At 67.8% G+C, this 57671-nt stretch carries 42 protein-coding genes and 3 tRNA genes (1 of these 45 running past the window's edge); 25 read left to right on the top strand and 20 right to left on the bottom strand.

The genetic code is table 11. The features are described from left to right. The 4 genes in view from GVL12_RS17820 to GVL12_RS17805 are tightly spaced (at most 59 nt apart) and all read left to right on the top strand, a layout consistent with a single transcriptional unit that may run on beyond the window. On the top strand, positions 1-1441 hold the 3' portion of the coding sequence (locus GVL12_RS17820) for a type I secretion system permease/ATPase (protein ID WP_159916481.1). It extends 305 nt beyond the left edge of the window; only the last 1441 of its 1746 coding nucleotides appear in the window; its start codon lies off the left edge, out of view; its stop codon occupies positions 1439-1441. A 41-nt stretch (positions 1442-1482) separates the two neighbouring features. Continuing rightward, positions 1483-3207 carry a type I secretion system permease/ATPase gene (locus GVL12_RS17815; RefSeq protein WP_159916479.1) on the top strand — a complete coding sequence of 575 codons (1725 nt, stop codon included), beginning with the start codon at positions 1483-1485 and terminating at the stop codon, positions 3205-3207. Positions 3208-3266: 59 nt separating this feature from the next. After that, a complete protein-coding gene (locus GVL12_RS17810; protein WP_159916477.1) occupies positions 3267-4634 on the top strand; it encodes an HlyD family type I secretion periplasmic adaptor subunit in 1368 nt (455 codons plus the stop codon). 4 nt (positions 4635-4638) lie between these two features. After that, positions 4639-5991: a TolC family outer membrane protein gene (locus GVL12_RS17805; protein WP_159916475.1), complete on the top strand. Its 1353-nt coding sequence runs from the start codon at positions 4639-4641 to the stop codon at positions 5989-5991. Positions 5992-6037: 46 nt separating this feature from the next. Here the strand turns inward: GVL12_RS17805 and GVL12_RS17800 are convergent, their stop codons facing one another. Continuing rightward, a complete protein-coding gene (locus GVL12_RS17800; RefSeq protein ID WP_200843867.1) occupies positions 6038-8584 on the bottom strand; it encodes a penicillin acylase family protein in 2547 nt (848 codons plus the stop codon). 144 nt (positions 8585-8728) lie between these two features. Here GVL12_RS17800 and GVL12_RS17795 point away from each other — a divergent pair, with 144 nt between their 5' ends. Then, positions 8729-9109, top strand: a complete 381-nt coding sequence (locus tag GVL12_RS17795) for a hypothetical protein (protein ID WP_159916473.1) — start codon at positions 8729-8731, stop codon at positions 9107-9109. 34 nt (positions 9110-9143) lie between these two features. On the opposite strand, the gene GVL12_RS17790 is transcribed toward GVL12_RS17795, so the two are convergent. From GVL12_RS17790 to GVL12_RS17780, 3 genes are all read right to left on the bottom strand, one after another. After that, positions 9144-10172, bottom strand: coding sequence for an LD-carboxypeptidase (locus GVL12_RS17790; RefSeq protein WP_159916471.1), 1029 nt, complete (start codon positions 10170-10172; stop codon positions 9144-9146). 83 nt (positions 10173-10255) lie between these two features. Continuing rightward, entirely contained in the window at positions 10256-11425 is a 1170-nt protein-coding gene (tadA, locus tag GVL12_RS26915; protein WP_159916469.1) for a tRNA adenosine(34) deaminase TadA, read from the bottom strand. 376 nt (positions 11426-11801) lie between these two features. Further along, positions 11802-13952 carry a TonB-dependent receptor gene (locus tag GVL12_RS17780; protein WP_159916467.1) on the bottom strand — a complete coding sequence of 717 codons (2151 nt, stop codon included), beginning with the start codon at positions 13950-13952 and terminating at the stop codon, positions 11802-11804. Positions 13953-14381: 429 nt separating this feature from the next. Here GVL12_RS17780 and GVL12_RS17775 point away from each other — a divergent pair, with 429 nt between their 5' ends. From GVL12_RS17775 to GVL12_RS17765, 3 genes are read left to right on the top strand one after another with little or no spacing between them, the layout of a single operon-like run. After that, positions 14382-15401, top strand: a complete 1020-nt coding sequence (locus tag GVL12_RS17775) for an extracellular solute-binding protein (protein ID WP_159916465.1) — start codon at positions 14382-14384, stop codon at positions 15399-15401. A 29-nt stretch (positions 15402-15430) separates the two neighbouring features. Beyond that, positions 15431-17062: an iron ABC transporter permease gene (locus GVL12_RS17770; RefSeq protein ID WP_159916463.1), complete on the top strand. Its 1632-nt coding sequence runs from the start codon at positions 15431-15433 to the stop codon at positions 17060-17062. Positions 17063-17075: 13 nt separating this feature from the next. Further along, positions 17076-18080 carry an ABC transporter ATP-binding protein gene (locus tag GVL12_RS17765; RefSeq protein WP_159916461.1) on the top strand — a complete coding sequence of 335 codons (1005 nt, stop codon included), beginning with the start codon at positions 17076-17078 and terminating at the stop codon, positions 18078-18080. Positions 18081-18086: 6 nt separating this feature from the next. Here GVL12_RS17765 and egtB read toward each other — a convergent pair whose 3' ends face one another. Together egtB and egtD are read right to left on the bottom strand one after the other, a co-directional pair. Then, positions 18087-19328 (bottom strand): ergothioneine biosynthesis protein EgtB, encoded by a 1242-nt coding sequence (egtB, locus tag GVL12_RS17760; protein WP_159916459.1) that lies wholly within the window; start codon positions 19326-19328, stop codon positions 18087-18089. 160 nt (positions 19329-19488) lie between these two features. Then, positions 19489-20475, bottom strand: coding sequence for an L-histidine N(alpha)-methyltransferase (gene egtD, locus GVL12_RS17755; protein ID WP_159916457.1), 987 nt, complete (start codon positions 20473-20475; stop codon positions 19489-19491). Between the two features lie 267 nt (positions 20476-20742). Here egtD and GVL12_RS17750 point away from each other — a divergent pair, with 267 nt between their 5' ends. After that, positions 20743-21204, top strand: a complete 462-nt coding sequence (locus GVL12_RS17750; RefSeq protein ID WP_159916455.1) for a CBS domain-containing protein — start codon at positions 20743-20745, stop codon at positions 21202-21204. A gap of 304 nt (positions 21205-21508) precedes the next feature. On the opposite strand, the gene GVL12_RS17745 is transcribed toward GVL12_RS17750, so the two are convergent. Next, positions 21509-22105, bottom strand: a complete 597-nt coding sequence (locus GVL12_RS17745; protein ID WP_159916453.1) for an OmpW family protein — start codon at positions 22103-22105, stop codon at positions 21509-21511. A 115-nt stretch (positions 22106-22220) separates the two neighbouring features. Then, a complete protein-coding gene (locus GVL12_RS17740) occupies positions 22221-23252 on the bottom strand; it encodes a DUF808 domain-containing protein (RefSeq protein WP_159916451.1) in 1032 nt (343 codons plus the stop codon). A 229-nt stretch (positions 23253-23481) separates the two neighbouring features. Between GVL12_RS17740 and GVL12_RS17735 the strand changes: the two genes are divergently transcribed. Next, on the top strand, positions 23482-24264 hold the full coding sequence (locus GVL12_RS17735; protein WP_159916449.1) for a methyltransferase: 783 nt from the start codon (positions 23482-23484) through the stop codon (positions 24262-24264). A 10-nt stretch (positions 24265-24274) separates the two neighbouring features. On the opposite strand, the gene GVL12_RS17730 is transcribed toward GVL12_RS17735, so the two are convergent. The 6 genes from GVL12_RS17730 to GVL12_RS17705 form a co-directional block, all read right to left on the bottom strand. Next, positions 24275-25063, bottom strand: coding sequence for a heme ABC transporter ATP-binding protein (locus GVL12_RS17730; protein ID WP_159916447.1), 789 nt, complete (start codon positions 25061-25063; stop codon positions 24275-24277). Continuing rightward, complete coding sequence (locus tag GVL12_RS17725) at positions 25063-26097, bottom strand: iron ABC transporter permease (RefSeq protein WP_159916445.1); 1035 nt, start codon at positions 26095-26097, stop codon at positions 25063-25065. The genes GVL12_RS17730 and GVL12_RS17725 overlap by 1 nt, the downstream gene beginning before the upstream one ends. A 17-nt stretch (positions 26098-26114) precedes the next feature. Continuing rightward, positions 26115-26951: an ABC transporter substrate-binding protein gene (locus GVL12_RS17720; protein WP_159916443.1), complete on the bottom strand. Its 837-nt coding sequence runs from the start codon at positions 26949-26951 to the stop codon at positions 26115-26117. A gap of 55 nt (positions 26952-27006) precedes the next feature. After that, entirely contained in the window at positions 27007-28041 is a 1035-nt protein-coding gene (locus GVL12_RS17715) for a hemin-degrading factor (protein ID WP_159916441.1), read from the bottom strand. A 71-nt stretch (positions 28042-28112) separates the two neighbouring features. Beyond that, the gene (locus GVL12_RS17710; protein ID WP_159916439.1) at positions 28113-29420 is read right to left on the bottom strand and encodes an HmuY family protein; all 1308 of its coding nucleotides are present in this window, start codon (positions 29418-29420) and stop codon (positions 28113-28115) included. Positions 29421-29438: 18 nt separating this feature from the next. Next, on the bottom strand, positions 29439-31433 hold the full coding sequence (locus GVL12_RS17705; protein ID WP_235033900.1) for a TonB-dependent siderophore receptor: 1995 nt from the start codon (positions 31431-31433) through the stop codon (positions 29439-29441). A gap of 296 nt (positions 31434-31729) precedes the next feature. Here GVL12_RS17705 and hutH point away from each other — a divergent pair, with 296 nt between their 5' ends. From hutH to GVL12_RS17685, 4 genes are read left to right on the top strand one after another with little or no spacing between them, the layout of a single operon-like run. Beyond that, positions 31730-33289: a histidine ammonia-lyase gene (gene hutH / locus GVL12_RS17700; RefSeq protein WP_159916437.1), complete on the top strand. Its 1560-nt coding sequence runs from the start codon at positions 31730-31732 to the stop codon at positions 33287-33289. A 13-nt stretch (positions 33290-33302) separates the two neighbouring features. Beyond that, entirely contained in the window at positions 33303-35015 is a 1713-nt protein-coding gene (gene hutU, locus GVL12_RS17695) for a urocanate hydratase (RefSeq protein WP_159916435.1), read from the top strand. Between the two features lie 4 nt (positions 35016-35019). After that, entirely contained in the window at positions 35020-36270 is a 1251-nt protein-coding gene (gene hutI, locus GVL12_RS17690; RefSeq protein ID WP_159916433.1) for an imidazolonepropionase, read from the top strand. Continuing rightward, entirely contained in the window at positions 36267-37670 is a 1404-nt protein-coding gene (locus tag GVL12_RS17685) for a formimidoylglutamate deiminase (RefSeq protein ID WP_159916431.1), read from the top strand. Before hutI ends, GVL12_RS17685 begins: the two co-directional genes overlap by 4 nt. 164 nt (positions 37671-37834) lie before the next feature. On the opposite strand, the gene purL is transcribed toward GVL12_RS17685, so the two are convergent. Then, complete coding sequence (gene purL, locus GVL12_RS17680; protein ID WP_159916429.1) at positions 37835-41836, bottom strand: phosphoribosylformylglycinamidine synthase; 4002 nt, start codon at positions 41834-41836, stop codon at positions 37835-37837. Between the two features lie 146 nt (positions 41837-41982). Between purL and map the strand changes: the two genes are divergently transcribed. Beyond that, entirely contained in the window at positions 41983-42798 is an 816-nt protein-coding gene (gene map, locus GVL12_RS17675; RefSeq protein ID WP_159916427.1) for a type I methionyl aminopeptidase, read from the top strand. Positions 42799-43025: 227 nt separating this feature from the next. Next, positions 43026-45617, top strand: a complete 2592-nt coding sequence (locus tag GVL12_RS17670) for a [protein-PII] uridylyltransferase (RefSeq protein WP_159916425.1) — start codon at positions 43026-43028, stop codon at positions 45615-45617. 216 nt (positions 45618-45833) lie between these two features. Here GVL12_RS17670 and def read toward each other — a convergent pair whose 3' ends face one another. Further along, on the bottom strand, positions 45834-46373 hold the full coding sequence (def, locus tag GVL12_RS17665) for a peptide deformylase (protein WP_159916423.1): 540 nt from the start codon (positions 46371-46373) through the stop codon (positions 45834-45836). A 129-nt stretch (positions 46374-46502) separates the two neighbouring features. Here def and GVL12_RS17660 point away from each other — a divergent pair, with 129 nt between their 5' ends. From GVL12_RS17660 to GVL12_RS17635, 6 genes are all read left to right on the top strand, one after another. Next, the gene (locus tag GVL12_RS17660; RefSeq protein WP_200843871.1) at positions 46503-46886 is read left to right on the top strand and encodes a YbaN family protein; all 384 of its coding nucleotides are present in this window, start codon (positions 46503-46505) and stop codon (positions 46884-46886) included. 74 nt (positions 46887-46960) lie between these two features. Beyond that, positions 46961-47036 (top strand) — tRNA-Asn (locus GVL12_RS17655). Between the two features lie 56 nt (positions 47037-47092). Further along, positions 47093-47168, top strand: a tRNA-Asn gene (locus GVL12_RS17650). Between the two features lie 43 nt (positions 47169-47211). Then, positions 47212-47287, top strand: a tRNA-Asn gene (locus tag GVL12_RS17645). Positions 47288-47468: 181 nt separating this feature from the next. Beyond that, positions 47469-48344: a TauD/TfdA family dioxygenase gene (locus tag GVL12_RS17640; protein ID WP_159916419.1), complete on the top strand. Its 876-nt coding sequence runs from the start codon at positions 47469-47471 to the stop codon at positions 48342-48344. A gap of 57 nt (positions 48345-48401) precedes the next feature. Continuing rightward, a complete protein-coding gene (locus GVL12_RS17635) occupies positions 48402-49445 on the top strand; it encodes a tripartite tricarboxylate transporter substrate binding protein (RefSeq protein WP_159916417.1) in 1044 nt (347 codons plus the stop codon). 145 nt (positions 49446-49590) lie between these two features. On the opposite strand, the gene GVL12_RS17630 is transcribed toward GVL12_RS17635, so the two are convergent. Beyond that, positions 49591-49893: a hypothetical protein gene (locus tag GVL12_RS17630; protein ID WP_200843864.1), complete on the bottom strand. Its 303-nt coding sequence runs from the start codon at positions 49891-49893 to the stop codon at positions 49591-49593. 193 nt (positions 49894-50086) lie between these two features. Here GVL12_RS17630 and aat point away from each other — a divergent pair, with 193 nt between their 5' ends. From aat to GVL12_RS17615, 3 genes are all read left to right on the top strand, one after another. After that, on the top strand, positions 50087-50827 hold the full coding sequence (gene aat, locus GVL12_RS17625) for a leucyl/phenylalanyl-tRNA--protein transferase (protein WP_159916415.1): 741 nt from the start codon (positions 50087-50089) through the stop codon (positions 50825-50827). Beyond that, complete coding sequence (locus GVL12_RS17620; protein WP_159916413.1) at positions 50824-51597, top strand: arginyltransferase; 774 nt, start codon at positions 50824-50826, stop codon at positions 51595-51597. Before aat ends, GVL12_RS17620 begins: the two co-directional genes overlap by 4 nt. A 131-nt stretch (positions 51598-51728) precedes the next feature. Beyond that, complete coding sequence (locus GVL12_RS17615; protein WP_200843863.1) at positions 51729-52490, top strand: IclR family transcriptional regulator; 762 nt, start codon at positions 51729-51731, stop codon at positions 52488-52490. A gap of 82 nt (positions 52491-52572) precedes the next feature. Here the strand turns inward: GVL12_RS17615 and pbpG are convergent, their stop codons facing one another. The 3 genes from pbpG to leuA form a co-directional block, all read right to left on the bottom strand. Then, positions 52573-53676 (bottom strand): D-alanyl-D-alanine endopeptidase, encoded by a 1104-nt coding sequence (gene pbpG, locus GVL12_RS17610; protein ID WP_159916409.1) that lies wholly within the window; start codon positions 53674-53676, stop codon positions 52573-52575. A gap of 116 nt (positions 53677-53792) precedes the next feature. Next, positions 53793-55331, bottom strand: coding sequence for a 2-isopropylmalate synthase (locus tag GVL12_RS17605; RefSeq protein WP_159916407.1), 1539 nt, complete (start codon positions 55329-55331; stop codon positions 53793-53795). A gap of 85 nt (positions 55332-55416) precedes the next feature. After that, complete coding sequence (gene leuA, locus GVL12_RS17600; RefSeq protein WP_159916405.1) at positions 55417-57087, bottom strand: 2-isopropylmalate synthase; 1671 nt, start codon at positions 57085-57087, stop codon at positions 55417-55419. Positions 57088-57671 lie beyond the last annotated feature (584 nt).

Below are 57671 nucleotides of genomic sequence, written 5' to 3'. Positions count from 1 at the left end.
CTTCACGGCGCGGCTGCAGCGCGTGGGCGGCGGCAGCACGCAACCGCTGAGCGATCTGCGGCTGGTCTGCGATTTCCTGTTCTCCCCCGCGCTGCTGGCCTTGATGGAAGCGCCGATCGCGCTGCTGATGATGGTGCTGCTGTTCCTGATCAGCCCGGTGCTGGGCTGGTCGGCAGTGGTCTTCGCGCTGCTGCAGGTCAGCGTGGCATGGTGCAACGAACGGCGCACCAAGCCGCCGCTGATGGAGGCCAACCGCACGTCGATCGCGGCCCAGCAGTATGCCGACTCCAGCCTGCGCAACGCCGAAGTCATCGAATCCATGGGCATGCTGCGCAACCTGCAGCGCCGCTGGCTCGACAAGCAGCGCCACTTTCTGGCGCTGCAGGCCCAGGCCTCGGAAAGCGCGGGCGGCTTCCAGGCGCTGGGCAAGCTGCTGCAGAACACGCTGGGTTCGCTGCTGCTGGGCCTGGGCTGCTGGCTGCTGCTGCACAACCAGCTCAACGGCGGTGGCGGCATGATGATCATCGGCTCCATCCTGGGCGGGCGCATGCTCGCGCCGCTGGTGCAGGCCGTCGCGCAGTGGCAGGCCGTGGTCAACGTGCGCGACGCCTGGGGCCGGCTGCAGCAGTTGCTGCAGGCCGTGCCGCTGCGCGCCCAGGGCATGGCCTTGCCCGCACCGCGCGGGCGGCTGCAGGTCGAGCAACTCGTGGCGGCGGCGCCCGGCGCCCCATCGCCGCTGCTGCGCGGCATGGCGTTCGCGCTGAACCCCGGCGATGTGCTGGCGGTGATCGGCCCCTCGGCCAGCGGCAAGACCACGCTGGCGCGCCTGCTCGTGGGCCTGTGGCCGGCCCAAGGCGGCAAGGTGCGGCTCGACGACGCCGACATCCACGGCTGGAACAAGCAGGAGCTGGGCCCCCATCTGGGCTACCTGCCCCAGGGCGTGGAACTGTTCGAAGGCACGGTGGCCGAGAACATCGCCCGCTTTGGCCCGGTGCAACCGGCCCAGGTCGAAGCCGCGGCCCGCGCCGTGGGAATGCACGACTTCATTCTCGGCCTGCCCGGCGGCTACGACAGCCCCATAGGCGAAGGCGGGGCGCGGCTTTCGGGCGGCCAGCGCCAGCGCCTGGGCCTGGCGCGTGCGCTCTATGGCCAGCCGGTGCTGGTCGTGCTCGACGAGCCCAATTCCAGCCTCGATGACGAAGGCAATGCCGCGCTGGCTCAGGCCATCCTGGGCGCGAGCGCGCAAGGCACGACCTTTGTGGTCATCACCCACCTGGGCAGCGTGCTCAATACCGCCAACAAGCTGCTGGTGCTGCGCGATGGCCGCCAGCAGGCGTTCGGCCCGCGCGCCGAAGTGCTGGCCGCGCTCGCCCAGGCCGCGCGCCAGACGCCATCGAGCGCAGCCCCGGCGCCGGCCGCGATGCAGCCCACGCCCGCCTGATCCGGCGCCCGCCCCCCGTGCTTTCCCAGAAATTTTCTCCCATGAAAAACCCCGGCTTCTTTCAACGCAGCGAGTTGACCCAGGCGCTCTGGTCCTTTCGCCGCGAATTCGCGATGGTCGGCATGTTCAGCATGCTGTCCAACCTGCTGCTGCTGTCGCCCACGATGTACATGCTGCAGGTCTTCGACCGCGTCATGACCAGCCAGAACGAGCTGACGCTGCTGCTGATGTCGCTGATCACGCTGTTCCTGTTCGTGGTGATGGCGTTTTCCGAATGGATGCGCTCCAAGGTGCTGGTGCGCACCGGCGTGCGGCTCGACAACCTGCTGGGTTCGCGCGTCTTCGAGGCGAGTTTCGAGGCGCGCCTGAGCCGCCAGGGCGACGCCGCGCCGCGCGCCTTCGGCGATCTGCTGCAGGTGCGGCAATTCCTCACCGGCAACGGCATCTTCGCGCTGTTCGATGCGCCCTGGACGCCGATCTACCTCGCGGTGCTGTTTTTCCTCCATCCTTTCCTGGGCGCGATCGCGCTGTGCTTTGCGCTGGCCCAGGCCGCCCTGGTCTGGTTCGGCCACCGCAAGTCGGTCGCGCCCGCACAGGCCGCGAGCGAGGCCTCGGCCCAGGCGCGGGCCTACCTGCAAGGCAAGCTGCGCAACGTCGAAGTGCTCGAGCCCATGGGCATGGTCCACCATCTGCTGGCGCACTGGGCGCTCAGGTACCGCCGCGCGCTGGGCCTGCAGGGCACGGCCCAGGCACTGACCCACCGCATCACCGCCTGGAGCAAGTTCATCCGCTACTCCCAGCAGTCGCTGGGCCTGGGCGCGGGCGCGCTGCTGGTGATCAACCACCAGCTGTCGCCGGGCGAAATGATTGCGGCCAATGTGCTGATGACGCGCACCTTGGCGCCCATAGACCAGCTGGTCGGCACCTGGCGCGGCTTCATCGCGGCGCGCGCGGCGTTTGCGCGCCTCGAAGGCCTGCTGAAGGCGCATCCCGCGCGCGACCCGAACTTGCAGCGCACCGCGCCGACCGGCGCCCTGGTGCTGCGCGATGTCGTGGCCCATGCGCAGGAGCGCGACACCCCTATCCTGCAGGGCGTGAGCCTCTCGTTCAAGCCGGGCTCGGTCACGGCCATTCTCGGCCCTTCGGGTTCGGGCAAGTCGACGCTGGCGCGCTGCATCATCGGCGTCTGGCCACGGCTGAGCGGCGAAGTGCTGCTCGACGGCCGGCCGCTGGGCAGCTGGGACCGCTGCGAGCTGGGCCCCCATCTCGGCTACCTGCCACAGGACATCGAACTGTTCGAGGGAACGATCGCCGAGAACATTGCGCGCTTCGGTGAAGTCGATCCCGAGAAGGTGATTGCCGCGACGCGCAGCGCCGGCCTGCACGAAATGATCCTGCGCTTTCCCAAGGGCTATGACACCCCCATTGGCGAAGCCGGCGGGCTGCTGTCGGGCGGGCAGCGTCAGCGCATCGGACTGGCACGCGCGATCTACGGCCGCCCGCGGCTGGTGGTGCTCGACGAGCCCAACGCCAACCTCGACGACGCCGGCGAAGCCGCGCTGGTGCGCGCGCTCCAGGAGCTGCGCACCCAGGGCAGCACGGTGGTGATCGTCAGCCACCGCCAGGGCATTCTCGCGGCCGCCGATCGCGTGCTGCTGCTGCGCAACGGCACGGTCGAGCGCGATGGCGCACGCGATGCAGTACTCGCCTCGATGCGCGCCGCGCCCGCCGCCTGCGCCTCCCCGCCACGACTGCTGAGCGTCTGACGCGCCGGCACTCAGACGCCCAACGCAGGCCCTTTCCACCCCATACACCGACTCCTCCCATGGCCCATATCCTGCCCTCCCCCCACCCCGCTGCGGCAGCCGCTGCGAGCGATGCCCCCTTTTCCGCGCCCGCCGAGGACAGCGCTGGCGATGCACGCCGCATAGGCCGCATCGGTCTGTGGACCCTGGCGCTGGGCTTTGGCGGCTTCCTGCTCTGGGCCGCATTCGCGCCGCTTGACGAAGGCGTGCCCAGCGCCGGCACGGTGGCCATCGATACCAAGCGCAAGACCGTGCAGCACCTGTCGGGCGGCATCATCGCGCAGGTGATGGTGCGCGAAGGCGACAACGTGCGCCAGGGCCAGTTGCTGATGCGGCTCGACACCGCCATGGCCCGCGCCAACCACGAGGCCGTGCGTCAGCGCTACCTGGGTCTGCGCGCCATGCAGGCGCGCCTCACGGCAGAGCATTCGGGTGCCCAGCACCTGGTCTTTCACGATGACCTGCAGGCGGCCGCGGGCGACCCGTTGATACGCCAGCAGATGCAGACCCAGGAGCAGCTGTTCGCGACGCGCAACCACCTGCTGCGTTCGGACCTGCAGTCGATAGAGGAAAGCATCGAGGGCCAGCGCGGCATGCAGCAGGCTTATATCCAGATGCTCGCCAGTCGACGCTCCCAGCACGCATCGCTGAGCGAAGAACTGCACAACCTGCGCGGCCTGGTCAGCGAAGGCTATGCGCCGCGCAACCGGCAGCTCGAGCTCGAACGCATGGTCGCCGACTCGAACACCGCCATCGCCGATCTGCAGGGCAATGCGGTGCGCGCGCAGCGCAGCACGGCCGAGCTGCGCCAGCGCGCGTTCTCGCGCCAGCAGGAGCAGCGCAAGGAAGTGCAGACCCAGCTCGCCGAAGTGGACCGCGAAGTGCTCGCCGAACATGAGAAATTCAAGGCCCTGGCCGATGAACTCGCGCGCATGGAGATCAAGTCACCCGCCGATGGCCAGGTAGTGGGCCTCGCCGCCCAGACCGTGGGCGGCGTGGTCCAGGCCGGCCAGAAGCTGATGGACATCGTGCCCGGCGACGCGCCGCTGCTGCTCGAAACCCAGGTGGCACCGCATCTGATCGACCGGGTGCAGGCCGAGCTGCCCGTCGATGTGCGCTTCTCGTCGTTCGCGCATTCACCGCAGCTCGTGGTGCCGGGCAAGGTGCAGTCGGTCTCCTCGGACCTGCTGAGCGACCCGCAGACGCTGGCGAGCTACTACCTGGCGCGCGTCGAAGTCACGCCCGAAGGCCTGCAGCGCCTGGGCAAGCGCCAGCTGCAGCCCGGCATGCCGGTCGAAGTGGTCTTCAAGACCGGCGAACGCAGCCTGCTGACCTATCTGCTGCATCCGCTGACCAAGCGCATCGCCGCCTCCCTGACCGAAGAGTGACACCATGGCTTTTCTGCCCCTTCCACTGCGGCGCCTGCAGGGCTGCGCGCTGCTGGCCGCAGGCCTGGCCGCCGCGCCCGCCCAGGCCCTGGACCTGCGCCAGGCCTACGACGCGGCCTTCGCCCACGACGCCACGATACGCGCGGCGCGCGCCGGCGCCGACGCCGCGCGCGAACGCCTGCCCCAGGCGCTCGCCCAGCGCCGCCCGCAGGTCGCGCTGAGCGCCACGCGCAACCACAACGACCTGGCGAGCAAAACCGTCGATGCGAACGGCCAGCCCAGGCGCTGGGACAACGACTACTACAGCAGCAACCAGACGCTGAGCGTGCGCCAGCCGCTGTACCGCCCCTACCTCGGCGCGCTGGTCCAGCAGGCACGCGCCCAGGTCGATGACGCCAACGCGCTGCTCGAGCGCGATGAACAGGCGCTGGTGGTGCGCGTCAGCGAAGCCTACTTCGACGCGCTGCTGGCACGCGACCAGATCGCGCTGCTGCAGGTGCAAAAAGCCAGCAATGCCTCGCAGCTCGACGCGGCGCGCAAGAACTTTGCGGCCGGCGCGGGCACGCGCACCGATATCGATGAAGTCCAGGCACGGCTGGACCTGACGCTGGCCCAGGAGCTCGAAATCACGCAGAACGTCGAGTTCACCCAGCGCCGCCTCGAAGTGCTCACCGGCCAAGGCGCCGCCGTGCTCGCCCGCCTCGATGTGCCGCGCTTCGTGCCCGAGGCGCCGCAGCCCCGGCGCCTGGAGGAATGGATTGCGCGCGCCGAAGCCGCAAGCCCCGAGCTGCAGGCGCTGCGCGCCCAGGGCGAGGCCGCGCGGCTCGAAGTGCAAAAAGCCGAAGCCGGCCACCGGCCGACGCTGGACGCGGTCGCGCAATGGTCGCGCAGCCAGAGCGACAGCGTGACCAGCGTCAACTCGCGCTATGCGCAGAAGTCGGTGGGCCTGCAGCTCAACGTTCCGCTGTACGCGGGCGGCGCGGTGAACTCGCAGGTGCGCCAGGCGCTGGCCGGCGAGGAACGCGCGCGCGAAGCGCTCGAAGGCGCACGGCGCGAGCTGGGCGTGCGCGTGCACCAGGAGTTCCGCAGCATGACCGAAGGCGTGCTGCGCGTGCGCGCGCTCGAGCAGGCCCAGCGTTCGGCGCAGCAGGCGCTGCTGTCGAACCAGAAATCGCTGCAGGCGGGCAGCCGCACCATGCTGGACGTGCTCCAGGCCGAGCAGCAGCACACCACCGCCTTGCGCGACCTGGCCCAGGCGCGTTACCGCTACCTGCTGGCCCAGCTGCATCTGCAGAGTCTGGCGGGGCAGGACCGCCTGCTGAATATCGAACAGGCGAATGCCTGGCTGGCGCCCTGAGATCGTGAACACGTTCTGAGGATTTGCCGCCGGCAAGTCCTCGGACTCAGCCCCCCGGCTCCAGCAGCAGTTGATGCCTCCACTGCGCCGGCTCGCGCTGCAGCGGCCGGTACTGCCCTGCGGCCCAGGCGTCGCGCATGTCGGCATAGCGCGGCGAGAACACATTGCCGCTTTGCCCGGTCTGGAAGATGAAGCGCGAACTCTCGAGATCGGCAAGGTCGTAGAGCCCGCGCAGCGAGGCCGCATGCCGGTTGACGAACGCGCCGCCCGCGACATCGCCGGCGTTGTACTGGCCGACATTGACCGTGTAGGCGTCGCCCGATGACGGCGTCTGCACGTTGAAAAAGCGCGCCAGCGCGGCGACGCTGCCCAGCGGCCGATGGCGGCTTTCTGCCGGGTGGGCGCGGCCCCAGCGCCATTGCGCGGGCTGCGCGCCGTAGGCCGCCTGCAGCCGGTCGAGCGCACGCACCAGGGCCAGCGCCGACTGCTCTGCACAGGTATGCGGCGCGCACCACCAGGCGTCGTCGCGCGCCAGAATGCCTTCGACCGCCGCACGAAAGTCGCGCTTGCCATAGGTCGCGGCAAAACGTGCGCTGCCTATGCGCGGCACGATCAGGCCGCGCGCGAGCTCGTCGGCCCAGGCCGCGAACACCAGCGGCGCGCTGTGCTGGGCGTCCATGCGGCCATCGAAGTCGAGCAGCAGTTGCGCGGCTTGCACGGCCAGCGGGTGCCCGGCCTGCGCGGCGGCCGTGCGCAGCGCGGGCAGCAGGCGCTGCGTGGCCAGCGACGTCACATCGTTCTGTATCGCCGCGAGGCTGTCGAGATCGTGCAGCGGGCGCGCTTCGAGCAGTTGCGCAATGCGTTCGTAGCGGTATGGCAGGTGCCAGTCCTGGGTCAGGAAATGCGCATAGCCCGGCGCCGTGATGCGCTGGTTGGCGGTCGCTATCCAGCCCCGCTGCGCGCCGTCGTCCTGCGGCGCCTGGTCGTGGTCCAGCCAGCCCTGCCAGTCGTAGCGCGCCTCCCAGCCCGGCGCGGGCGCGACGCCGCGCAAGTCGTTGTCGGGGTGGCGCAAGGGCACGCGGCCCGCGGCCTGGAACGCCATCGCGCCGTCGACGTCGGCCATGACGATGCTCTGCATCGGCGAGTGGTAGTGGCGAAATGCCTGCTGCAGTTCGGCCACGTTCTGCGCCTGGTTGGCCTGCAGGCCCGCGAGCACGGTCTGGTTGTCGGCATCGAGCGCGCTCCAGCGCAGCGCCAGCACGTATTTCGACAGATCCAGCACCTGGCCATGGCTGGCCTGCACGTCGCTGAGCACCGGGCCGTGGCGCGTGGCGCGCAATTGCAGCTGCAGATCGGCCTGGCCCTTGATGCGTATGACTTCCTCGCGCACCTCGAACGGCGCCCAGCCCTGGGGCGTGCGGTAGCGCGTCGCGTCCTGCGCGTCGATCTGCTCGAGGTACAGGTCCTGCACGTCGGGGCTGGTGTTGGTGAAGCCCCAGGCCACGCGCGCCGTGCGGCCCAGCACCACGAACGGCAGGCCGGGCAGCGTCGCGCCGATCACATCAATGGCGCCAATGGTGGAGCCGTCGGCGGCCGGCCCGGCCGGGGCCTGCAGATGCGCGTAGTACCAGATCGCGGGCGCGCTCAGGCCCAGGTGCGGGTCGTTGGCCAGCAGCGGCTTGCCGCTGGCGCTGCGCGCGCCCGCAAGCACCCAGTTGTTGCTGCCCTTGCCGTCGTTGCTGCCGGCCTCCTGGGCCAGCGCCTGGGCCCAGTCGCTGCGTGCCTGATCGATCGCGCCCGCCAGACCCTGGAGTCCCTTGCTTGCCGCAGCCACGGGAGTCGCCGCAGCATCGTCCCTGGCATACACGCCCAGGCCCCGGTACAGCGCCGCCAGGTCGGTGGCCGTGGCCGGCGGCTCGCCGGGATAGGGCGGCATCAATTGCCACAGCCGTTCGGTGTCCAGGGTGCGCAGCAGCGACAGGCGCGCGAACTCGTTGCCCCAGTTGCCGCCCAGGTCGAGCGCCATCATCAGCGCCCAGCCCACGCTGTCTTCGGGCGACCAGGGCGCGCCGTCCCGCCCGCCATCGCGCCCCGGCGTCACGCCCAGCAGCAGGAATTCGGGCGTCAGCGCCTGGGGGCGGGCCGCATGGAAGGCCGCGATGCCCTGGCTATAGGCCTGCAGGGCTTCGCGCGCCTGCGGCGGCAGGCCTGCATACTGGCGCTGGGCGGCGCCGCGGATATCGAGCGCGCGCATCAGCTTGTCGGTTTCCAGCGTCGCCGGGCCCAGCACTTCGGACAGCGTGCCATGCATCACGCGGCGGTTGAATTCAAGCTGCCAGCTGCGCTCCTGCGCATGCACATGGCCCAGCGCGCGCCACAGATCCTGCGGGGACCGGGCCGCGATGTGGGTCACATCGGCCGCATCGCGGCGCACCTGCACCGGCTGCGCGAGGCCGGCCACGGCCAGCCGGCCATCGAGCGGCGCCAGGGTGCGCAGCGCATAGACCGCCAGCGCCGCACCCGCGAGCAAGGCCAGCCCGACCAGCGCTGTTGCGCCCCACTTCGCCATTCCTGCCACCCTCCCTGTGCGCATCGCTCTCTCCTGTTGTTGTCTGCCGCTGCAGATGCTCTTGTAACTGCTGTACGCGCAAGCCGCAGCGCGGGCTTACCCCAGCCTGCCACAATCAGCGGTTTCCCGCGCGCCCGCGCGGCCACCTGTTCCTACTTCGCACGCTGTATGTGGCCCTTCGATCTATTCAAAAAACTCAGCCGCGACGCCGAGGTCGGCGAGACACGCGGTGACTATATCGGCTGCTATCTGCTGGGCACCGAAACCCCGGGCCTGCATGACGCGAGCTACCACTCGCTGGCGAACACGCGCGCCGCGCTGCTTGACGACGCGCGCGCGTTCCTCCAAGGCTTTCTGCAGGAGCACCCCGATCTGCCCGCCTCCGAACGCGCGGCGCTGCAGGCGCTGCTGGACAATCTCGAAGCGCGCGTAGACGCGCATCTGGCGGGCGACACGCGCCAGCCACTGGCCGTGCAAGGCGGCACGCACCTGTTCCTGCGCAAGGGCATGCGCGCGCGCAAAAAGGAACAGGGCCGCTACCTCGAGTAACGGCCCTGCGGCGGGTGGATCTGCCGGGGCGAGATCAGTGGGTATGGCCCCAGTAAATCAAGGCGTCACGCCCTTCGACGGAAAGCGAGACTTTCGCGCCCACGGGCAGCAGCACCTTGGTCTCGACATGGCCGAAAGGCAGGTTGGTCAGCACCGGCGCATCGATCTGCGTGCGCAGCCAGTCGACCACGCTTTGCAGCTTGTAGCCCTTGTCGTGCGCAGCCAGCTTGTAGCCCGTGAACTGGCCCAGCACCACGGCCTGCTGCTTGCCCAGCACGCCCGCGTAGAGCAGCTGGCTCAGCATGCGCTCGACGCGAAACGGGTGCTCGTTCACATCTTCGAGAAACAGGACGCCGCCGCGCACATCGGGCAGATAGGGCGTGCCGACCAGCGAGGCGAGCATCGCCAGGTTGCCGCCCCACAGCGTCGCGTCCTGCAGGTAGACATCGGGCACGGCCGGCGTGCCGTCGGCCAGCGGCGCCTGCTTGTGCATGCGCCAGCCGCTGCCTTCGCCGCGGCCCGCGATCAGGTCGTCGAAGCAGTCGAGCATGATGTCGTCGGGTGCATCGGCCGAGCCGAAATCGGCCGTCAGCGCCGGGCCGGCCCAGCTGACCGCGCCGGTGCGCGCGAGCAGCGCGCTCTGGAAGGCCGTGAAGTCGCTCAAGCCCACGAACTTCGTGCCACGCTCCACCGCCTTGGCCACGGCCGCGTAGTCGATCTGCGCCAGCAGGCGGCCCAGGCCGTAGCCGCCGCGCGAAATCAGCGCCACGTCGGCACCGCTTGCGGCCGCGCGGTGGATGGCCGCCAGCCGCGTGGCGTCGTCGCCCGCGAAGCGTGTCGCGCGCGTCAGCGCATCGGCATCGACTTCGACGTCATGGCCCAGCGCGCGCAGCCGCGCGATGCCGCGCTTGAACGCCGGCTTGTCGCTGATCGCGCTCGAAGGAGAGTAGACGTAGATGCGGCGCGGACGCTGCGCATGACCGCAGCAGGCGCCATCGGCGTCGTGCTCGTGGTGGGCGTGGTCGTGCGAATGGTGGTGGTGTTCGGCGTGCTTCGAAGACAAGGCATTCAGGCTGCCAATGCAGCCTGCTCCGGTAGGACAGGGGCCAGGGGACGCCCCCTGGGGCGGCTTCGAATGAAGCCGCTCTAAGATGGCCTGAAGTATTCCACAGCCTGCAAGGCCATGTCGGCGCTGTGTGCGGCGCCGCGGGTGCTGCGCAGGCCACGCAGCAGCACTCCTTCGGCCAGCGCCTGGTCCTGTGCGGAATGCATGGCCGCAAATGCCTGCAGCGCCGCGCGATGGCCGCGATCGGGAAATGGCGCATTCAAGGCGACGCTTTCCGCAGCGGTTTCCACAGCGCCCGGGCCGGGCGCGCTCTCCAGCAGCAGCACGCCCGCGAAACGTTCGCGCGCGGCCATGACCAACGGTGCGGCCAGCGGTGCGGCGCTGCGCTGCAGCACCAGCACGCAGCGCTGCAGATCGGCCTGCTGCAGCAACGCATGGAGGATTTCCCGGTGTCGCTCGGGGGTGTGAAAGCCCGGCTTCTTGGGCTTGTCGCTTTTGCCAAAACCAATCAGGTCGGGCGCGACCACGCGGTGGCCCGCGGCCAGAAACACCGGCAGCATGCGGCGGTACAGATAGCTCCAGGCGGGAGCGCCGTGCAGGCACAGCCAGGTCAGCGGCGCGTCGCGCGGGCCTTCGTCAAGGTAGTGCAGGCGCAGCCCCTGCAGGCTGGGCCAGTCGCTCGCGTAGCGCGGTGCCCAGGGGTAGTCCGGCAGATGGGCGAACGCCGCGTCGGGCGTGCGCAGCGCGTCGTCGCGCAGCGGGTGGGCGGCCCTGGCCGCGGCCTGGTTCTGGCGCCGGCGCTGCTGGAAAAACCCGGCGAGCAGCGCGCTGCACTCGTCGGCGAGCACGCCGCGCGCGATCTGCGTGTGGTGGTTCAGGCGCGGCTCGGCGAACAGGTCGAGCACCGAGCCCGCGGCACCGGTCTTGGGTTCGGCCGCGCCGTAGACCACGCGCGCCACGCGCGCATGCAGGGCCGCGCCGCTGCACATCACGCAGGGCTCGAGCGTCACATACAGCGTGCAGCCATCGAGCCGGTAGTTGCCCAGGCGTTGCGCGGCATCGCGCAGCGCCTGGATCTCGGCATGGGCCGTCGGGTCGTGCGAGGCCACAGGCGCGTTGCGCCCCCGGCCCACGACCACGCCGTCCCTGACCACGACCGCGCCCACGGGCACTTCGCCGGCCTGGGCCGCGGCCTGCGCCTGGGCCAGCGCGGCGCGCATTCCGGCCTCATCATTGCTCAGCAATTCCATGCACTTTTCTCTTGCTCGCTCGCGCAACGGGACGCGGCGCGTGCCCGATCGTAATGCACGCAGCGCGCGCGCAAGCGCTTGTCCGGCCCGCTGCGCCGGCCTGCCGGCAGCGCGTCTTGCAGCCCCTGCCTTTTTTTTAAGCACTGCGTCACAAGCCAATGCTGGCGCGGGTTTCACGGGTTACCTGGGGAGTTTTCCACAGCTCCGTCCACACGCCCCGGGGATAAAACCACGCAAAATAAAAGCACTCTGCTGTGAATAAACACATGCCTAGTTGATGGTATAGGCGCACATGGAGCGAGCGGGCGAAAAAAAACCAGCCGGTGCGCACCGGCTGGTTTTCAAGAAGGCGCCAAGGCGCTGTCGCCCCGTGCTGTCAGAACTTGACGTTCGCGGTCAGCCACAGCGTGCGGCCCGGGGGCGTGGCGCCGGCAATCGCTCGCCCGCCCTGGAAGTACTCGTTGACCTGCGTCGGCGTGCCATTGACGTTGATCTGGCGGTACTTGCGGAAGTCCTTGTCCAGCAGGTTGAAGATGTTGGCGCCTAGCGTCACGCTCTTGGACAGCTCGTAGCTGCCGCCCAGGTGCAGCATGCCGTAGGCCTTGGTGTTGTCGCCGAGCACGTCGTAGATTGCGCGGTTGGCGTCTCTCGGCCCGGGCACCGCATTGAAGCGCGGGCTCTTGCCGCGGTATTCGCCGCGCAGCCACAGGCGCCACTGGGCGTTGGGGTTCCAGTCGACCTGCGCGGTCGCGATATGCTTGGCCGTGAATGCCAGCTGGCCGGTCTTCACGCCGCCCTCGAGCACTTCGCTGTTGGTCCAGGTGTAGCCGACACGCATGCTCCAGTCCCTGGCAAGCTGGGCGCGGCTGCTCAGCTCCAGGCCCCAGGTCTTGGCCTGGTCGACGTTGATGTTGTAGGTGGCCACGGGATTGAAGCTGCAGCTCGAAATGGCCAGGTCGGCGCAGTCGCCACCGCTGCTGATCTTGTCCTTGACGCGGTTGTAGAACAGCGTGGTCGAGGCCGTGAGGCCGCTTTGGCTGTCGAACAGCGCCGACAGCTCGGTATTGGTGCTGACTTCGGGCTTGAGATTCGGGTTGCCGATACTAATTTCCTTGCCCTGGCCCGAGACGCCGCTGACGCCATCGATCAACTGGTTCAGGCGCGGTGCGCGAAAGCCGCGGCTCACGCCGCCCTTGAAAGTCCACTGCTTGCTCGCATCCCAGACCAGGTAGGCGCGCGGGCTCACCTGGCCGCCAAACGCGTCATGGTGGTCGTAGCGGCCGCCCAGCGTGGCCGTGAGGTCTTCGCGCAGGCGCCATTCGTCTTCGGCGAACAGCGACCACATGGTCTGGCTGTGGCGGTCGGACAGCACGCCATCCGTGAGCTTGGCGTCCCACCATTGGCCGCCCACGGTCAGCAGGTGGGCGTCGCCCAGCGGCGCGACCAGCTTGGAATCGAGCACCACATTGGTGGTGCTGAGTTCGCGTGCCGTGCCGATGCGGGGGTCGTTCGCGGGCATCGCCTCACCGGGAATGGTGCGGCCCAGGGTTTCGGTTTCGGTGCGCATCAGGCTGGTCTCGAGCCGGCCAAAGCCCAGCACGGCGTTGTGGCCCACGGCGATCTGGTCGCGGTTGAAGCGCAGCGTGTCGGCGTAGCCCGGCAATTTGCTCGGTGTGGGTTCGAGCGCATCGCGGCTGCCCAGGCGGCCGTCCGAGTTGTCGTAGCGGGTGCGGCCCTGCTCGACGTCGAGCCACAGGTCATGGCCGCGCGTGGGCGTCAGCGTCAGGCGCGCGCCGATGTTGTGCTGGCGGCTTTGGGCAGGTGCCGGGTTGCGCGCCTGGGTGGGCTGCGTGGCGCCGGGCGCGAGCACCCAGTCGGATGCTTCGCGGTCGTAGATGCTGCCGCGCACGGCCAGGCCCAGCACGTCGTTCTTGATCGGGCCGCTGAGGTAGAAGTTCGCACGGCCCTGGTTGCCCCAGGCGCTGTCCTGCGGCAGGCCTGCCGACACGCCGACTTCGCCGCCCCACTCCTTGGCCACCTTGCGCGTGATGATGTTGACCACGCCGCCCATGGCGTCCGAGCCGTAGAGCGTGGACATCGGGCCGCGGATGATTTCGATGCGCTCGATGGCCGACACCGGCGGCATGAAGCTGTTGAGCGCCGCGCCAAAGCCGTTGGGCGAGACGTCGCCGGCCACGTTCTGGCGGCGGCCGTCGATCAGGATCAGCGTGTAGTCACTGGGCATGCCGCGGATGCTGATGTCCAGGCCGCCGGTCTTGCCGGTGCCACCCATCACGTCAATGCCTTCGACGCCTTGCAGCGCTTCGGCCAGATCGCGGTAATTCCTGGTTTCGAGTTCCTGGCGCGTGACCACGGAAATCGACGCGGGCGCCTGCTTGAGCTCCTGCTCGAAGCCCGATGCGGACACCACCACTTCCGACATGGCCTGAGTCGGCGTGGACTGTGCGAACGCGGATGCGCAGGCCGCAGCGACGAGGGTAAGGGTGCAATAGGTTTTGACTGACATATGGCTCCTCGCCAGCAGGCGCCGGCGATCGATGGAATGAAAGAAAAGTTGGATGCTGGAACAGATCAGTCGAAGCACGGATCCGCGGCTGAGAGGGCCCGGGTGTAATGTGTTTTTTTGTAAGGGCTTGCGGACAAAATCATAGTTGATGGCAATGAGATTTATTCTCAATCCATTGCGACGCACGCCAAATGTTGTTTAAAACTGACGACCACGGCGCTGTGCCATAGGCAACGCCCTGCCAATCTGCGGAAATTCCAGCGGCCGGCATGGCGTAATTTGTTTAGAATTTGCGGGCGGGAATTATTCTTATTCCCAAGTCGGACACACAACCAATACAAAAATCGTCCACTCCCCTGCTCCCCAACTCCCATTGGATCGCTGCAGCACCTGCGGCGGGGCTCGTCCACCCTTGACTCGAAATTCACCATGAAACTTTGGAAAACAGTTCTGTGCGTCGGCGCGGCCGGCATGGCCACCCTGGCCCAGGCCCAGCCCGCGCCCGAGGCAGTCACCGTCTACTCCTCGCGCATCGAGAACCTGCTCAAGCCCACGCTGGACCAGTACACCCAGCAGACCGGCGTCAAGATCAACCTGCTGACCGACCGTGGCGGCTCGCTCGCCGAGCGCCTGGCCGCCGAAGGCAAGAGCTCGCCCGCGGACGTGCTGATCACCGTCGACATGGGCAATCTGCACAACGCGGCCCAGCGCGGCCTGCTGCGCAAGATCGACTCGCCCATGCTCAACGCCAACGTGCCGGCCAATTTCCGTGACCCCGAAAACCGCTGGTGGGGCCTGTCGCAGCGCGAACGCACGATCTTCTACGCGCAAGGCCGCGTCAAGCCCGAGCAGTTGAGCACCTACGAGGATCTGGCCGATCCCAAGTGGAAAGGCAAGCTGTGCCTGCGCACCGGCAAGCAGACCTATACCCAGTCGCTGGTGGCGATGATGATTGCCAAGCACGGCGTGCAAAAGGCCGAGGCCATCACCAAGGGCTGGGTCAGCAACCTCGCCGGCGACGTGTTCACCAACGACGCCAGCCTGCTCAAGGCCATCGCCGCGGGCCAGTGCGATGTCGGCATCTCCAACACCTACTACTACGGCCGCCTGCTGTCGCGCGAGCCCGATTTCAACCAGAGCGTGAAGCTGTTCTGGGCCAACCAGGGCGCCAACCAGGGCGGCGCTCACGTGAACCTGTCGGGTGCGGGCGTGACGGCCCATGCGAAGAACCCCGAAGGCGCGCGCAAGCTGCTCGAGTGGCTGTCGTCCGAAGGCGTGCAGACTGCCTATACCCACGGCACGTTCGAAAGCCCCATCAACACCAAGGCCAAGGCCGACCCCATCGTCCAGGCCTGGGGCAAGTTCACGCCCAGCCCGCTGAACGCCGCCGACATCGGTTCGCACCAGGCCGAAGCGATTCGCCTGCTCGACCGCGTGGGCTATCGCTGATCGCGCTGCTGCCTTGAGGTAACTGTCTCTTGTCTTTCGTAGACCGCACCGCGCCCGCCTCCGGCTGGCGCGGTTTTGCTTTGGCGCTGCCGATCGCGCTGCTCACACTCGTTCCGCTGCTGGCCGTGCTGGGCCTGGCCCTCACGCCCCAGGCGGATATCTGGCAACACCTGTGGCAGTACGTGCTGCCGCGCGTGCTGACCAACACTGCCGTGCTGCTGGTGCTGGTGGCCCTGGCCGTTCTTGCCGTGGGCGTTCCGCTGGCCTGGCTCACGGCCATGTGCGACTTTCCCGGGCGCCGATTCTTCGCCTGGGCGCTGGTGCTGCCGCTGGCGATTCCCGCCTATGTGCTGGCCTTCGTGCAAATGGGCCTGTTCGAATACGCGGGCCCGGTGCAGGCTGCGCTGCGCGAGCTGTTCGGCAGCAGCCGCTGGTTTCCCGACATCCGCGGCAGCCTCTGGGGGCTGGTGCTGGTGCTGGTGCTGGCCTTTTACCCCTATGTCTATCTGCTCGCACGCAGTGCGTTTCTGACCCAGGGCCGGCGCTGCATGGAAGCCGCCCAGGCGCTGGGACTGAGCCCTCTGGCAGCGTTCTTCCAGGTCGCGTTGCCGCTGGCCCGCCCCTGGATTGGCGCCGGCCTGGCGCTGGTGCTGATGGAAGTGCTGGCCGACTTCGGCGCGATTGCCGTCTTCAATTACGACACCTTCACCACCGCGCTCTACAAGTCGTGGTTCGACCTGCACAACATGGCGGCCGCGGCCCAGCTCGCGAGCATGCTGGTGCTGGTCGTGCTGCTGCTGGTCGCCGCCGAGCAGCGCTCGCGCAGCGCGCAGCGCTTTCATGCCTCGCCTTCGCGCCACCAGCGCATCGCGCTGCACGGCGCGGCGCGCTGGCTGGCCAGCGCCGGCTGCCTGCTGGTGTTTGCCGCGGCCTTTGCCGTGCCCATGCTGCAGATCGTGCTGTGGGCGCTGTCGGTCTGGCGCACGGATCTGAATGCCGACTACTGGGGCTATGCCTGGAACACGCTCTACCTCGGCCTGATCACCGCCGCCGTGACCACGGTGCTGGCGCTGCTGCTGGCCTGGGTGCGCCGGCGCCACAACGACCCGCTGACGCGCTGGACGGTGCGCATCGCCGTGCTCGGCTACGCCCTGCCCGGCGTGGTGCTGGCCGTGGGCGTGTTCGTGCCGATTGCCTGGCTGGACGCGCGGCTCATGGCCTGGCTCGCGCCGTTTGGCATCGAGTCCATGGGCATTCTCAAAGGCAGCCTCGCGGCCATGCTGCTGGCGCTGGCCGCGCGTTTTCTGGCCGTGGCCTACCACGCCACCGACAGCGCGATGCAGCGCATCACGCGCAGCCAGGAAGACGCCTGCGCCTCGCTGGGCCTTGGCCCATGGCAGACGCTGCGCCGCCTGCACCTGCCGCTGCTGCGCACCGGCCTGCTGTCGGCGTTCCTGATGGTGATGGTCGACGTGATGAAGGAAATGCCGATCACGCTGATGACGCGCCAGTTCGGCTGGGACACGCTGGCCGTGCGCGTGTTCCAGCTCACGTCCGAATCGCTGTGGGACCAGGCCGCGCTGCCGGCGCTGGCCATCGTGCTCGTGGGCGTGATTCCCGTGGTGCTGCTGATGCTGCAGACCGAGAAGTCGCCGAGATAACCGAGATCTAGTGATGCTTGAAGTCAAGAATGTTTCCCTGGGCTACGCCGACACCACGGTGGTCCACGATGTGGACCTGCAGCTCGCGCAAGGCGAGATCGGCTGCCTGCTCGGCGCCTCGGGCTGCGGCAAGACCACCTTGCTGCGCGCGATCGCCGGCTTCGAGCCGGTGCGCAGCGGCGCGATCACGCTGCAGGGCCAGCAGGTGTCAACGCCGGGCCACTGCCTGGCGCCGCAGCGCCGCGACATCGGCATGGTGTTCCAGGAGCATGCGCTGTTCCCCCACCACGACGTGGCCGGCAATGTGGGTTTTGGCCTGCACCGCCTGCCCGCGGCCCGGCGCCCGGCGCGCATCGCCGAAATGCTGGAACTCGTGGGCCTGCAGGGCATGGGCAATCGCTGGCCGCACGAGCTGTCGGGCGGCCAGCAGCAGCGCGTGGCGCTGGCGCGCGCGCTCGCGCCGCGCCCGCGCCTGCTGCTCATGGACGAGCCGTTTTCCAGCCTCGACGCGAGCCTGCGCGAAACCATCGCCCGCGAAGTGCGCGCCATCCTCAAGCAGGCGCAGGCCACTGCCTTGATGGTCACGCACGACCAGCACGAAGCGTTTGCCATGGCCGACAACATCGGCGTGATGGCCCAGGGCCGGTTGATGCAATGGGGCTCGGCGACGCAGGTCTACTGCACGCCGGCGACGCGCGAAGTCGCGCAATTCGTCGGCGAAGGCGTGCTGCTGCGCGCGACCGCCAGCGCCGCGGGCGGCTGGGACACGGTGCTCGGCAGCCTGCCCGCGTCCCAGCCGAACTATGTCCAGGATGAAGACGTGCAGGTGCTGCTGCGCCCCGAGCACCTGGCCCTGGCCGCCACCGGCCTGCCCGCGACGGTGCTCGACTGCAAGTTCCGCGGCAGCCATCTGGTCTACAGCCTGCAGCTTCTCGACGGGCAACGGCTCATGGCCCAGACACCGCTGGCGCGGGTGCATGCGCCCGCGGAAACGGTGTTTGTGCAGCTGGCGGTATAGACCGTTTCAGAGGTCGCGTGCCAGGCGCAGTCCGCTGAACTGCCAGCACGCGCCGGCAGGAAAGAAGTTGCGGTAACTGGGCCGCACATGGCCCGGTGGCGAAGCGCACGAGCCGCCGCGCAGCACATACTGGTTGACCATGAACTTGCCGTTGTACTCGCCAACCGCGCCCGGCGCCGGCTGGAAGCCCGGGTACGGCGCATAGCTCGACCGGGTCCACTCCCAGACTTCGCCGCAACCATTGGACGCAGCGGTCATCGCCGCGGGGTGCAGCCGCTGCCCGATGGCTGCCTCATGCGCGGGGGCAAACTCCAGCGCCGCGCATTCCCATTCGGCTTCGGTCGGCAGGCGCGCACCCGCCCAGCGCGCATAGGCGTCGGCCTCGTAGTAGCTCAGGTGTGCCACGGGCCGCGCGGGCGCGAGTGCCTGCAGCCCCTGCAGCGTGAATTCGGCCCAGCCGCCGGCATCGTTGCGCTGCCAGTACATGGGCGCGTCGCGCGCCCTGGCCTGCAGCCAGTCCCAGCCTTCGGACAACCAATGGCCGGGCTCGGCATAGCCGCCAACGTCGACAAAGGCCTGGTACTCGGCATTGCTGACCGGGCGCGACGCCAGCGCGAATGCGTTCAGATAGACCGTATGGCGCGGCGCTTCATTGTCGAACGCAAAGCCCTCGCCCGCATGGCCGATCTGGTGCAGGCCTGCGTCCTGCGGCAGCCAGCGCAGCGGCGGCGCGTGTGCCATTGCGCCGCCAGCGCCAGCGTCCGCATACGCGGGCAGCAGCGGGTTGCACGACAGCAGATGCTTGATGTCGGTCAGCAGCAGTTCCTGGTGCTGCTGCTCGTGCTGCAGTCCGAGTGTGACCAGTGCCTGAAGTGATGCGTCGAGCGCGCTGGCGAGCAGCGCCTGCATGCGCGCATCGACCTGGGCGCGGTAATCGAGCACCTGCTGCAGGCCGGGCCGCGTGATCAGCCCGCGCTCGGCGCGCGGATGGCGCGCGCCCACACCCTGGTAGTAGGAGTTGAACAGCGTGCGAAATGAAGGATGAAACGGCGCGAAGCCCGCTTCGTGGGGCTCGAGCACAAAGGTCTCGAAAAACCAGGTGGTATGCGCGAGGTGCCATTTGACCGGGCTTGCATCGGGCATGGACTGCACGCAGCAGTCCTCGGCCGACAGCGGCGCGGCCAGCGTCAGGCTCGCCTGGCGCACGCGCGCATAGGCGCCAGCCAAATCATTTCCCGATGCCGACATCGTTTGCCTTTCCGCTATGGATGGTGCCCGCCAAGAACTGGCATGCCCCAGGTCAGGGGCACCAAGCCCTTCGACGAACTCAGGACGCTGCCCCGCAGCGATGGTGCCGTCCCCCTGGGGGAAGACGGGGCGGCCCATGCCGCGAAGCGGCTCAGGGGGGTCATGCTCTCGCATGGATTACTGCAAACCAGTCCCGCTCGTCGGTCCAGGCCTTGCAGGCCTTGAAGCCGGCCTGGGTCAGCATCTGCAGGAACAGCGGCAACGGATACTTGTAGCTGTTCTCGGTATGGATGCGCTCGCCCTGCGCGAACGCGCGCGCGCCGCCGGGCCAGCGCACCTGCACGGCTTGCAATGCCTGCAGATGCATCTCCATGCGCGAATGCGCGGCGTTGAAGAACGCCACATGCGCCCATTGCGCGGGATCGAAGTCGCTGTCCAGGCACTGATTCACATGGCGCAGCACGTTGCGATTGAACTCGGCCGTGACGCCGGCCGCGTCGTTGTACGCGGCTTCGAGCACCTGCAAATCCTTGGGCAGGTCTATGCCTATCAGCAGCCCCCCGCCAGCGCCCGCCAGCGTGCGCATCTGGCGCAGCAGCGTCATGGACTGGTCGGGGTCGAAATTGCCTATCGACGAGCCCGGATAGAACACCAGCCGGCCTTCGGCGGCTATGCGCGCGGGCAGCGCCACCGGCGCGGTGATGTCGGCCTCGACCGCGCAGACTTCCAGGCCGGGAAACTCCCGGGCCAGGCGCTCGACCGCGGCCTGCACGAAGTCGCCCGCCACATCGACGCCGACAAAGCATTGGGGCTGCAAGGCCGAAAGCAGCAGCCTCACCTTCTCGCAATTGCCCGCGCCCAGTTCGATCAGGCTGGTGCACGGCCCGACACTGCGCGCGATGTCGGCGCCGCGCGCCTGCAGCAGCGCTTTCTCGGTGCGCGTCGGGTAGTACTCGGGCAGGCGCGTGATGGCCTCGAACAGCTCGCAGCCGCGCTGGTCGTAGAAATACTTGGCGCCAATGCGTGCAGGCGTACGCATGAGGTCATGGCCCAGCACCTTGCGCGCATGGTGCGTCGCGGGCAAATCGGGCAGCATGGCCATGGATGTCGGTGCCTGGGCATCGGCGGGAGCAGCGGAGAGCAACATGCGCGGACCTTCCCGAAAAAGCAGCAAGAACGCCTGCCCGCCCAGCCGTTCACCGGCCGGGGGCAGGCCCTGGCTCCAGCCTATCCACGCCCGCCCACCCTTCGGGTAGGACAGGAGCGCGTGCCACGGACCCATGTAACAGGCGCCTGCGACAGATGCGCACCACAGCCGTGCATTGACCCGCCCCGGGTATTCGAGCCATCATCGACACCAGGCATCGGGGCCTGCCAACGGGCCGCCGACATCGCTTTCTTTCAGGAGACTGCCATGAGCGAACGTTTGACTGCCGGCGAGATCTGCACACGCGAAGTGGCCATTGCCTATCGCCATACCGACCTCGTGACCGCGGCCCAGCTGATGCGCGAACACCATGTGGGCGCACTGGTCGTGGTCGACGAAACCCAGGGCCTGCGCACCGTCGCGGGCCTGCTCACCGACCGCGACATCGTGATTTCCGTGGTCGCCCCCGAGCTGGCCCCCGACGGACTCACGGTCGGCGAGGTCATGACCGCCAAGCCCGTGACCGCGGCCGAAGACGCGTCGCTGATCGACGTGCTGCGCAGCATGCGCGCGCATGGCGTGCGGCGCATTCCCGTCGTAGGCCCGCAGCAGGTGCTGATCGGGCTGGTCGCGCTCGACGACATTCTCGAAGTCCTGGCGCAGGAGCTGGGCATGCTCGCCGCGACCATAGGCCGGGGCATACAGCGCGAGCGCGCCCAGCGCACCTGAACGCCCTGCCCTCAAGCCATTGTGTCGCGCGCTGTGTGCCATGGCGCGGGGTTGCCAGAGCACACACCGCGCCCTGAAACGCCCTTCGAGGGGCTCAGGACTCAGGACGAGCGGTGGTTTAGGGCGCGATGGAAAACTCCGTTCGGGCTGAGCCCCGCTCGGCGCGCCCGTCGAAGCCCCGGTATTCAAGAAACCGGTCTCACTCCCCGCTGTTTCTTGTCAACGCATTGCGAGACTTCGTCTCGCTTACCTCGCTCAGGGCAAACGGTGGTGATGAGTCTGAACGCGGAGTATCCGTGCCCGCTCAGAAGCGATAACCCAGACCCACCCCCACCAGCACCGGGTCCACCTTGAAGTTGCCGACCTTGGCGCCAGCCAGGCTTACATCGGTGTTGAGGTAGAGCTTTTTCACATCGACGTTCAGCGACCACTGCCTATTCAGCGCAATGTCCACGCCGAGCTGCAGCGCGCCGCCCCAGCTGTTGCGCTGCACGTCGGCCGCGCCGCCGAGCAGCTTCACGCCCGAGAAACGCGTGTAGTTGATGCCCGCACCGACATAGGGCTTGAAGCCGCTGAACTGCGTGAAATGGTATTGCGCCAGCAGGCTGGGCGGCAGGTGCTTGAGCGTGCCCAGATAGCCCGCGGCGCTCGAGTGCACGTCGTGCTTTTGCGGCACGGTCAGCACCAGTTCGGCGGCGAAGTTCGGGCTGAAGAAATAGGTGATGTCGAATTCGGGAAGGGTCTTGTCGTTGATCGACAGGCCCAGGCCGGTGCTGTCCTTGTTGGCGCTGTCGAGGTGTACGGCGCGCGCGCGCACCAGCCAGGGGCCTTCGGTCTGCGCCAGCGCAGCTCCCGAAGTCAGGGCACAGAGAGCGGCGGCGGCCAGGAGTGTTTTCTTCATGGTGAGGCAATGGATGGACCGGGGACAACCCCCGTGAAAACCATTGGACCTGTCAGTGCGACCCGGGGTTTTGCCCTGGCGCAAGGAATCGGCAAACACCCGCGCCTTCGCGCGCTCAGTGCGTGGCCACCGCTTTTGCGGCGCTGCCGCGCAGTCGCTGGTAAAGCCCGACCGCCACCACCACCGCGCAGCCGATCAGCGCGCCCACGATCACGTGCACCAGTTGCGGCAGCAGAAACTGCCACAGCCCGGCCACCGGCCAGCGGGCAATGACCGCGAGCGCCGCTTCCAGGCCATGCCCTATCCAGGGCATGCCATGCACCAGCAGGCTGCCGCCGACCAGGAGCATCGCCGCCGTGCCGACAATCGACAGCGTGCGCATCAGCCAGGGCGTGGCCTGCAAAATGCCCCGTCCCAGCGCCTGCAGCGCCGCGCTGCTGCGCGCCATCAGCGACAGCCCGACATCGTCGAGGCGCACGATCAGCGCCACCAGGCCGTAGACCACGACGGTGACCAGCAGGGCCACGATCGCCAGTACGGCGGCCTGCTCGAGCAGCGGCTGCGACGCGACCGTGCCCAGCGCGATGGCAATGATTTCCGCCGACAGGATGAAATCTGTGCGTATCGCGCCGCTGACCTTCTCCTTTTCAAGCGCCTGCAGGTGCTGCGACAGTTCCTCGGGCGTTGTCGCGACGGCGCACGGCTGGGCCAGCGCAGCCGCGGGCGCGTAGGGCATGCCCTGGCGCCTGGCCTGCATGCGCTGCCAGGAATGCATGATCTTCTCTATCCCTTCGAAGCACAGGAATGCGCCGCCCACCATCAGCAGCGGCGTGATCGCCGCCGGCAGGAACACGCTGATCAGCAGGGCCGCGGGCACGAGCATCACCTTGTTGAGCAGCGAGCCCTTGGCCACGGCCCAGACCACGGCCAGCTCGCGATCGGAATGCACGCCCGACACCTGCTCGGCGTTGAGCGCGAGGTCATCGCCGAGCACGCCGGCCGTCTTCTGCGTGGCCACCTTGGTCATGGTCACGACGTCATCGGTCATGCCCGTCGACTGGCGCGCGGCCGTCTTGGCCATCAACGCGATATCGTCGAGCAAGGTGGTGATGTCGTCGATCAGCATCAGCAAACCGGTTGCAGCCATAAATGGATTTCCTCCCTGAGTCGCGTGTAAATGCCGCTGCCATTGTCCGCGCCAGCACGCGGCGGCCCGCCCGGCCCCGTTCTGCCAGCCGCCGCAGGCATGTGCGCAGAGGACTCTGACCCTTCCCGGGCCTCGGCCGGCGCCAGGCAAGCATTCTGACAAAAGCCTCATACTGCCTGCTTCTCCACCGACACCGCCTCGCCCCTGGGTGCAAGCGCGTCTGCCAGCCATGTCCGGCTACCTCACCAAGCAAGAATCCATCGCCATCCATGGCGTGGAGCAGCTCACCATCCGGTCGCTGCTCGACAAACAGCAGTTCCACGATCCGCAGGGCGAGGCCGAGCAACTGGGCATTTCCGACGCATTCTGGCCGCTGTTCGGCCTGCTCTGGCCTTCGGGCGAACAGCTCGCGGCCTGCATGGCCGTGCGCCCGCGCGTCGCGGGCGAACGCATTCTGGAGCTGGGCTGCGGCCTGGGCCTGGCCAGCCTGGTCTGCCACCGCCGCGGCGAAGACATCACCGCCAGCGACTGCCACCCGCTGGCCGGCACTTTCATGCGCGAGAACCTGCGGCTCAACCAGCTGCCGCCGATGAAGTTCCGCATCGGCCACTGGGGCGCGACCCACTCGGACCAGACGGCCTACGAGCGCATGGACATCGCCGACCGCGACCATGACGACCTGTCGCATGGCGCGCGCAGCCTGCCGCCCGACTACCAGTCGGCGACCAGCGAGCAAAGCGAAATCTGGGCCGTCGACGGCCGCTTCGATCTGATCGTCGGCAGCGATCTGCTCTACGAGCGCGACGCGCGCGCCACCCTGCCCCATTACATCGATTCGCACTGCACGCCCGCCGCGCAGATCTGGGTCGTCGACCCGGACCGCGGCAACCGTTCGGCGTTCAGCCGCCAGATGGCCGAACTCGGCTTTGGCGTCGAGGAGATGCGCCTGGACCGCGCGGCCAGCGCACTGCTGCCGGCCTACAAGGGACGGCTGCTCAAATACCAGCGCTGAGCACCCGGGATCACTCGCCGAAAACGACCAGGGGCCCGCGGTCGGGCAACGGATGCGCCAGCACGCGCACCGGCAGTTCATAGACCTGTTCAAGCCAGTGCGGCGTCAGCACCTGGGCCGGCAAGCCCAGCGCCACGGTGCGGCCACCGGCGAGCAGCAGCAGCCGGTCGCACCACTGGGCGGCAAGGTTGACGTCGTGCAGCACCACCAGCGCGGCAATGCCCTGGTCGCGCGCCAGCGTGCGCACCGCGCGCAGCAGCATCAGCTGGTGGCGCGGGTCCAGGCTGGCCGTCGGTTCGTCGAGCAGCAGGGCGCGGTACTGCTGCGTTTCATAGCCGCCCAGCACCTGCGCGAGCACGCGCGCGAACTGCACGCGTTGCTGCTCGCCGCCCGACAGGCCCAGATAGCGCCGATCGGCCAGGCCCGTGGCGTCGGCCCGGTGCAGCGCCTGGCGCAGCAAGGCTTCGTGCGGCGCGGGGGCGAGCTCGGGAAACGGGTAGGCGCCCATCGCCACGACTTCGCGCACCGACAGGTCGAAGCTCAGGCTCGGCGATTGCGGCAGCACTGCGCGCCGGCGCGCCAGTTCCGCCGGTGTCCAACTGGACAGCGCTTGGCCGTCGAGTTCGATACGGCCTTCGCTGGACGCGAGTTCGCCGGCCAGCGTCGCCAGCAGCGTCGTCTTGCCCGCGCCGTTGGCGCCGAGCACGCCCAGCACTTCGCCGGCGCGCAGTTCCAGATCGATGCCGCCAAGGATTTGCCGGCTGCCGCGATGGCAGCCGAGTTGATGGGCCGACAGCATCAGTGGGCCCTCCTGGACAACATCCACAGCAGGAACGGACCACCGACCAGACTGGTCACTATGCCAATGGGCAGCTCCGCGGGAATCACCACCAGCCGCGCAAGCCAGTCGGCCAGCGTCAGCGCGATGGCGCCGCCGACCAGGCAGTTGGGCAGCAGCCAGCGGTGATCGGCGCCCAGCGACAGACGCACCAGATGCGGCACGACCAGGCCGACGAAACCGATGGTGCCGGTCACCGCGACCAGCGGCCCGACCAGCATGGCCGTGAGCACCACCAGCCGGCGGCGCAGGCGCTTGAGGTCAAAGCCCAGGTGCTGGGCCTCGCGCTCGCCGAGCAGCAGCGCGTTCATCGCGCGCCAGTCGCGCAGCAGCAGCAGGCTCAAACCGGCAACCAGCGGCGCAAGCCAGGCCAGCAGCGTCCAGTTCGCGCCGGCGAGGCTGCCCATGTTCCAGAACGTCAGGTTGCGCAGCTGCACGTCGCTGGCCTGGAAAGTGAAGAAGCCGACCACGCTGGCGCACAGCGCGTTGATCGCCACGCCCGCAAGCAGCAGGTTGGCCACGCCCGGGCGGCGGCTGCCAAGCCGGTAGACCAGGGCCGTGGCCAGCAGACTGCCGGCGAACGCAGCCGGCGCGATCACCATCAGCCCGGCAGCGCCCAGCACGATGGCCATCACGGCGCCCATCGCGCCGCCCAGCGAAATGCCCATCAGGCCGGGCTCGGCCAGCGGGTTGCGAAACAGCGCCTGCATAACCGCGCCCGAGAGCGCGAGCCCGGCGCCGACGACGATGCCCAGCGCGATGCGCGGCAGGCGCACTTCGATCAGGATACTGCGCCACATCAGCGCCTCGTCGCCGGTCGGCACGGCCCACAGCACGGGCAGCAGCTGGGCGCGCGGAATGGCCAGCGCGCCGCTGCCGGCCGAGCCCAGCGCGATCAGCACCAGCACCACGCACAGCGCGGCGAAAACGGCCCGGGGCCCGGGGCGAAAGCGCGGGCGCGCAGCGCAAATCAAGGGAGCGGCAACTTGCTGCATGAACTCTGGCGCGCGCTTCAGCGCGCGCCCGCCTTGCCCGAAATGCCGGCTTCAAGCTGGCGCAGCGCCTCGGGCAGGCGCGGGCCGAAACCGAGCAGCAGCAGGTCTTCCATGACGATCACGCGCCGGCCCCTGGCCGCGGGGGTCGCGGACAGGCCTGGCTGGGCGAGAAAGGCATCCAGGCTGCCGCTGGCGTCAACCGACATGTTGCCGGTGACGATCACATCGGGGCGCAGCGCCACCGCGGCCTCGGCCGACAGCGGCTTGTAGCCCTGCTGGCTGGCAAGCACATTGGTCGCGCCTATCAGCTTGAGCATGGCCGCGGCGGCCGTGTCGTCGCCCGCGCCCTGGAGCTTGCCGGTATGGCTGCTGATCAGCAGCACGCGCGGCTTGCGCGCCGCGGGCTGCACCGCCTTCAATTCGGCATGGATCTTGCGCACCAGCGCCGTGCCGCGCGCTTCGATCTCGAGCGCCTTGGCCACGCCCATGATGCGCTGGTCCAGCGCTTCGAGGCTGGGCTCGGAAGGCAGCAGCACCACGGGGCTGCCGAGCTTGCGCAACTGTTCGAGCGCCTGCGGCGGCCCGCTCTGGTCCGAGGCCAGCACCAGATCGGGCCTGAGGCTGGCCACGCCTTCGATCGAGAACGAACGGAAATAGCCGACCTTGGGGAGTTTGAGCGCCTCGGGTGGATAGATGCTCGATGCATCGGCGCCGACCAGGCGTTCGCCCGCGTCCAGCGCATAGACGATTTCGGTGATCTGGCCGCCGAGGCCGACGACACGCGCCGGGGCTGCGGCCTGCGCGAGGGGCGTGCTGCAAAGCAGCAGGAGTAGCGCGGCGCGAAGAATTTTCATGGTGACCGGAGTAGGTATTCGTAGCGATGGGGCCCGCCTTGGGGCCCCACCAGGGTCAGGCTGCCAGCGTCTGCGGGCACAGCGACTGCAGCAGTTCGCTCCAGCCGGCCAGCTCGGGTTGGCCGGGCTTGCGCGCGCCGAAGAACTGCACGATCAGCTCGCCGCCTTCGGTGTACAGCTCCAGCGAAGTCACCCAGCCGTCGGTGGTGGGCTTGCGCACCACCCAGCTCGATGCCACGGCCTCGGTGTTCAGATGCAGGTTGAAGGTTTCGTCGAGCACGTTGAACCAGGGCCCGGTGCGCAGCAGCTTCCTGACCGGCCCGGTGTGGATTTGCACGATGCCGCGGTTGGCGACAAAGCACATGATGGGCAGCGCGGTTTCGGCGGCCTGGGCCAGCATGCGTTCGACGGCATCGGCTTCCACGGGCTGGGCCAGGTCGTCGCCCGCAGCGCGCAGTGCGCCCAGTCGCGACACCTGGAACTGGCGCAGCATCACGAAGAAGTCATGCGTGTCCTTGAGCGCGAGCCAGTGCGCGCGCAGTGCGGGGGCATCGGACGGCGTGTCGGCTTCCACCGTTGCAGCGATCGCCTCGATCACCACGGCAGGCTTTTGCGCGGCGCCAAAGCGCGCGACGAAAGCGTCCCAGGCGGCGGCGTCGGTCTGTTCGGTACGGTAGATCTTGTGCACCGCCATGCCGGCCTTGTCGAAGAACTGCAGGCTGTGGCGGCCGTTCTCGACGACGGCGTAGAAATATTTCCAGCTGCCGAAGAACATGCGCAGGTCGATGTCCGGGCCGAGCACGATGCCCACCGGGCCCGTGGCCTGGATGTCCACATAGCTGCCATGGCGCTCGTGCACCGCCCAGTCGTTGCGCGACAGCGCCATCACCGGGCCCAGCACGCCCAGCGCGCTGAAGATTTCCTGCGCGCTGCCGGCAAGCGCGGTCGAGGCGACGCCGCAGTCGGCGGCCACCAATTCGGCCTCGGTCACCCCCAGGCGCAATGCGCGGTCACGGATGCGGAGTTTCGGTTCGTCTTGCTGGAGTTGCGCGTTGCGCGCCTGCAGGCTGGCGTCGGATGGAGCGGTCATGGTGGGATCTTGTTGCGGAAAGCGGAGAAAGAAGAAGGCCCGGCGGCAGGCTTGCCGCCGGGAGGCCGCCATCAGGGCTGGACGTCGAAGTTGATGGTCCAGGTCTGCTGGCTGCTGCTGGAGTTCGGATCGGCGTAGGTGATCTTCGTCAGGTGGAAGCGCGCGTAGGTGTTGCCCTCGCCGCCGCGGACCAAGGCGCCGTTGGCGCTGTTGGCCTTGATCACGTGCATCACCGCCGGCAGGCCGGCAGCCTGCGCGTCCGCCGCTGCCGTGTAGTAGGTGAACCAGCCGTAGTCCAGCGGGGCCGGATGCACGCCGCGGTAGGCGGCCTGCAGCGGCGAGGAAGTCGAGTCCTTGACCCAACTGGCGGCCCGGGCCGGCACGGCGAGATCGGAGGCGCTCAGATCGGCCAGGGTGTTGTTCTGGTTCGACGCGTCGGTGAACTTCGCGGCCACCGGGGCGCCGGCCCCATCATAGAAGCCGGCAGGCGTCTTGCCAAGGAAGCCCGCGACCGTGCCGCTGCCCGACTCGCCGCCATTGAGCTTGACGTTGTAGCGGTTGAACGCGATATGCCAGGTGCCGCTGGCCGACGATACCGCGCCCGCGGCGAGGTCGTAGTAGACCCAGTCGGCGCTGGCGTTGACGTTGGCCGTGCGCACGACCGTCGGTGCGCTGCGGTCCACCCAGCGGAACGAAGGATAGCCCGAGGTCGTGCCGCCCGCGCCACCGTAGTAGCCCGTGAGCTGCAGCGCGAATACAGGTGCGGTGACGGTGCCGGCGGTATCCGCGCTGGCGCTGTCGGTGGTGATCAGGAAGGTGCGGTAGTTGGGGTACAGCAGGTGGTCGGAGCTGCCGCCCACGCCGTATTCAAAGGCCGCCGAGGCAATGGAGTTGCCGCCGCTGAAGACGCCGCTGGCGGAGTCGACGGCAAAGGCGGTGGCGGGAATCGCAGCGCCCGTGGGGTCGGTCGTGCCGTTCTTCCAGGTCAGCAATTCGTCCCAGGTGTGGTCGAACGGTCCGCCGAAGGCGCCGCCCTTGCCGCTGCCGCTGGTGCCGCTGTTGGTCCACAAAGTGGCCATTCGGCCCGCGCTCTTGACTTTCAGATCCCATGCGGTGCCGCTGCAGTCCGCGACTTCGGCCTTGGCGTTGAAGTCATAGCAGACCGCGCTGCCCGAAGCGGGCAGCGCCACGTCCCACTGCGCGGAGGCGGTGAAACCCGCTTCGGGAACAGGGGTGGTCGGCGGCGTGACGGGAGGCGTCACGGGAGGTGTCACCGGGTCGCTGGCGCCATCGCCGCCACCGCCGCACGCGGCCAGTGCCAGTGCCAGGGCAACGGCAAGCGTGGTTTTGCCAAGGGTAGAAACAGGTTGCTGGATCATTGCGGAGTCTTTCTGTAATTAATGAACGGGATCAAGGCTGATGCGCGCGCCGATATAGAGGAAACGCCCCGCCACGGGCGCGAAATCACTGGCATTGGAAAAATCGCGCTGGCGGTTGAACAGGTTCTTCACGCCCAGGAAGGCGGTGACATCGCGCCCGATCTTCTGGTTGATGACGAAGTCCAGCGTGGCCCAGCCCGGCGAGCGCGCGGCACTGGTGGAGGCGGCAAGTTCGCTGCTCTGGTAGCGTGCGCGCAGCGACAGTTCGGTCGCGGGCAGCAGTTGCCAGTCGGCGCCTATGCGCGCGATGCTGCGCGGGCGGCGCGTGAGTTCCGCGCCGGTGTCCAGGTCCTCGGCGTCGGTGAAGGTGTAGCCGGCATTCAGGGCCAGCGCGCTGCTGGCCTGCCACTTGACGCCGGTCTCCAGGCCCTGGGTGCGCGCGCGCGCCACGTTGCGGTAGGTGTATGCGGCAATGCCGTTGACGACGGTGAAATTGTCGGTGTCGGTCTGGATCAGATCGCGCACCCGGTTGTGGAACAGGTTGGCGTTGATGGTCAGCCGTTCGTTCCAGGTGGCCGTGCCGCCCAACTGGAAGCTGTTCGAGGCTTCGGGCTTGAGGTTGGGATTGCCCAGCACGACATAGCCCAGCGAACTGTGGTCAAACAGATAGTGGCGCTCCTTGAGATTGGGCACGCGGTAGCCCTGGCCGAAGTTGGCGCGCAGCACGGTCTTCCAGGCGTCGCCCGTGGGCAGGTTGGCGCGCAGGCCTATCTTGGGCGCGTAATGCGCGCCGAAATCCGAATCGTCCTGGGCGCGCAGGCCCAACACCAGCTCCCAGGTGTCGTTGAACAGAATGTCGTTCTGCACGAACAGCTCGTTCGAGGTGCGCTCGGCACCGCCGGCCAGCTCGGACACGCCATTGGCGCTCTGGCGCAGGCGTTCGCGGTGCACGTCGGCGCCGAACTGCCACAGCTGGCGGCGCCACGCGGGCAGGTCGAACTGCAGCGAGGTGTGCTCGGTGCGCAGCGCCGCCGCGCGGTTGGCGGTGCGCACGCCGTTGGAGAATTCGTGCGTTCGGCTGTCGTAGTCCTCGACCAGCGCGGCCAGGCGCGCCTTGACGCCATTGTCGAAGCGCCATTGGCCGCCATAGGTCAGGCGGTCGCGCGTGATGTCCTCGGTCTTGCGCTGGGGCACATGGTTGGGCGGCGCGTAGTAGGTGTAGCGCTGCTCGTCGGTTTCGCTGTAGCTGCTGGCGTCGAGCCAGAAGCTGCCGGCTGCAGTGGGCAGCCATTCGAGGCGGCCGCTGTACTGCTCGCGGCGAATCGCATCGCCCTGGCGGGACCAGGCATCGGAATCAATGGAGAAGCCCTTGTTGTCCAGCACATCGGCGGCCACGCTGGCGCGCCAGTGTTCGCCGCCGGCGCTCACGCGCACGTTGCCATGCGCGCTGCCAGGGCTGGCGACATTCTGGCCGCCGTAGGTGCCCACATCCGCCGTGGCCGCAGCCGACAGGCCCGGCGCGATGCGCCGCGTGATCACATTGATCACCCCGCCCATGGCCGAGCTGCCGTACTGCGCCGAACTCGCGCCCTTGACCACTTCGATGCGCTCGACTTCGGTCAGCAGGTATTGCGACACGTCGACCGACGAGCCCGTGCTCGCCGAAATCGGCAGGCCGTCGATCAGCACCAGCACCTGGTCGCTGGTCATGCCCTGCATGGAAACCGCGAAACCGGACTTGCCATGGATTTCCGAGAGCTGCAGGCCAGGCACGTTCTCGAGCGCGTCCTTGAGCGTGCGCGCCTGCATGCGCTCGATTTCCTTGCGCCCCACCACTTCGGTAGGCACCGGGGTTTCCGCCAGCGTCTTTTCGGAGCGCGTGCCGGTGACCACGATGGTGTTCAGGGCGTCGGACCCCTGCGCCGCATGCACGGCCGATGTCGCCAGCAGAGGAAGGAGCAAGGCACCCAGTCGCAGGGAAGGCGCGCGGCGCAGTGGAAACGGAGAAGGCACGTGGGGAGTCCGAAAAACTAAAAGAAGTAACGAATAATAATGATTCGCATTAGTTTTACAACGTCTTGTAGCAAATTTCCTACACAGTGAAAATCTTCTTCAGCCACCGTGTGCTGGCCCGGCGGCATGCGCGGCAGCCGCTCGGCGGCGCCCGCTGCGGCGTCGACCCGCCGTTGACCAGGGCTTTCTTTGGTTCGCCGCGCTGATGACCTGCGCAGTGCTTGCAGCCAGGCATTTGGCTGACAAAGCAGCGAGGATCAATGGCGTTATCGTGTGTTGAGCCCCAGGAACATACGATGACACCCCCTGCTTCTGCCACTGCCGCAACGCTGCTGCTGCACCCCGGCCAGGTCGGCCTGGCTGCGCTGCGGCGTGTGCATGCCGGCAATGCGCGCCTTCGGCTGGATCCCGCCTGCCATGGCGCCATGCGGGCCTCGCAGGCCGCGGTGCAGCGCATCGTCGATGAAGACCAGGTGGTCTATGGCATCAACACCGGCTTTGGCAAGCTGGCCGGCACGCGCATAGCGCACGAGCGCCTGGCCCTGCTGCAGCGCAACCTGGTGCTGTCGCACAGCGCCGGCACGGGCGCGGCGCTGAATGATGCCGTGGTGCGCCTCGTCCTGGCGACCAAGGCGGTGAGCCTGGCGCGCGGCCACTCGGGCGTGGACCCGGCGATTGCCCAGGCCTTGCTGGATCTGGCCAATGCCGATGTGCTGCCGGTGATTCCGGCCAAGGGCTCGGTCGGTGCTTCGGGCGATCTCGCGCCGCTCGCGCACCTGGCCTGCGTGCTGATCGGCGAAGGCCAGGCCAGGGTCGGTGGCCGGCTGGTTTGCGGCCGCGAGGCGCTGCAGGCCATTGGCCGCACACCCTTCGTGCTGGGCCCCAAGGAAGGCCTGGCGCTGCTCAATGGCACGCAGGTGTCCACGGCGCTGGCGCTGGATGGCCTGTTCGGCGCCGAGAACGTGTGGGCCGCGGCGCTGGTCGCGGCCGGGCTGTCGCTAGAGGCCGTCAGGGGCTCGGTCGCGCCTCTGGATGCGCGCATCCATGCGGCGCGCGGCCAGCCCGGCCAGATCGCCGTCGCGGCGGCCCTGCGCGCGCTGCTGGGCGGCAGCGCCATCGCCGCCTCGCATGCGCATTGCGCCCGCGTGCAGGACCCGTATTCGCTGCGCTGCGTGCCCCAGGTCATGGGCGCCTGCCTCGACAACCTGCACCACGCCGCGCGCGTGCTGGTGACCGAGGCCAACGCGGCCTCGGACAACCCGCTGGTCTTCGCCAACGGCGAGGTCATCTCGGGCGGCAACTTCCACGCCGAGCCCGTGGCCTTTGCCGCCGACATCCTGGCGCTGGCGATCGCCGAGATCGGCGCCATGTCCGAGCGCCGCATCGCGCTGCTGATCGACGCCAGCCTGTCGGGGCTGCCGGCGTTTCTGGTGCAGGGCAGCGGCCTGAACTCGGGCTTCATGATTGCCCAGGTCACGGCCGCGGCGCTGGCCTGCGAGAACAAGTCGCTGGCCCACCCGGCCAGCGTCGACAGCCTGCCGACCTCGGCCAACCAGGAGGACCATGTCTCCATGGCCACCTTTGCCGCGCGCCGCCTGGCCGAGATGGTGGACAACACCGCCGTCGTCGTCGGCATCGAGGCCATGGCCGCGGCCCAGGGGCTGGAGTTCGACCGCCGCCTGAAAAGCTCGCCGCTGCTCGAAGCCCAGTTCGCGGCCGTGCGCGAGCGCGTGGCCTTTCTCGAACAGGACCGCTGCATGGCGCCCGATATCGAGGCCATGCGCCATTGGGCGCAGCAAAGCGGCTGGCCCGCCGCGCTGCTGCAATGCCTGCCCAGCCACGCACCCGGGCCGTGAAAGGAGCCGCTCCATGGACCACGACGCTGCAACCCCCACCGCCGGCCAGCGGCATGACCCCACGCGCGCGATCCGCGCGCCGCGCGGCCCGCAGCTCACTTGCCGCAACTGGCTGATCGAAGCCGCCTACCGCATGCTGCAGAACAACCTCGATGCCGAGGTCGCCGAGCGCCCCGAGGACCTCGTGGTCTACGGCGGCATCGGCCGCGCCGCGCGCAACTGGGAGTGCTACGACCAGATCCTCGCCGCGCTGCGCCGGCTCGAAGCCGACCAGACGCTGCTGGTGCAGTCGGGCAAGCCCGTGGGCGTGTTCCGCACGCACGCCAACGCGCCGCGCGTGCTGCTGGCCAATGCCAACCTGGTGCCGCACTGGGCCACCTGGGAACACTTCCACGCGCTGGACCGCAAGGGCCTCACGATGTTCGGCCAGATGACGGCCGGCAGCTGGATCTATATCGGCGCGCAGGGCATCATCCAGGGCACGTACGAAACCTTCGTCGAAGCGGGCCGCCAGCACTATGGCAACGACCTCGCCGGGCGCTGGATACTCACCGCGGGCCTGGGCGGCATGGGCGGCGCGCAGCCGCTGGCCGGCGTGCTCGCCGGAGCCTGCGTGCTGGCCATCGAGTGCCAGCAAAGCCGCATCGACTTGCGGCTGCGCACGCGCTGCGTGGACCAGCAGGCGCACGACCTCGACCATGCGCTGCAACTGATCGCGCAGCACACCGCGGCCCGGCAGGCGGTCTCGGTGGCCCTGCTGGGCAATGCGGCCGATATCTTTCCGGAACTCGCGCGCCGCGCGAAAGCCGGCGGCATGCGCCCCGACATCGTGACCGACCAGACCTCGGCGCATGACCTGATCCACGGCTATCTGCCCAGCGGCTGGAGCGTGGCACAGTGGCAGGCCGCGGCCCATCACCCGGCCGAACACGCGCGCCTGGCGGCGGCGGCGGCGCACAGCTGCGCCGTGCAGGTGCGCGCCATGCTGGACTTCCATGCCATGGGCATTCCCACCGTGGACTATGGCAACAACATCCGCCAGGTGGCGCTCGATGCCGGCGTGGCCGACGCCTTCGACTTCCCCGGCTTCGTGCCGGCCTATATCCGGCCGCTGTTTTGCGCCGGCAAGGGGCCGTTTCGCTGGGTCGCGCTGTCGGGCGACCCCGAGGACATCTACAGGACCGACGCGAAGGTCAAGCAACTGTTTCCCGACAACCACCATGTCCACCGCTGGCTCGACATGGCGCGCGAACGCATTGCCTTCCAGGGCCTGCCCGCACGCATCTGCTGGCTGGGCCTGGGCGAGCGGCACCGCGCGGCGCTGGCCTTCAACGCCATGGTGCAAAGCGGCGAACTCAAGGCGCCCATCGTCATTGGCCGCGACCATCTCGACTGCGGCTCGGTGGCCAGCCCCAACCGCGAAACCGAAGCCATGCAGGACGGCAGCGACGCGGTCTCGGACTGGCCGCTGCTCAACGCCCTGCTCAACACCGCCAGCGGCGCGACCTGGGTCAGCCTGCACCACGGCGGCGGCGTGGGCATGGGCTACTCGCAGCACGCGGGCATGGTCATCGTCGCCGACGGCACGCCCGAGGCCGCGGTGCGCCTCACGCGCGTGCTCTGGAACGACCCGGCCAGCGGCGTCATGCGCCATGCCGACGCCGGCTACGCGCCGGCCGTCGCCTGCGCCCGCCGCCATGGCCTGGACCTGCCTATGCTGCGCTGACGCCATGCCCGCGCCCACACCTCCTGCCCCCCTGCGCTGCGCCGATGGCTGCTGGCAGCCGGTGCGGCTCGCGCCCGACATGTACCATGCCGATGCGCCCGTGCGCGCCGGCGAGGCCGCATGCATCGTGGTCGACCAGGGACGCATCGCCTGGGTCGGCCCCCAGGCCGCCCTGCCCGCCCACCATGCCCATCTGCAGCAGCACGCCGGCCAGGACTGGCTGGCCACGCCGGGCCTGGTCGACTGCCACACGCATCTGGTCTATGGCGGGCAGCGCGCCGATGAATTCGCGCTGCGGCTTGCGGGCGCGAGCTATGAGGAAATCGCACGCGCGGGCGGCGGCATTGTGGCCACCGTGCGCGCCACGCGCGCCGCCAGCGAGGACGAACTGCTGGCCCAGGCCCTGCCGCGCCTGCGGCAATTGCTCGCTGAAGGCGTATGCGCCATAGAAATCAAGTCGGGCTACGGGCTATCGCTCGCCCAGGAGCGCAAGCAGCTGCGCGTCGCGCGCCGGCTGGGCGAACTCTGCGGCGTGACGGTGCGCAGCACCTTCCTGGGCGCGCATGCGCTGCCGCCCGAGTACGCGGGCCGCAGCCAGGCCTATATCGACCTCGTCTGCGCGCAGATGCTGCCCGCGCTGGCCGCCGAAGGCCTGGTCGATGCGGTCGACGTGTTCTGCGAGCGCATCGCGTTTTCGCTGGCAGAAACCGAACAGGTCTTTTGCGCGGCCCGGCGCCTGGGCCTGCCCGTCAAGCTGCATGCCGAACAGCTGTCCAACATGGAAGGCGCGGCGCTGGCCGCGCGCCATGGCGCGCTGTCGTGCGACCATGTCGAGCACCTGTCGGCCGCGGGCATCGCGGCCATGCGCGCCGCGGGCACGGTTGCCGTGCTGCTGCCGGGCGCGTTCTACACGCTGCGCGACACGCAGCGCCCGCCGATCGAAGCGCTGCGCGCGGCCGGCGTGCCCATGGCCGTGGCCAGCGACCACAACCCCGGCACCTCGCCCTACCTGAGCCTGCTGCTGATGGCCAACATGGCCTGCACCTTGTTCGCGCTGACCGTGCCCGAGGCCCTGGCCGGCATCACGCGCCATGCCGCGCGCGCACTGGGCCTGCAGGACTCGCATGGGCTGATCGCCGCCGGGCGGCCCGCGAATTTCGTGCTCTGGCCCGTGCAGCAAGCCGCCGAACTGGCCTACTGGCTGGGCCACAGGCCGGCGTGCCGCATCGTGCGCCAGGGGCGCATCGCCGCATGAATGCCGCCGCGCTCGTGGCCCCTGTGCGCGCGCTCTGGGCCGAAGACGCGCTGCTGCCCGGCGGCTGGGCGCGCGAGGTGCTGCTGCGCTGGGATGCGGCCGGGCATATCGCGCAGGTCGAGGCGGGCGTGCCTGCGCCCGCAGGCGTGGCGCGCGCGGCCGGGCCGCTGCTGCCCGGCATGCCCAATCTGCATTCGCATGCGTTCCAGCGCGCGTTGGCGGGCCTGACCGAATTGCGCGGCCCCGCGCCGGACAGCTTCTGGGGCTGGCGTCAGCGGATGTACGCCTTTGCCAACCGCATCACGCCCGAGTCGCTCGAAGCAATCGCGGTGTGGCTGTACCTCGAGATGCTCGAGGCCGGCTATACCTCCGTCTGCGAGTTCCATTACCTGCACCATGCCGAAGGCGGCAAGCCCTATGCCGATGACGCGACGCTGAGCCTGGCGCTGCTGCGCGCCGCGCGCCGCGTCGGCATCGGCATGACGCTGCTGCCCGTGCTCTACCAGCGCAGCGGCTTCGGCGCGCCGCCCGCACCCGAGCAGGCGCGCTTCATTCTCGGCACCGACAGTCTGCTGGCCCTGCTGCAGCGGCTGGCGCCTGTCGCCCACGCCCAGGGCGCGGCGCTGGGCCTGGCGCCGCATTCGCTGCGCGCCGTGCCGCCCGAAAGCCTGCAGGCCGGCGTGGCCGGATTGCATGCGCTGCTGCCCCAGGCCCCGGTGCATATCCACATGGCCGAGCAGACGCGCGAAGTGCAGGAGTGCCTCGCGTGGAGCGGACTGACGCCGGTGCAATGGCTTCTTGACCATGCGCCCGTCGATGCGCGCTGGTGCCTGGTGCATGCGACCCACATGACCGCCGAAGAACATGCGGGCGCCGCGCGCAGCGGCGCCGTGGCCGGCCTGTGCCCCAGCACCGAGGCGAATCTGGGCGACGGCATTTTCGACCTGCCGCAATGGCTGGCGCATGGCGGGCGCTGGGGCCTGGGCTCCGACAGCCACATCTGCGTCAACGCGGCCGAGGAGTTGATGCTGCTCGAATACGGCCAGCGCCTGCAGCGGCGCGAACGCAATGTGCTGGGCAGCGGCGCGCAGCCGCAGGTCGCGACCGCCATGATGCTGCAGGCCGTCGCGGGCGGCGCCCAGGCCGCGGGCCGCCCGATTGCCGGGCTCAGCGCAGGTCAGCAAGCGGATTTCGTGGTGCTGGACGCCGCGCACACCGCGCTGTGCGGACTGCCCGCCGACAGCGCGCTGGCGGGCCATGTGTTTGCCAGCCACCGCAGCTCGGCCGTGCATGCCGTGTGGGTCGCCGGCCAGCAGCGCGTGCTGCCCCACGGCCATGCGCTGCGCGCCAGCGCCCGGGCCGCGTTCATCCGCGCGCGCCGGCAACTGCTGCAGGCATGAGGCGGCGCGTGGACGCGCGCGCCCGTCGCACCCCACGCTGTTTCCTGATAACGCCTGGCGAGACCTCGTCTCGCTTAGCTCGCTCAAGGAGAACGGCCCCTCTAAAGCATTGAAATCAGAGGGGGGCCGGCCAGGCGGCAAAGCCGCTCAGGGGGTGCTTCCGGTCATCCGACCCACTTGCGGGCGTTGCGCCACACGCGCATCCAGGGGCTGAACTGGCTCTTGTCGCCCGTGGTCCAGCTCATCTGCACGTTGCGGAACACGCGCTCGGGGTGGGGCATCATGGCCGTGAAGCGGCCGTCGGCCGTGGTCACCGCGGTGAGGCCGCCGGCGCTGCCGTTCGGATTGAACGGGTACTGCTCGGTGGGCTGGCCGTGGTTGTCGACGTAGCGCATCGCGGCCAGCGCCTGGGCGGCGTTGCCGCGCTCGCTGAAGTTCGCAAAGCCTTCGCCGTGGGCGACGGCGATCGGCAGGCGGCTGCCGGCCATGCCCTGCAGGAACAGGCTGGGCGACTCGAGCACTTCGACCATGGACAGCCGCGCTTCAAAGCGGTTGCTCTGGTTCTGCGTGAAACGCGGCCAGTCCTGGGCGCCGGGAATGATCTCGGCGAGTTCGGCAAACATCTGGCAACCGTTGCAGACACCCAGGCCGAACGTATCAGCGCGGCCGAAGAACTGCTGGAACTCCTGCGACAGGCGTTCGTTGAAGGTGATCGAACGCGCCCAGCCAATGCCCGCGCCCAGCGTGTCGCCGTAGCTGAAGCCGCCGCAGGCAACGACGCCGGCGAAGTCCTGCAGCCTGGCGCGGCCGGTCTGCAGATCGGTCATGTGCACGTCGACGGCTTCGAAGCCGGCTTCGGTGAACGCATAGGCCATTTCGACATGCGAGTTCACGCCCTGCTCGCGCAGCACGGCAACGCGTGGTTTGGCGAGGTTCAGGAACGGTGCGGCCACATTCTCCTGCGGGTCGAACGACAGTTCAAGATGCATGCCGGGATCGGCGGGCTCGCCCGCGGCCGCGTGCTCGGCGTCGGCGCAGACCGGGTTGTCACGCTGCTGCGCGATCTTCCAGCTGACCGCGTCCCAGACCTGGTGCAGGTCGCTGAGCGAGGCGCTGAACACCGACTTGGCATCGCGCCAGACCTGCAACTGGCCCTTGCCGGCGTCAATGGTGCTCGACAGCGGACGGGTCTTGCCGACGAAATGGCTGCACTGCGCCAGGCCATGCTCGCGCAGCGTCTGCATCACGGCATTGCGCTCAGACGTCCTGACCTGCAGAACGACGCCGATTTCCTCGTTGAACAAGGCTTTGAGCGTGAGTTCCTCGCGCCGGCCGCTGACCTGCTGCGCCCAGTTCTTGCTGTCGCCGCTGTCCATGCGGCTGTCGGAAATGCCGTCGCCTTCAACGACCAGCATGTCGACGTTCAGCGCCACGCCCACATGGCCGGCAAAGGCCATTTCGGCCGCCGTGGCCAGCAGGCCGCCGTCGCCTTTGTCATGGTAGGCCAGGATCTTGCCTTCGGCGCGCAGCGCGTTGACCGCGCTGACCAGCTGCACCAGGTCCTTGGCGTCGTCGAGGTCGGGCGTTTCGTTGCCGCTTTGATTGAGCACCTGGCCCAGGATGGAGCCGCCCATGCGCATCTTGCCGCGGCCCAGGTCGATCAGCACCAGGGTCGTGTCTTCTTCCTGCGCGTCAAGCTGGGGCGTGAGCGTGGTGCGCACATCGTCGATGGACGCGAAGCCGGTGATGATCAGGCTCACGGGCGAGGTGACCTTCTTGGTCTGGCCGTCTTCCTGCCACTGCGTGCGCATGGACAGCGAGTCCTTGCCCACGGGAATGGAGATATCGAGCGCGGGGCACAGCTCCATGCCCACGGCCTTGACGGTCGCGTACAGCGCCGCGTCTTCACCGGGCTCGCCGCAGGCGGCCATCCAGTTGGCCGACATCTTGACGCGCGGCAGTTCGATGGGCGCGGCCAGCAGGTTGGTGATGGCTTCGGCCACGGCCATGCGGCCCGAGGCCGGCGCGTTGATGGAGGCCAGCGGCGTGCGCTCGCCCATGGCCATGGCCTCGCCCGCGAAACCGCGGTAGTCGGCCAGCGTCACGGCCACGTCGGCCACGGGCACCTGCCAGGGGCCGACCATCTGGTCGCGGTGGGTCAGGCCGCCGACGGCGCGGTCGCCAATGGTGATCAGAAAGCGCTTGGACGCCACCGTGGGGTGGGCCAGCACATCGATCACGGCCGATTCCAGCGCCACGCCGGTCAGGTCCATGGCCGGCAGCTCGCGCACCAGCGTGGTCACGTCCTTGTGCATCTTGGGCGGCTTGCCCAGCAGCACGTTCATGGGCATGTCGACCGGGAATTTCTGGTCGCCGGCGACCACGGCCGTGTCTTCGAGCACCAGTTGGCGCTCTTCGGTGGCCGTGCCTATCACCGCAAACGGGCAGCGCTCGCGCTCGCAGAACGCGGTGAACTGGGCCAGCGACTCGGGCGCGATGGCCAGCACATAGCGTTCCTGGCTTTCGTTGGACCAGATTTCCTTGGGTGCCAGGCCCGATTCCTCGAGGTTGACCGCGCGCAGATCGAAGCGTGCGCCGCGGCCGGCGTCGTTCGTGAGTTCCGGGAAGGCATTCGACAAGCCGCCCGCGCCCACATCGTGGATGGCGAGAATGGGGTTGGCGTCGCCCTGCTGCCAGCAGTGGTTGATCACTTCCTGCGCCCGGCGCTCGATCTCGGGGTTGCCGCGCTGCACCGAGTCGAAGTCGAGTTCGGCGGCGTTGGTGCCCGTGGCCATGGAGCTGGCCGCGCTGCCGCCCATGCCGATGCGCATGCCGGGGCCGCCCAGCTGGATCAGCAGCGAGCCCGCGGGGAATTCGATCTTCTTCGTCTGGTCCTTGTCGATCACACCCAGGCCGCCGGCGATCATGATGGGCTTGTGGTAGCCGCGCAGCACGCCGCCGACTTCCTGCTCATATTCGCGGAAATAGCCGGCCAGATTGGGACGGCCGAACTCGTTGTTGAACGCCGCGCCACCCAGCGGGCCTTCGGTCATGATCTGCAGCGGGCTGGCGATGTGCTCGGGCTTGCCGACCGTGCTGCCCCACAGCTTGGAAACCGTGAAGCCGCTCAGGCCGGCCTTGGGCTTGGAGCCGCGGCCGGTCGCGCCTTCGTCGCGGATTTCGCCGCCATTGCCCGTGGAGGCGCCGGGGAAGGGAGAAATCGCCGTGGGGTGGTTGTGCGTCTCGACCTTCATCAGCACATGGTGGGTCGCGGCCTGCTTCACATAGCTCGGTGCGCTGCCTTCGCCCGCATCGAGCCGCGCGACAAAGCGTTCGACCTGGTGGCCTTCCATGATCGATGCGTTGTCCGAGTAGGCGACCACGGTGTGCTGGGGCGACACCTGGTGGGTGTTGCGGATCATGCCGAACAGCGACTTCTCCTGCGCCACGCCGTCGATGGTGAAGCTGGCGTTGAAGATCTTGTGGCGGCAATGCTCGGAGTTGGCCTGGGCGAACATCATCAATTCCACGTCGGTGGGATTGCGCTTGAGGCCCTGGAAGGCATTGACGAGGTAGCTGATTTCGTCTTCGGCCAGCGCCAGGCCCCAGGCCTTGTCGGCCGCGAGCAGCGCGGCCGCGCCGCCGCCCAGCACATCGACGAAGGCCATGGGCTGGGCCTGCAGTTCGGTGAACAGCTTGGCGGCTTCGTTGCGCGAGGTCATGACCGACTCGGTCATGCGGTCGTGCAGCAGCGCCGCGACCTGGCCCAGTTGCTCGGCCGTGAGTTCGGGCGTACCGCCGAGCAGGCCGGTCTTGAGCTGGATGCGGTATTCGGTCACGCGCTCCACGCGCTGGATGGCCAGGCCGCAGTTGCGCGCGATGTCAGTGGCCTTGGAAGCCCAGGGCGAAATCGTGCCCAGGCGCGGCGTGACCACGATGGCCAGGCCGTCATCCGGGCCCGCATAGGGCTCGCCATAGGTCAGCAGCGCTGCCAGGCGGCTGTGCGCGTCGGCATCGGGTGCGGTCTCGGTTGCCACGAGGTGCACGAAGCGCGCGGCCACACCGCTGATCTTGGGGTGGATCGCCTCCAGGGCGGAGAGCAGTTGTTGGGCGCGGAAAGAGCTCAGGGCGTTGCCGCCCTCCAGCTGGGTCAGATGCAAAGTCACGTGGCAGCCTGTCGGGAATATGAGGCGTGGAGACGGCGCACCCGAAGAAGGTGCGCCGTGGGCGATGGCCGGCATTTTACCGGTGCGCGCGCCGCCGCGCAGCCCTGATACCAGCAGGCCTGGAGGTGCAATGGGATAATTGCGCGATGAGCATCACCATCAAAACCGCCGAAGACATAGCAGGCATGCGCGTCGCCTGCCGTCTGGCTTCCGAAGTGCTGGACTATATTGCCCCCCACATCAAACCCGGAATCACCACCGCCGAAATCGACCGCCTGGGCGCCGAATGCATGGCCAGCCAGGGCACGGTATCCGCCACCATAGGCTACCAGCCGCCGGGCTACCCGCCCTACCCCGGCCATCTGTGCACCTCGGTCAACCACGTGGTCTGCCACGGCATTCCCAACGACAAGCCGCTCAAAAAAGGCGACGTCGTCAACGTCGACGTCACCGTGATCACCCCCGAGGGCTGGTACGGCGACAACTCGCGCATGTACATGGTCGGCGAATGCTCGATCGCGGCCAGGCGCCTGTCGCAGCTCACGTTCGAATCGATGTGGCTGGGAATCCAGCAGGTCAAGCCCGGCAATACGCTGGGCGACATAGGCCACGCGATCCAGCGTTTCGCCGAAGGCCATGGCCTGTCGGTGGTGCGCGAGTTCTGCGGCCACGGCATAGGCAAGAAATTCCACGAAGAGCCGCAGATCCTGCACTACGGCAAGCCCGGCCAGGGCACCGTGCTCGAAGCGGGCATGGTCTTCACCATCGAGCCCATGCTCAACCTGGGCAAGCGCGACATCAAGGAACTGGGCAAGGACGGCTGGACCATAGTCACCAAGGACCACAGCCTGTCGGCCCAATGGGAACACACGCTGGTCGTGACCCCGACCGGCTACGAAGTCATGACGCTGTCGGCAGGCTCTCCCGCGCTGCCCGAGTTCGTGACCACGACCTGCTGCTGAACGGGCGACGCCATGCGCGGCGCGCACCAGGAGCGCGCATGATTCTTGCGAGCAAGAGCGCTTGGCACGACCCAGCAAATCGAAGATTTGCGGTTGAGGCTAGGCGCGGCCGGCTAGGCGCGTTGCCGCAGACAGTGCGAGTAGCACGGCAAGGCAGCGCAACGACGCCTCAAGGGTTGTGTCATGCGCTCCAAGGCTGCGGGTCTTTTCCTTTTAACCTATTGACCATGAATCCTCTGCACGCCCTGCGTGACACCTACCGCCGTGACAAGGCCGCCCTCGTGGCCGCCCTGCTCACGCCCGCCACAACCAGGCGCAACATCCACCAGGCACTGCACCAATTGAGTGCACTCGCCGACCGTTTGCTGTGCCGGCTCTGGGACCAGGCCGAACTGCCGGCCGACGCCGCGCTGCTGGCCGTGGGCGGCTATGGCCGCGCCCAGCTGTTTCCCGGCTCGGACGTCGATGTACTGGTGCTGCTGCCCGTGGACGCGCAAGCCAGCCAGGGCACTGCGCTCGCGGCGCAGCTCGAGCAATTCATAGGCAGTTGCTGGGACGCGGGGCTGGAGATCGGCTCGAGCGTGCGCACCACGGCCGAATGCCTGGAGGAATCCGAGCGCGACGTGACGGTGCAGACCGCGCTGCTCGAAGCGCGCCGCATCGTGGGCAGCGCCGCGCTGTTCGAGGAATTCAGCCGCCAGTACCGCGCGCAGATGGACCCGCGCGCATTCATGGTCGCCAAGACGCTGGAAATGCGCCAGCGCCACAACAAGTACGAAAACACCCCCTACGCGCTCGAGCCCAACTGCAAGGAATCGCCCGGCGGCCTGCGCGACCTGCAATACATCATGTGGCTGGCGCGCGCCGCGGGCCTGGGCAACAACTGGCGCGAACTGGCCACCAACGGCCTGGCCACCGAACTCGAAAGCCAGCAGCTCGAAGCCAACGAGGCCTTGCTGAGCCTGATACGCGCGCGGCTGCACGCGATTTCGGGGCGGCACGAAGACCGGCTGGTGTTCGACCTGCAGACCGCGGTCGCCGAAAGCTTCGGCTTTGAATCGACCGCGCCCGACGGCCAGCGCCTGGCGCTGCGCGCGAGCGAAACGCTGATGCGCGAGTACTACTGGGCCGCAAAGGCAGTCTCGCAGCTCAGCCATATCCTGCGCCTGAACATCGAGGAGCGCGTCAACCCCTGCTCCTACGAACTGGTGCCGCTCAACGAGCGCTTCTTCAACAAGGCGGGAATGATAGAGATCGCCAGCGACGACCTCTACGAGCGCCACCCGCACGCGATTCTCGAGACTTTCCTGGTCTACGGCACCCATGTCGGCCTCACGGACCTGTCGGCGCGCACGCTGCGCGCGCTCTACCATGCGCGCGGCCTGATGGACAGCGGCTTTCGCCACGACCCGGTCAACCGCGCAACCTTCCTCAAGATCCTGCAGCAGCCCAGCGGCCTCACGCATGCGATGCGGCTGATGAACCAGACGTCGGTGCTGGGGCGCTACCTGTGGCCGTTCCGGCGCATCGTCGGCCAGATGCAGCACGACCTGTTCCACGTCTACACGGTAGACCAGCACATCCTCATGGTGCTGCGCAACATGCGCCGCTTCTTCATGGCCGAACATGCGCACGAATACCCGATGTGCTCGCAGCTCGCGGGCGGCTGGGACAAGCCCTGGCTGCTGTACCTCGCGGCGCTGTTCCATGACATAGGCAAGGGCCGCGGCGGCGACCATTCGGTGATAGGCGCCGTCGAAGTCAAGCGCTTTTGCCGTGCCCACGGCATAGCCAAGGCCGACGCCGCGCTGGTCGAATTCCTGGTGCGCGAGCACCTGAGCATGAGCCAGGTCGCGCAAAAGCAGGACCTGGCCGACCCCGAAGTGATAGGCGCGTTCGCCCAGCGCGTGGGCGACGAGCGCCGGCTCACCGCGCTGTACCTGCTCACCGTGGCCGACATCCGCGGCACCAGCCCCAAGGTCTGGAACGCCTGGAAAGGCAAGCTGCTCGAAGACCTGTATCGCGCGACGCTGCGCGTGCTCGGCGGGCGCGCGCCCGACGCCGCGGCCGAGATCGAGTCGCGCAAGCGCGAAGCCCTGGTGCAGCTGGCGCTGTCGGCCCAGCCGTTCGAGTCGCACAAGAAGCTCTGGGACACGCTGGACGTCAGCTACTTCATGCGCCACGAAGCCGCCGACATCGCCTGGCACACGCGCCACCTGTCGCGCAATGTGGGCGCGCCCCACCCCATCGTGCGCACGCGCAAGTCGCTGGCCGGCGAAGGCCTGCAGGTACTGGTCTATGCGCGCGACCAGGCCGACCTGTTCGCGCGCATCTGCAGCTATTTCGATCGCGCGGGCTTCAGCATTCTCGACGCGCGCGTGCACACTGCGCGCAACGGCTATGCGCTGGACACCTTCCAGATCGTCGCGCCGGCCATGCAGGAGCGCTACCGCGAGCTGATGAACCTGGTCGAAACCGAGCTGGTCCAGACCATAGAGCGCGGCGGCGAACTGCCCGAGCCCACGCAGCGGCGCGTTTCACGCCGCGTCAAGAGCTTTCCCATGGTGCCGCGCGTGAGCCTGAGCCCCGACGAAAAGGCCCAGCACTGGCTGCTGAGCATTTCCGCGATCGACCGCGCCGGCCTGCTCTACGTCGTCGCCCGCCTGCTCGCGCGCCACCACCTGAGCGTGCAGCTCGCCAAGGTCAGCACGCTGGGCGAGCGCGTGGAAGACACTTTCCTGATCGAAGGCGCGGAGCTGCAGCACAACGCCAGGCAGATTGCGATCGAGACGGAGTTGATTGAGGCGCTGTCGTTTTAGACCCCCACGCTCCCCCACTACGTGTGGGTCGCGCTGGGGGGCGCAGCCCCCCAGGAGCTTGGGGCGGCCCGGCGGCGGCTCGATTCGCGCTTCGCAGACGCTCTGCTTGTGCATGCAGCGCCCACCGCTAAAACAGTTGTCGCCAGAGCCAGCCGCAGGTGGATCCAGTGAAGGGCGTTTCAGGGCGCAATTCTCGCCTTAAGCTGACGGTTTGCCTCAATCATCCTCCGCCGCGCTGATGCCCGGAAACAGCACTTCCGTGAAGCCGAACTGCGAAAAATCCGTCATGCGCATAGGGTACAACTTGCCCCAGACATGGTCGCATTCGTGCTGCACCACGCGCGCATGGAAGCCGCAGGCCGTGCGGTCGATGGGGTCGCCGTACTGATCGAAGCCGGTATAGCGGATATGCTGCCAGCGCGGCACCATGCCGCGCATGCCGGGCACCGACAGGCAGCCTTCCCAGTCGTTCTCCAGTTCCTCGCCCAGTGGCGTGATCTGCGGGTTGATCAGCACCGTGCGCGGCACCACCGGCGCGTCGGGGTAGCGCGGATTGGCCGCGCCCGAGCCGAAGATCACCACCTGCAGGTCTTCGCCGATCTGCGGCGCGGCCAGGCCTGCACCATTGGCCGCGGCCATGGTGTCGAGCAAGTCCGTGACCAGCAGATGCAGGGCATCGGTGTCAAAGGCCGTGACGGGCTGGGCCACGCGCAGCAGTCGCGCGTCGCCCATCTTTAAGATAGTGCGTACTGTCATTAGAAATCCTTGCCAATGCGGGCAAGCATAGCGCGCCGCCTGCAGGCCTGCGTCCCCGCTGCACAATAGGCCATGCCCGAAACCCCGCAGCCCGCCCCCGCTCCTGCGCCCAGCGTGCCGCCGCTGCGCATGCTGGCGTCGCGCCCGCTGCGCTGGCTGCTGCAGGCCTGCGCCTGGCTCAGTCTTGCGCTGGGCATCGCGGGCGTCTTCATTCCCGGCCTGCCGACAACGGTCTTCATCCTGATCGCCGGCTGGGCTGCGGCGCGCAGTTCCGAGCGGCTGCACCGCTGGCTATGGCGCCACCGGCTGTTCGGCCCCATGCTGCAGGACTGGGCCGCGGGCGGGCGCGTGAGCCGGCGCGCGAAATGGAGCGCGAGCGCCGCCATGGCCCTGGGCGCGATCGTGGTCTGCTGGGCTCCCGTGCCATCGTGGGCACGCTGGTTTTCGCTCAGCAGCATGGCCTGCGTGCTGGCCTGGCTCTGGTCGCGGCCCGAGCCGGGCGCCGCGCCATGAGCGCGAAGAAAAATCGCAAAAATTGCCCATCTTTTCCGAAGACGGAAAATTTCATCCTATAATTCAAGTCTTCTTCCTCAATAGCTCAGTTGGTAGAGCGCCGGACTGTTAATCCGTAGGTCCCTGGTTCGAGCCCAGGTTGAGGAGCCAAGAATTTCCTGCCCTGCAATCGCACAGGGCATAGCGTCAAGTCAGTACCAAAATATTCCTCAATAGCTCAGTTGGTAGAGCGCCGGACTGTTAATCCGTAGGTCCCTGGTTCGAGCCCAGGTTGAGGAGCCAAAATTTCAGCCCTGCAATTGTACAGGGCGCCCAGTGAAGATATTCCTCAATAGCTCAGTTGGTAGAGCGCCGGACTGTTAATCCGTAGGTCCCTGGTTCGAGCCCAGGTTGAGGAGCCACAAAAGCCAAGCAGTTTTGACTGCTTGGCTTTTTTTTCGCCTGCGCGCGCGAATGCCTTCACGGCGGAGTGGCGCGCAGGCCCTAAATCGTTTTCCAACTATGGAAATGATTTTTTCTGCATTCCCTCCATCAGCGGAGTTGCATAGCATCGGGATCTCGCCTCCCGCTACGCCACGCACCATGACCCACGCCGCAACACAACAGCTCCGCGCCATCCCACTCGGTGAAACGATTGGCGCCCAGATCGACGGAATCGACCTCGCCTCGCCGCTCGACGACCAGGCCGTGGCCTTTCTCAAGGACGCCTGGGACCGCCATCTGGTGCTGCGCTTTCGCAGCCAGGCGCATCTGAGCCTGCAAGGGCATATTGCCTTTTCACGCCATTTTGGCGCGCTCGACAAGCGCCCGATCGCGAGCAAGGCAATGCATGCAAGCGCCCAGGAGCTGCCCGAGGAAATCGCCGTGATCTCCAACGTGAAGATAGACGAGCAGCCCATAGGCGGCCTGGGCGACGGCGAATCCGTCTGGCATGCCGACATGACCTACAACCCCATGCCGCCGCGCGCTGCGCTGCTGCATGCGCATGAAGTTCCGGCCAGCGGCGGCGACACCCAGTTCCTGAACCTCTACGCAGCCTATGAAAGCCTGCCCACGGAGCTCAAGCAGACCATCGCGGCCCTCGAGTGCATCCATGATGCAAGCCTGAACAGCGCCGGCGAACTGCGGCTGGGCTTCGAGCGTGTGACCGACCCGCGGCATACCGTGGGTGCGCGCCACCCGCTGGCGCGCACCCACCCGGTGACCGGCCGCAAGAGCCTGTACCTGGGCCGCCGCCGCAATGCCTATATCCCGGGTCTGTCGCTCGCCGACAGCGAGGACCTGCTCGACACCCTCTGGGCACACGCCACACAGGACGCTTTCACCTGGCGCCAGCAATGGCAGGCCGGCGACCTGGTGGCCTGGGACAACCGCGTCACGCTGCACCGGCGCGATGCGTTCGACCCCCATGCCCGCCGCCTGATGTACCGCACCCAGGTCAGCGACCGCGCGCTCTAGGCGCCCCCATTTCCCCCCCACGGCCACCACCCTCCCTCGGGACGGTGGAGCTGCCGCATGCCCTTCTTACGAATGTTCGACACCGCCATGATCCATCGCACCACGCCCCGCCCGACCTCACGTTTTTCCCGGGGCGTCCTGACCTGCCTGCTGGGGCTGGGCCTCTACGGCACGCTGGCCACGACCGCCAGCGCCAATGACAAGCAGACTGCGGCGCTGCGCCCGATCAGCATCATCGTGGCCGGCCCCGCGGGCGGCGCGACCGACGGTGTCGCCCGGCTGATTGCCGCGCGCATGGGCGTGACGCTGGGGCAGGACGTGATCGTCGACAACAAGGCGGGCGCCGGCGGCGTGATCGGCACCAAGTTCGTCGCCCAGGCCAGGCCCGACGGCCACACGCTGCTGCTGGGGCACATCGCCACCAACGCCATCGCGCCCGCCGTGCATACGCCGCGCCCCTATGACCCGGTCGCGGACTTCGAATCCATTGGCTTCATCGGCAGCACCGCGAGCGTGCTGGTCGTTCCCGGCAAGGGCCCGACGACGCTCAAGGCCTTGCTCACACCCCATGGCGATGCGCCGATCAGCTACGGCTCGACCGGCATAGGCGGCACCGCGCATCTGCTCGGCCATGTGTTCGGCCAGGCCACGGCCGCGCCCTTGCTGCATGTGCCCTACCGCGGCAGCCCGCCGGCGCTGCAAGACCTCGTGGGCGCACGCATCAGCATGATGTTCGCGACCGCGGGCGCGGTCGCGCCCTATCTGGAATCGGGCATGCTCAAGCCCCTGGCCGTCGCCTCGAACAAACGCAGCCGCTTTCTGCCGGACGTGCCCACCTTCAAGGAATTGAACTACCCGAATGTGGTGCAGGAAGGCTGGTTCGGCCTGTTCTCCGCCGCGGGCACGCCCACCGAGACCGTGCGCAAGCTCAACCAGCACCTCAACACCGCGCTGTCGGATCCCGCGGTGCGCAAGGGGCTGGAACAGCTGTTCGTGGAAGTCGGCGCGCCCGCGGGCCCGGAAAATTTCAGGACCTTTGTGCAAAAGGAAGCCGCGCATTGGGCCGGCGTGGTCGCCAGCTCGGGCGTGAAGACGGAGTAAAAAGGCTGCCGGGGGTCTGCGCATGCCCCCTTCTTGTCGCAAAGCACGGCAAAAGCCGTCAGCAGAAGTACAGCGGCTTTTCAGTCGCCCTCATCGACCGGCGCTTACCTTCAGTGGCCAAAGGAACAGCGCTCGGGACTGCGCGTCACGCCGCGCGCACCACCGACGGCGCAGGCACGGAGGCCGGCGCCACGGCCGTCGGCTCCATCCTGGCCGGCGTCAGGCCCTTGGCCGCACTGTGCCGGCGCATCGCCTGTTCTTCCCACTCGTGCAGCTCCTGCTCGAGGCGCTGGGCGCGCGCTGCATACATCTCCGCGGACGACTGGTAGTACTCGGCAGCAATCGAATGCTCGAGCATGGCCATGCGCGCCTCCTGGAGATAGACCCGCGTGCGACGGATATAGCGTGGTTCGGACAAGCTTCCACCAAAGATTCTGCTGAACAACATGTCGACTCCTCCTTCACGGCTTCTGCGCAACACAGGCATTTGCAACGCTTGCCGATAGACGTAAATTAAGCGCTGACCGGCATGGCCACTGTCAACACAAGACACCATCGCCTGTAGGATGCCCTCCTACTCCGCACATCCGAACCTTCTGCCCTGCGCCTGCGAGAATTCAACCGCCCCCTGGAACGCCCCCATGTCCAAATCCCTCGCCTGGCTAGCGCCGCACGACCCGTTTCCCGGCATTGAACAGACCTGGGGCGACAGCGATCCCATTCCCGGCCTGCTCGCCGCGGGCGGCCAGCTCGATGCCCAGCATCTGCGCAGCGCCTACAGCCAGGGAATCTTTCCGTGGTTCAGCGCGGGCCAGCCGATTCTCTGGTGGTCGCCCGACCCGCGCATGGTGCTGCAGACCGACGCTTTCCGGGTGCACCGCTCGCTGCGCAAGACGCTGCAGCGCTTTCGCGCCACGCCCGGCTGCGAAATCCGCATCGACAGCGCGTTCGAGACCGTGATCCGCCACTGCGCCCAGACGCCGCGCGACGGCCAGGACGGCACCTGGATCGTCGAGAGCATCGTCGAGGCCTATTGCGAGCTGCACCGGCAAGGCGATGCGCACAGCGTGGAAACCTGGGTCGACGGCCGGCTCGTCGGCGGCCTGTACTGCGTGGCGCTGGGGCAGGCGGTGTTCGGCGAGTCGATGTTCGCGCATGCGAGCGACGCCTCGAAAATCGCGCTGGCCGCACTGGTCGCGCTGTGCCGCCGGCATGGCGCCGCGCAGATCGACTGCCAGCAGGCCACGCCCCATCTGGCTTCGCTGGGCGCGCAGACCATGCCGCGCCGGGAGTTTCTGGCCGAAGTCGAGCGCCAGCGCCGCAAGCCGCGCATGGATTGGCACTTCGACGCCGTATACTGGGACTGGCTGAGCCCCGCATGACGCAACTCAACGACCTCCCTCTTCAGGCACTGCAGTTCTACGCGACTGCCGCTTATCCCTGCAGCTACATTGCGGGGAGGATGGCGCGCTCGCAGGTGGCCACGCCCAGCCATCTGATCCAGAACGCGACCTACTCCGAGCTGGTCACCATGGGTTTTCGGCGCAGCGGCATGTTCACCTACCGGCCCTACTGCGACGGCTGCCGCGCCTGCGTTCCGCTGCGCGTGCTCACAAGCGCCTTTCGCCCCGACCGCAGCCAGCGCCGGGCCATGGCCCGCCACCAGGACCTGCAGGTCTCGATCTGCCGCCTGAGCTTCAGCGACGAACACTACCAGCTCTACCTGCGCTACCAGCGCCAGCGCCACAGCGGCGGCGGCATGGACGAAGACCGCATCGACCAGTACACCCAGTTCCTGCTGCAAAGCCGCGTCAATTCCCGGCTGGTGGAATTTCGCGCGCCCGCGACCGGCGATGCGCCGGGCACGCTGAAGATGGTGTCCATTCTGGACGTGCTCGAAGACGGCCTGTCGGCGGTCTACACCTTCTACGAGCCCGAGCCGCATGTGAGCTACGGCACGTTCAATGTGCTGTGGCAGATAGACCAGGCGCGCACCATGGGCCTGCCTTACGTCTACCTCGGCTACTGGATCGAAGGCAGCACGAAGATGGATTACAAATCGCGTTTTCTGCCGCATGAAGTACGCCACCAGGACGTCTGGGAGCGTATCGACCGGGCGCCGCGCGCCGCGCGCGACGAACCGGTTTTGTAGGCGCGCATCGACCATCGCGCGCAGGCCTGCGGGCAGGCGCTAGAATCGCCGCATTGCCGCCCCGCTTCCGCATTATGAAAATAACCGATCCCGGCACTCCCGTTGCACCCAGCGTACAAGTTCTCGAACGCATGTTCACCCTCATCGACGTGCTGGCCTCGCGCGAGGAAGCCGTGTCGCTCAAGGAAATCAGCGAGAAAACCGGCCTGCACCCGTCCACGGCCCACCGCATCCTCAACGACCTGACCATAGGCCGCTACGTCGACCGCCCCGAGTCGGGCAGCTACCGCCTGGGCATGCGGCTGCTCGAACTCGGCAACCTGGTCAAGGCGCGCCTGAACGTGCGTGAAGCGGCGATGGTGCCCATGCGCCTGCTGCACAAGCAGATCCAGCAGCCCGTGAACCTGAGCGTGCGCCAGGGCGATGAAATCGTCTATGTGGAGCGCACCTACAGCGAGCGCTCGGGCATGCAGGTGGTGCGCGCCATTGGCGGCCATGCACCGCTGCACCTGACCTCCACGGGCAAGCTGTTCCTCGCCGCCGACGACCCGCAGCGCGTGCGCGCCTACGCCACGCGCACCGGTCTCGCGGGCAATACGCACAACTCCATCACCCAGCTGGGCATGCTCGAGCACGAACTCGCCAAGGCGCGCCAATACGGCATTGCGCGCGACAACGAAGAACTCGAACTCGGAGTGCGCTGCATTGCCGCAGGCATTTATGACGACCAGGGCAAGCTGGTCGCGGGACTGTCGATCTCGGCACCCGCCGATCGCATAGACGACGGCTGGCTGCCCCGTCTGCAGTCCACGGCCGCGGAAATCTCGATGTCGCTGGGGTTTGCGGGCTGGCGTTCCGTCGACGGCATGCCCGCGAGCAGCACAGCAGGCTGAAACTGGCGCGGCCCAGCGTGGGGGCACAAGCCAAGGGCGGCCCATGCCGCGAAGGCGCTCAGGGCGGCCCGCGCAGGGGGTGCTAGCCTTTAATCTTGTGGCTGGCCAGGATGGCTGTCGCGCCCGATTGGTTCTCGACCCAGTGGCGCACGCGCTCGGCGTCGGCCAGGCGGCTGAACTTGCCGGCCGAATCGAGGAACACCATGATCAGCTTGCGGCCCGCGACTTCGGCCTGCATCACCAGGCATTGACCCGCTTCGGAGATATAGCCGGTCTTTTGCAGACCGATTTCCCAGGCGGGACTCTTCACCAGGCGGTTGGTATTGTTGTATTGCAGCGTGCGCGGGCCCTGGGCCACTTCGTAGCCGGGCGAAGTGCTGAGCTCGCGCACCAGCGGGTCGCCATGGGCCACGTTGACCAGCACCGCGAGGTCACGCGCGCTCGACTGGTTGCGGCTCGACAGGCCCGTGGGCTCGACGTACTTGGTGTCGGTCATGCCCAGCAGCTTGGCCTTGACGTTCATCTGCATCACGAACGCCGCGAGGCCGCCGGGGTAGGTCCGGCCCAGCGCATGGGCGGCGCGGTTCTCGCTCGACATCAGCGCCAGGTGCAGCATTTCGCCACGCGTGAGCGTCGCGCCCACGCGCAGGCGCGAGCTGCTGCCTTTTTCGGTGTCCACGTCGTCCTGGGTGATGGTCAGGACTTCGTCCATGGGCAGTCGGGCCTGCGAGATGATCAGCCCGGTCATGAGCTTGGTCAGCGAAGCGATGGGCAGCACCGCATGGTCGTTCTTGCTCAGCAGCACTTCGTGCGTTTCCTGGTCCACCACCAGGGCCACGCTGGACTTCAGGTCGAGCGGGTCGGTAACGTCATGCAGGCCGGCGAGCTGGCCAAACGACTGGCGCGCAGGGGCGTAAGCGACGGCCCGCACCGGGGCGCGGGCGCTGCTCGCGACAGCGCGGCCGGCCTTGCCCCCAGCCACCTGCTTGCGCGGCGCGGCCTTGGCCTTGGAGGTGTTGACGGCCTTGCTGGCACGCGCAGGCTTGCTCGCGCTGCTGGCCTGCTGCTTTTTCGCCACTTTCTTCTGCTGCGCCGAAGCCCCGGAAAAGGCCAGCGCTCCGCTCAGTGCAAAGGCGGCCGAGACCTGAAAGAGGCGGGCAATCACGGTGCGGTGACGGTGGTGCATTCAAATGCTCCAAGCAGCAAAAATAGAAAAACAGTGAAGCCGAATCAAAAAAGCCGCACAAAACAACAAGTTGCACGACCTTTTTGAGAATGTGAGTGAGATTATAGTTCCGACCGTCAGCCTTGCGCTACCACCATTTCGCTGCTGCTGTGCAATTTATTCAAGGCACTGAGGTAGGCCTTGGCCGACGCGACCACGATATCGGGGTCAGCGCCCACTCCATTGACCACGCGCCCGCTGCGTTGCAGGCGCACCGTGACTTCGCCCTGGCTCTCGGTGGAGTCGCTGATGGCGTTGACCGAATACAGCACCATGTCGGCGCCGCTTTGCACCTGCGACTCTATCGCCTTGAAGGACGCATCTACGGGCCCGTTGCCATCCGACTCGGCCTTGATCTCCACGCCATCGCGGCTGAAGACCACGCGCGCATGCGGACGCTCGCCGGTCTCGCTGTGCTGGGCCAGCGAGACAAACACGAACGGGTCATGGTGGCCCAGCGCGCCCTGCTCGCTGACCAGGGCCAGGATGTCCTCGTCGAAGATCTCGCTCTTGCGGTCGGCAAGTTCCTTGAAGCGCGAAAATGCCTCGTTGACCGCGGCTTCGCTGTCGAGGTCCACCCCCAGATCCTGCAGCCGCTGGCGGAACGCATTGCGGCCGCTGAGCTTGCCCAGCACGATCTTGTTGGCCGACCAGCCCACATCTTCGGCGCGCATGATTTCGTAGGTGTCGCGCGCCTTGAGCACGCCGTCCTGGTGGATGCCCGAGGCATGGGCAAACGCATTCGCGCCGACCACGGCCTTGTTGGGCTGGACGACGAAACCCGTGGTCTGGCTGACCATGCGGCTGGCCGCGAGAATGTGCTCGGTGGCGATGTTCACGTCCAGGCCAAAGTAGTCGCGCCGCGTCTTGACGGCCATGACCACTTCCTCGAGCGAGCAGTTGCCCGCGCGCTCGCCCAGGCCGTTGATGGTGCATTCGACCTGGCGCGCACCGCCGATCTTCACGCCCGCCAGCGAGTTGGCCACGGCCATGCCCAGGTCGTTGTGGCAATGCACCGACCAGATCGCCTGGTCGCTGTTCGGAACGCGCTCGCGCAGGCTGCGGATGAACTCGCCATAGAGTTCGGGAATCGCATAGCCCACGGTATCGGGCACGTTGATCGTGGTCGCGCCTTCGGCGATGACGGCTTCGATCACGCGGCACAGGAAGTCGGGATCGCTGCGGTAGCCGTCTTCGGGGCTGAATTCGATGTCACCGACAAGATTGCGCGCGAAGCGCACCGACTGGCGCGCCTGCTCGAGCACCTGTTCGGGCGTCATGCGCAGCTTCTTCTCCATGTGCAGCGCGCTGGTGGCGATGAAAGTGTGGATGCGCCCGCGCTGCGCGTCCTGGAGCGCTTCGGCCGAACGCGCGATGTCGCGGTCGTTGGCGCGCGCCAGCGAGCAGATGGTCGAGTCCTTGATGGTGCGCGCAATCGCCTGCACGGCCTCGAAGTCGCCCTGGGAGCTTGCGGCAAAGCCGGCCTCGATCACATCCACCTTGAGCCGCTCGAGCTGGCGCGCGATGCGCAGCTTCTCGTCGCGCGTCATGGAGGCGCCCGGCGACTGCTCGCCGTCGCGCAAGGTGGTGTCGAAAATAATGAGTTGGTCTGTCATATCCACGGCTCCAAAAAGAGGCATCTGCCGACACTTTACTCTCACAACTTCCGACACCGGCCCGGGGTTACCAGGCCTGCCTGGCTCAGGCGGCGGTGGCCACCGCGGCGACCGGAGCGCGCTCCAGGCCCGAGACAATGGCGCTGATCGACGCCGAGACGATGTTCGCGTCCATGCCCACGCCATACACCACATGCGCGTCGTCGATGCGCAGCTCGACATAGGCCGCGGCCTGGGCGTTGGCGCCCGCGCTCACGGCGTGCTCGGCATAGTCGAGCACGCGAATGCTGCGGCCCGTGGCTTCGCTGAGCGCGCCGACAAACGCATCGATGGGGCCCGAGCCTTCGCCGCTCAAGGCAAGCACTTCGCCGTTGATCAGGAACTCTCCGCTGATGGCGACGGTGCCACTCTCACCGCTCAAGCGGTACTGCGGGCGGCGCGCGGCATCGAGCCGGTATTCGTTCTGGAACAGGCTCCAGAGATTCTGCGCCGTCAATTCCTTGCCGCTGGCGTCCATTTCGCGCTGCACGGCCTGGCTGAACTCGATCTGCAGGCGACGCGGCAATTGCAGGCCGTACTCGCTTTCGAGCAGATAGGCGATGCCGCCCTTGCCCGACTGGCTGTTGACGCGGATCACGGCTTCATAGCTGCGGCCCAGGTCCTTGGGGTCGATGGGCAAATAAGGCATGTCCCAGATGTCGCCGTCCTGGCGCGCGCCGAAGGCCTTCTTGATCGCGTCCTGGTGCGAGCCCGAGAACGAGGTGTAGACCAGGTCGCCGACATAGGGGTGGCGCGGGTGCACGGGCAGCTGGTTGCAGTGCTCGACCGTCGCGCGGATGTTGTCGATCTGCGAGAAGTCCAGGCCCGGGTGCACGCCCTGGATGTACATGTTGAGCGCGACGTTCACGATGTCGAGGTTGCCGGTGCGCTCGCCGTTGCCGAACAGACAGCCTTCGAGGCGGTCGGCGCCGGCCATCAGCGAGAGCTCGGCCGCGGCCGTGCCCGTGCCGCGGTCATTGTGCGGATGCACCGACAGCACGATGGCGTCGCGCCGCTCAATGTGGCGGTGGGTCCACTCGACCATGTCGGCAAACAGGTTGGGCGTCGAATGCTCGACCGTGGTCGGCAGGTTGATGATGCACTTCTTCTCGGGCGTGGGCTGCCACACGGCCGTGACGGCGTCGATCACGCGCTTGGAAAAGGCCAGCTCGGTGTCCGAATACATTTCGGGCGAGTACTGGAAGGTCCAGTCCGTGCCCGGGTAGTCGGCCGCGATGTCCTTGAACAGCTGGGCATTGCTGCGCGCGAGTTCGACGATCTCGTCCTCGCTCATGTTCAGCACCACGCGGCGCATCACCGGCGCGGTGGCGTTGTAGAGGTGGACGATGGCGCGCGGCACGCCGACCAAGGCCTCGAACGTGCGGCGGATCAGGGGCTCGCGCGCCTGGGTCAGCACCTGCACCGTGACATCTTCGGGAATGCGGTTTTCCTCGATCAGCTTGCGCATGAACTCGAACTCGACCTGGGAAGCCGAGGGAAAGCCGACTTCGATTTCCTTGAAGCCGATCTCGACCAGTTGCTCGAACATGCGCATCTTGCGCGCGATGTCCATGGGCTCGATCAGCGCCTGGTTGCCGTCCCGCAGGTCCACGCTGCACCACACCGGAGGCTGGCTGATCACCGCGTCGGGCCAGGTGCGGTCAACGAGGCGGACAGGGGGAAATGCACGGTACTTGCTGGCGGGATTTTGCAACATCTTGGCTCTTTCGGAAAATTGAAAAGGGGGTGTGCACCAGCGTTCCACAAAACAAAACGGCCCGTCGCTGATGCTACGGGCCGTAAGTAGGGGGAATGCGCGCGCGCTACTAGATCTGCCCGTGGGACATGGTTAGTAGCGCTAGCGACAGGTTTTGCATGAGGATCACTTTAGCACAATTTTTGGGCAAGCCGTCAACCCGTTCTGTCGCCGGGCCGCGCCAAGACAAAAAAGCGCGCCCTTGGGGGGGGGGGGTAACGCCGGTCAGTGAAGAACCTGACCAGCCCGCTCTGCGGTAGAAGGGAATCTGCGCAGTCAGCTTCGTCATAGCACTCGCAGGCTGTCCCCCCTTCTGGCTGCGCCTGGCGCGCGCAGGGCCCGGGCTGGTCGGTGTGCCGAAGGACACACCGACTTCGTCATCTGACTCACCGCAGTTGTTCGAGCGCAGCGGCGTAGCCGCGTAGCGAGATGGTATGGACACCTCCCTCTTCTGCGCCGGCACTCGCAGAGTAGGGTCTCGCATCTGACGGCATCAAGTGCCAAAGTGGAGTTTTGAGCAACCACTTGCGAAGGAGGCCCCGAAA

It is taken from the genome of Pantoea sp. 18069, assembly GCF_902706035.1.
GTDB lineage: Bacteria > Pseudomonadota > Gammaproteobacteria > Burkholderiales > Burkholderiaceae_C > Comamonas.
This window is presented reverse-complemented; position numbering and strand designations above follow the sequence as displayed.

What these genes read in the sequence shown, in the direction of transcription:
- GVL12_RS17720 (WP_159916443.1), bottom strand. Translation starts at nt 26,951, where the DNA reads ATGAAAATTCTTCGCGCCGCGCTACTCCTGCTGCTTTGCAGCACGCCC.
- hutH (WP_159916437.1), top strand. Translation starts at nt 31,730, where the DNA reads ATGACACCCCCTGCTTCTGCCACTGCCGCAACGCTGCTGCTGCACCCC.
- GVL12_RS17605 (WP_159916407.1), bottom strand. Translation starts at nt 55,331, where the DNA reads ATGACAGACCAACTCATTATTTTCGACACCACCTTGCGCGACGGCGAG.
- GVL12_RS17795 (WP_159916473.1), top strand. Translation starts at nt 8,729, where the DNA reads ATGTGGCCCTTCGATCTATTCAAAAAACTCAGCCGCGACGCCGAGGTC.
- GVL12_RS17635 (WP_159916417.1), top strand. Translation starts at nt 48,402, where the DNA reads ATGCCCTTCTTACGAATGTTCGACACCGCCATGATCCATCGCACCACG.
- GVL12_RS17630 (WP_200843864.1), bottom strand. Translation starts at nt 49,893, where the DNA reads ATGTTGTTCAGCAGAATCTTTGGTGGAAGCTTGTCCGAACCACGCTAT.
- GVL12_RS17740 (WP_159916451.1), bottom strand. Translation starts at nt 23,252, where the DNA reads ATGGCTGCAACCGGTTTGCTGATGCTGATCGACGACATCACCACCTTG.
- GVL12_RS17745 (WP_159916453.1), bottom strand. Translation starts at nt 22,105, where the DNA reads ATGAAGAAAACACTCCTGGCCGCCGCCGCTCTCTGTGCCCTGACTTCG.
- leuA (WP_159916405.1), bottom strand. Translation starts at nt 57,087, where the DNA reads ATGTTGCAAAATCCCGCCAGCAAGTACCGTGCATTTCCCCCTGTCCGC.
- GVL12_RS17670 (WP_159916425.1), top strand. Translation starts at nt 43,026, where the DNA reads ATGAATCCTCTGCACGCCCTGCGTGACACCTACCGCCGTGACAAGGCC.
- GVL12_RS17725 (WP_159916445.1), bottom strand. Translation starts at nt 26,097, where the DNA reads ATGCAGCAAGTTGCCGCTCCCTTGATTTGCGCTGCGCGCCCGCGCTTT.
- GVL12_RS17780 (WP_159916467.1), bottom strand. Translation starts at nt 13,952, where the DNA reads ATGTCAGTCAAAACCTATTGCACCCTTACCCTCGTCGCTGCGGCCTGC.
- GVL12_RS17615 (WP_200843863.1), top strand. Translation starts at nt 51,729, where the DNA reads ATGTTCACCCTCATCGACGTGCTGGCCTCGCGCGAGGAAGCCGTGTCG.
- GVL12_RS17765 (WP_159916461.1), top strand. Translation starts at nt 17,076, where the DNA reads ATGCTTGAAGTCAAGAATGTTTCCCTGGGCTACGCCGACACCACGGTG.
- GVL12_RS17800 (WP_200843867.1), bottom strand. Translation starts at nt 8,584, where the DNA reads ATGCGCACAGGGAGGGTGGCAGGAATGGCGAAGTGGGGCGCAACAGCG.
- egtD (WP_159916457.1), bottom strand. Translation starts at nt 20,475, where the DNA reads ATGTTGCTCTCCGCTGCTCCCGCCGATGCCCAGGCACCGACATCCATG.
- tadA (WP_159916469.1), bottom strand. Translation starts at nt 11,425, where the DNA reads ATGGAATTGCTGAGCAATGATGAGGCCGGAATGCGCGCCGCGCTGGCC.
- map (WP_159916427.1), top strand. Translation starts at nt 41,983, where the DNA reads ATGAGCATCACCATCAAAACCGCCGAAGACATAGCAGGCATGCGCGTC.
- GVL12_RS17810 (WP_159916477.1), top strand. Translation starts at nt 3,267, where the DNA reads ATGGCCCATATCCTGCCCTCCCCCCACCCCGCTGCGGCAGCCGCTGCG.
- GVL12_RS17730 (WP_159916447.1), bottom strand. Translation starts at nt 25,063, where the DNA reads ATGCTGTCGGCCCATCAACTCGGCTGCCATCGCGGCAGCCGGCAAATC.
- GVL12_RS17715 (WP_159916441.1), bottom strand. Translation starts at nt 28,041, where the DNA reads ATGACCGCTCCATCCGACGCCAGCCTGCAGGCGCGCAACGCGCAACTC.
- GVL12_RS17660 (WP_200843871.1), top strand. Translation starts at nt 46,503, where the DNA reads ATGCTGGCGTCGCGCCCGCTGCGCTGGCTGCTGCAGGCCTGCGCCTGG.
- GVL12_RS17750 (WP_159916455.1), top strand. Translation starts at nt 20,743, where the DNA reads ATGAGCGAACGTTTGACTGCCGGCGAGATCTGCACACGCGAAGTGGCC.
- GVL12_RS17685 (WP_159916431.1), top strand. Translation starts at nt 36,267, where the DNA reads ATGAATGCCGCCGCGCTCGTGGCCCCTGTGCGCGCGCTCTGGGCCGAA.
- aat (WP_159916415.1), top strand. Translation starts at nt 50,087, where the DNA reads ATGTCCAAATCCCTCGCCTGGCTAGCGCCGCACGACCCGTTTCCCGGC.
- hutU (WP_159916435.1), top strand. Translation starts at nt 33,303, where the DNA reads ATGGACCACGACGCTGCAACCCCCACCGCCGGCCAGCGGCATGACCCC.
- GVL12_RS17805 (WP_159916475.1), top strand. Translation starts at nt 4,639, where the DNA reads ATGGCTTTTCTGCCCCTTCCACTGCGGCGCCTGCAGGGCTGCGCGCTG.
- pbpG (WP_159916409.1), bottom strand. Translation starts at nt 53,676, where the DNA reads ATGCACCACCGTCACCGCACCGTGATTGCCCGCCTCTTTCAGGTCTCG.
- egtB (WP_159916459.1), bottom strand. Translation starts at nt 19,328, where the DNA reads ATGTCGGCATCGGGAAATGATTTGGCTGGCGCCTATGCGCGCGTGCGC.
- GVL12_RS17640 (WP_159916419.1), top strand. Translation starts at nt 47,469, where the DNA reads ATGACCCACGCCGCAACACAACAGCTCCGCGCCATCCCACTCGGTGAA.
- GVL12_RS17620 (WP_159916413.1), top strand. Translation starts at nt 50,824, where the DNA reads ATGACGCAACTCAACGACCTCCCTCTTCAGGCACTGCAGTTCTACGCG.
- GVL12_RS17735 (WP_159916449.1), top strand. Translation starts at nt 23,482, where the DNA reads ATGTCCGGCTACCTCACCAAGCAAGAATCCATCGCCATCCATGGCGTG.
- hutI (WP_159916433.1), top strand. Translation starts at nt 35,020, where the DNA reads ATGCCCGCGCCCACACCTCCTGCCCCCCTGCGCTGCGCCGATGGCTGC.
- GVL12_RS17775 (WP_159916465.1), top strand. Translation starts at nt 14,382, where the DNA reads ATGAAACTTTGGAAAACAGTTCTGTGCGTCGGCGCGGCCGGCATGGCC.
- GVL12_RS17815 (WP_159916479.1), top strand. Translation starts at nt 1,483, where the DNA reads ATGAAAAACCCCGGCTTCTTTCAACGCAGCGAGTTGACCCAGGCGCTC.
- def (WP_159916423.1), bottom strand. Translation starts at nt 46,373, where the DNA reads ATGACAGTACGCACTATCTTAAAGATGGGCGACGCGCGACTGCTGCGC.
- GVL12_RS17710 (WP_159916439.1), bottom strand. Translation starts at nt 29,420, where the DNA reads ATGATCCAGCAACCTGTTTCTACCCTTGGCAAAACCACGCTTGCCGTT.